The organism is Amycolatopsis suaedae (assembly GCF_004214935.1).
In the GTDB taxonomy this organism is placed as follows: Bacteria; Actinomycetota; Actinomycetes; order Mycobacteriales; family Pseudonocardiaceae; genus Amycolatopsis; species Amycolatopsis suaedae.
The window spans coordinates 114658-170789 of the sequence record NZ_SFCC01000009.1 but is presented as its reverse complement, the minus strand read 5'-3'; the positions used below and the strand labels follow the sequence as shown (position 1 = coordinate 170789).

Genomic DNA, 56132 nt, shown 5'->3' with positions numbered 1-56132 from the left:
CCCTGGCCCGCGCCTTGGCCTGCTCCGGCGCGTCGCCGGTCAGCGTCCTCAGCTGAACCAGGAAGTCTGCCAGCGCGGGGAAGGCCAGCTTGCTCTTGAGCAGCCCGATGAACCGGGAGTCCAGCTCGACCGGGCCGATCTTCTGCCCGCCGACCTCGACGGGGTTGCGGGTCAGCGCGTACCGGACGTTCTCGAAGGTCTGCCGGACCTCCTCGCCGGTGGCACCCAGCCGGTACCTGTCGTCATGCGACGCTGCCCACGGCAGGAAGTCCTGCCGCCAGCGGCGTTCGTAGCCGATGGGCTGCCAGTCGAACGACTTCTCCCAGGTCGAGGTGAACTCGACGGCCGAGTCCAGCACGAACCGGCCGACGCGGTCGGGGAAGCGCTGGGCGTAGTGCGCGCCGAGCCAGGTCCCCGCCGAGTAGCCGATCCAGTTGATCTTCTCCCGGCCGAGCAGGACCCGCAGCAGATCCAGGTCCTTGGTGTTGTGGAAGGTGTCGACGAACCTGCCCAGTTCACCGGAGACCCGCCGGCAGGTCTTCGTGCTGAACTCCATCGCGTCCATGAGCAGGTCCAGGTTGCGCGGGTCGCGGTCACGCGGGTCGTGGGCCTCGGCGGCGCTGCCGCTTCCGCCGCACGAGATGTTCGTGCTGCTGCCGGTGCCGCGGGTGTCGATGCCGATGATCTCCTGGTGCTCACGCAGCTTGGCCTGCTTGCTCAGCGAGGCGGGCAGCGAACGGCCCGGCCCACCGGGTCCGCCCGGGTTGGTGAGCACGGACGCCGTCGTCTCGCCGGTGGACCGCAGCCTGCTGATCGCGATGGTCAGGTCCTGCCGCTCGTCCGGGCGTTCCCAGTCGCGTGGGGTCGCGAACGTCGCGCACTCCAGGAGCTTCGCGGCCTCGGGCTGATCCGGCACCTCCTCGGCGGTGCACTGGTGCCAGGCCAGTTCCTGTCCGGCGTAGCGGTCCGGGATTCCCGTCGTGTTCAGGGTTCCCGGGCTCGCCACCGCCGGGGTCACCGTGGCCAGCAGGCCCCCGGTGACCATCACGGTGAGCAGCGTCCATCTCTTCGCCATGGCGCCAGTCAAAACCATGCCGCTGCGGCATGGTCAACTCTCAGTAGAGGTTCTGCTGGTAGTCCAGGTTGACGCCGGTGCGGATCATCCGCTCGTTGGCCGCCTTCCGGATGATTCCGGCGGCGACGCCGGTGGTCTCGTTGAGCTTCACGTGGTCGGTCCAGATCGTCGCGGGACGCGGCAGCTCGCCGGGGTCGATGTGCCTGCCGGTGTCCCAGAGCGCGGCCTCGGACAGCGCGGCGCTGGGCGTGAGCCGCGTGTGCGCGACCTCGACCAGCAACACGGCCTTGGGCACGCGGTTGCGTTCGGACATCGACTCGCGCAGCTCGCGGTCGGCACTCACGGTCGCGGTGCCGGTGAGTTCGAGGGTACGGTCGTCACCCGGCACCATCGCCACGATCGCCACCTCGGGGCGTTCGAGGATGTTGTGGAAGGTGTCGGTGCGCCGGTTGCCCGGCCGGTCGGCGAGCATGACCGTCGACGGCCCGATCGGGCGGACCACGCCGGGCGGGTCGCCCTTGGGGCTGGCGTCCGCGTGACCGGCACCGTCGCGTGAGGTGACCACCACGAACGGCGCCGCGGCGAGGAACTCCGTCGCGGCCGGGCCGATGCCCGGACCGTCCTCTGTGGACTCGTTGTCGACGGCGGCCGCCTCGCCCCACAGGTCGGAGCGGATCACCGCCTTGCCGCAGTGCAGGAACACCTCCTCCACGGTGAGGCCGCCGTCGCCGACGGTTCCGTTGACACGCAACGTCTCGCGCCAGCCGGGGAGCAGGACCAGCAGCGCCGCGCCGGTGCCTGCCGCGGCATCCCGCGGCAGGGGCAGCCGCAGCCGTGACGACGTCTCCGGCACCGCGAAGCCCGGCGCGCCGCCGACGACCCGCGCACGGGGCGCGCCGCCGGCGTCGACGTAGCCGAGCACGGCGGCGGGCGATCGGCCGAGCAGCGCGACGGCGTGCTGGTCCAGCCGGTCGATCGACTTCATCATCACCGGCAGCATCCGGCTGCCGACGACGTGCTCCAGCTCCGCGACGTCACAGATCAGCTCCATGCTGATTAGGCTACCCTAACTAGTCGCCCCAGCGATTCGCGTCGACCATGTCCGCCCACGTCCGGTACGGCAGCGCGGGGTGTTTTTGGTGCAGTACCTCTCCCGCGAGGGTCATCGGCGGAGCCTTGCCCGGCTCGGCGAGCGCCTGGGCGAGGATGGCCTCGGTCAGTGCGCGGCCACCGCCCAGCCGCGGGTACCGGCGGTGCACGAGCTCGGTGTAGCCGGGCGGCAACGTGGCCGCTCCGCCGCCGAGGTCGAACCCGATCCCGGCCTGGGCGATGCCGATCTCGACGACCCGCCGCCTGCGGAAGACCGGCGACTCGTGCACGTGGGCCGTCGTGTGCAGGGCGATCGCGTCCCAGACCACGTCGACGCGGTGATCGGTGATCCCGTTGTCCTCGAGCAGGCGTGCGGCGAGGTCCGCACCGGCCACCTCGAAGCGCAGCGCGGAGGGCGCCCGCTCGGTCAGCCCGATGTCGTGCAGGACGCAGACCAGGAACACCAGCTCGTCGTCGTAGTGCTCCCCCGGCAGGGCCCCGCGGGCCCGCGCCAGCTCCCTGCCGAAGAGGTAGCAACGGATGCCGTGGTTGAACAGGTACGGTTCCTCCGCCGCGGCGGCCAGGTCGAACGCCTGCCGGGCCAGCGGGGTACGCGGGAGGTCGAGGGTGGCGGTCACCCGGTCAGTGTTACCACTGCTTCATGGCGGCCTCGTGGTTGAGCCCCCGGCCGCTTCACGCCGCTAGAACGCCCTGGCGGCGATGTCGGCGGCGAGGGCATCGAGCTTCTCGATGCCGGTGGTGTCCACGCTGTCCGAGCCCTGCGTGCTGCCTTTGCGCGGCTGGAACCGGAGCCGGATCTCGAGTAGCCGCGCCGTTCTGTCGTCCTCGCCGTCCACCAGCACGACGAGCCGGTCCGCTCCGTTCTCGGAACTGTCGGCTGGCCGCGCGTAACCGGGGCGCCCGGCGATGGTGGTCGCCTGCCCGCGCGAGGTCGGCAGCGTGCCCGGCCTGACCTGGACGGTGACCCGCCGCCGGTGGTCCGGCTCGACGAACACGCAGCCTGACACCTCCGTGCGCACCGGGCGCAGTTCGGGGCCGAGGTGGGTCCGCACGGCCTCCCCTGCCAGACCGCAGAGCACACCGGGGTCACCGGCCGCGCGTTCACCAGCGCGACCGGGTCGTGTGGCGCGTACGGTTCGCGCGGGGACGGCAGGCACGGCTGATTCGGTTCGACGTCGGCGCAGGCATCGTCGCCGGGCAGGCCGGTCTGCCCGGGCGGGTAGAGCAGCTGCGCGATCGGCGCGACGTCGGGCGGTGGCGCGTCCAGCAGCCGCATCACGTCGGCCGCCAGCTTGTCCAGCCGCTCGCAGGGTGCGCGCAGGTCGGCACGGGCGAACGTGCCGGCCTCGCCGGACGGCCCCTGGCTCCAGGAGAGAAGGCACTTCCCGGTCTCGACGACGGTTCGCCCACCCAGCTGGCGTGACGGCTCGTCCGGATAGCTGCGCACCGCGTCCTCGCCGTAACTCAGCGACAGTTCGGAACCACTCGACGCGCTGCAGCCGTCCAGGTTCTTTCCCGGCGGCCTCGGTCGCCGATCACCCAGCGCCGCGAGGAGAACCGAGCAGGCGTCCACCTTGGCGAAAGCGTGTCCGGGCGGCGGCGTGGGGGTGGCCATCCTGGCCACGGCGGCCGGTATCACCTTGCCCAGCTCGGCGCATCGTTCCGGTTTGACGCCGAGCATCCGCCCACTGAACTCGATGGCGTGCCTCGGCCCCACCGGCAACAGGTGAACGCAGTTGTAGATCGGCCGTTGCACATACACCACGGCGCCCGCCACTGTCCGGGTCAGCGACGTGTACCGGGTCCGCCTGTCCAGCGGCACACCCAGTTCGACCTTCAGCTCGCCGTAGCCGCCCGGTCGCTGGAGCGTGCAACCGTGCGGCCTCTCCCGTTCGCGTTCGGCTTCCGGACCGAACCCGGCTGCCACCGGATCCAGCAACACGCAGGGGTCCAGCCGCTTCAGCGCGGCGATGACCGCCGCGGTGTCCCGTGCCGGGGCGCTCGCGGTGGGTACGACCGGCGGATGGGCGGCGTCACCGGCGGCGGGCGGTGGCTTGTCCTCGCTGCCACACGCCGTCAACAGCAAGGCGGCCAGGGCGACGACCACGGCCCCGCGTCCGCCGGTCATTTCCGCACCAACCCGATCAACGACTCGTCGCCGTCCTGCACGATCACCCGGTCACCGACCCGCAGCAGGCGATCCCAGTTGGAGATCAGCGTGCGTTCGGGGTCGGCCAGGCCGTCGACGTCGATGTCCTGGTCGGCTTCGAGGTCGCCGGTGGCCAGTTCGTAGGCCGACATCGTCCGCTCCTCACCGCACACCAGCAGCGCTCCGTCCCACACCAGGCCGCCGCATCCGGCGTCCTCACCGTCCTCTGCCTGCCATTCCAGCTCTCCGGTGGATATCCGGATCGCGACCGGACGCCGCCCGGCACCGAGTGCGAACAGCAAGTCACCGCTGATCCGGATGTCCTGCGGCAGCTCCGTGACCGGCAACTGAAGCGACCTCGGCGCGCTGGCGGCGGTGAGCGGGTACACCGCCGTCTGCCGGAGCTGGGCGTCGTGGAAGGCCAACCGGAAGCCGGTCTCGTCCGGGCTTCCGGTGACGACTCCGCCACCGGAGACGTGCAGGAGCACCTGGCCCCGGCCGCTCGTGACCGGTCCGCGCTGGCGCACGGAGCCGTCCTCGATCGCACGCAGTTCGAGCACGGCCGAGTCCGAGCTGGTGGCGAACACAGGCTCGGCGCAGCCGATCCGGGTCGCGATCGCGTCCGCCCCGATCGCCGCGTCGACGAACCGGCAGTCATAGCCGTACGCGCTATCGCCCCAGTCGTTCACCGGTATCGTGTGTGTCCACTTCGGATCGCCGCCGGTCACCGGGTAGGCCATGATCGACCCGCCCACCACGACGACCACGCCGTCCGGCCGGCCCGCGATCACCATCCGCTCCCCCGGCGCTGGCGGGGCCGCGCCGACCCGCGTCCGCCAGGCCTCCCGGCCGTCCGGTTCGATCCGGGCGAGCGTGAGGCACTCGTCGTTGTCGTCCCGCAGGTTCAGGTACAGCGCGTCCGGGCCCTGCCCGAAGCCGCAGTATCGGTCCTCCGTGACCGGCATCCTCCACCTGAGGCCGCCGGTGGCCACGTCCAGCGCCACCAGCGCCTGCCGGTCGACCAGGACCACCACGTCACCGATCACCACCGGCACCGGGTTCCTGGGATCCTGCCCCGGTGTCGCGTTGTCGAGTGCCTGTCCGTCCAGCTCCCAGGCGACGTCGAAGCCCGACGGGGCGTCGCCACGGTCGAGCCAGCCGATCACCACCACGCCGAGCGCCACCACGACGGCCACCGCGGCCGCCAGCAGAACCACCGGTTTCGGCCGGCGGCTGTCCTCCACGAAGATCCTCATGGGAACGCCCTCGCCACGATGTCGGCCGCCAGCGCATCCTGTTTCTCGACCCCGGCGGTGTTCACGTTGCCCGGACCCGGCCCGGCGCCGCGCTCGGGCCGGATCCGGATACCGATCTTCAGCAGCCTGGCCGTACCCTCACCGCCGCCTTCGACCAGTGCCACGAGCCGGTCCGTCCCCAGCTCGCCGTCGCCGGCCCCGCGCAGGTACCCGGGACGGCCGGCGATCGTGACCGCCTGCCACGGCATGCCCGGCAATTCGCCCGCCTCGACCCGGACGGTGACCTCCCGGCGCAGGCTCGGTTCCACGAACACGCATCCGTCGGCATCCGTGAGCACCGGCCGTAACTCGGGACCGAGATGCGCCCGCACCGCTTCCGCTGCCAGCCCGCAGAGCACACCGGAGTCACCGGCCGCCGCGTTCACCAGCGCGACCGGGTCGTGTGGCGCGTACGGCTCCGGTGAAACCGGCTGGCAGGGCCGATCCGGCCGGACATCGGCACAGCCGCCCTCGCCGGGCAGGCCCGTCTGGCCCGGCGGGTAGGGCAACGGCTGGATCGGCGGCACGTCGGGTGGCGGTGCGTCCAGCAGCCGCATCACCTCTGCGGCCACGGTGTCCACCCGGTCGCAGGATGCGTGCAGTTCGACCGTGGCGAACGCCGTGGCCGCCGGTCCCTCGCTCCAGGCCACGGTGCACATGGGGTCGCGGCCGATCTCGACCAGGGTGCGTCCGCCTACCTGACGCGACGGGCGATCCGTGTGGACGCGCGCCGGGTCCTTGCCGTACGCCAGCTTCAGGCTGTTGCCGTAGATGTTTCCCTCCCCGCAACTGTGCAGTCCCTTCCTGCTTTCCTCGACCGCGGACCGGCCAAGGCCCGGGTCCCGCAGCGCGGCAGTGAGGACCGAGCAGGCGTCCACTGTGGACAGTCGGTCGCCGGGTGGTACCGGAGTGCCCAGCTTGGACAGTGCCACCGGCACCAGCCGGTCCAGCGCGGCGCACGGCTCGATCACGTCACGATCGGTGTCGGCCTCGAACCGGATGGCGTGCACCGGCCCCACAGGCAGCAGGTAGGCACAGCCTGTGCTCGGCCGGTCGACGTACACCACGTTGCCGGCCACGGTCCGGCGCGGCATGCCGTACCGGCTCATCCGGCTCAGCGGCGTACCCAGCGTGACGCCGAGGTCGCCGATCTCGCAGTTGTGCGGGGCAGGTCTGGTCCCCTCGCCCGGACGGCCGGGGATGCCAGCCGCAATCGGATCCAGCAACGCACAGGGATCCAGTCGTTTCAGCGCGGAGATCACCGCCGCGGTGTCCCGCACCGGCGTGCTCGCGGCGACCACGACGGGTGGATGTGCCGCGTCACCGAGGGCCTGCGCTGGTTCCTCATCACCGCCGCAGGCACCGAGCAGTACCACGGCCGCCAGGACGACAGCCGCCAGCCGATGTGTCCTCGTCATGCCCGCTCCAGACCGACGAGTGCCTTGTCGTCCAGCGCGACCACCCGGTCGCCCACCCGTATCATCCGGTTCCAGGTGAAGCTCGACGTCAACTCGTCGACGGTGCCGGTCACACCGTCGACCTCGATTCCCCCGGACTCCAGGTCACCGGTCGCCAGGTCATAGGCCGACAGCGACTTCTCAGGCCCGCAGGTCAGCAACGCCCCGTCCCACACCAGGCCACCGCAGCCTGCGTCGACACCGTCGTCGGCACGCCATTCCACCTGACCGGTGGAGATCCGGACCGCCACCGGACGCCGGTTGGCACCGAGCGCGATCAGCAGGTCCCCGCTGATCTCGACGTCCGGCTGCCTGGGCCCCCTCGGCCTGTGTTCCTCCAGACTCGCGGTACCGGCCGATGGAGGCACGCTGTGTGGATACACCGCCGTCTGCCTGAGCTGAGCGTCGAAGAAGGCCAGCCTCGCCCCCGTCGCGGACCAGCCCGTGGTGACGACTCCAGCACCGGAGGCATGCAGCAGCGCGTGATCCCTGATGCTCGTGACCGGGCCGCGGTGCCGCACGGCGCCGTCCTCGACGGCACGCAGTTCGAGCACGGCCGAGTTCTCACTGGCGGCGAACGCCGGTTCGGCGCAGCCGATCCGGGTGGCGATCGCGTCCACGCCGATCGCGGCGTCGACGAACCGGCATCCCCTGCCGTACTCGCTGTCGCCCCAGTCGTTCGCGGGTATCAGGTGTGTCCACTTCGGAGGACCCCCGGCCGCCGAGAAGGCCGTGATCATCCGGCCGGTCACGATGATCACGCCATCCGGGCGGGCGCCGATGGCCGCGGGCGTTTCCCACAACGTCCGGCCGTCCGGCGACTGCCGCTCCGGCAGCGCACCCTCGATGCGGGACCGCCAGGTCTCCCGGCCGTCCGGCCCGATCCTGACGAGCGTGCGGCACGGCCGTCCGGCCTCCGACTCCACGCGCAGGTTCAGGTACACCGCATCCGCACTCGCCGCCGAGCCGCAGTACTGCTCCGCCATGGTCGGCACCGTCCACCGGACACCGCCGGTGGCCACGTCGAGGGCCGTCAACGCGTCCGCGTCGGCCAGCACCAATGCGTCGCCGACCACCACCGGCGCCGAGTCGCCGGTGGCCTTTCCCGGCATCGGGTTCTGCCAGGCGACGTCGAAGCCGGACGGAGCGTCGCCACCGTCCAGCCGGCCGATCACCACCACACCGAGCGCGACCACCACGACAACCGCCGCGGCGAGCACCACCGGCTTACGCCTGCCCCACATAGCGGGGCACCCTGCCGTGCGGCCGAACGGGTGACAACACCTTTGCGTCAGGACGCAAACCCCGGGACCCCGCACCTGGTGCGGCGCCTCGCCCCCGGCCTGACCACGGGTTTCGCCACGGCGCAGAGGTGTTGCCCCGGCCGCGTCATCTCCTCCAGCCTGCTCACCCATCCGGGTTTCGGGTGCTGATCAGAGTTCCAACCTCGGGCTCAGCCAGCCGGCACGGGGTCCACCCCCAGCTGATCGAGGCCGTACGCGAAGGACTGAAGGACGCGAAGAAGTTCTTCACGAACACCGCGAAGGCAAGGCGTTCAGCGAGAACCCGGTCACGGGGCTCCCGGTCGCCGGTCGCAACCCCGCGCAGAAGACGATCGAGGAGATCGGCGGCGAATGGGAACTCGACCGCCCTCGACGTGGCACCGCCACCGCCGCCACCCGTGGACCGGCCGGATTCGGGCAGGCCCCAGCGGGCGCGCTGGGAGCGGCGGAGGCGCGGGCCGCGAACTGATCGGAGAAGTTTCCGGGAACCGTGTCGATCTGCCGCCGGGCCGTTCGACGTGTCAGTGACAAGCGATCACGGACACGGGGACGGACACGATGAACACGGAGACGACGACACGGGCCGGGCGCCGCGAGTGGACCGGGCTGGCGGTGCTGGCCCTGCCGACGCTGCTCCTCTCGCTGGACATGAGCGTGCTGCACCTCGCGGTGCCACATCTGGCCGCTGACCTGCGGCCCAGCGGCAGCGAGCTGCTGTGGATCATCGACATCTACGGCTTCATGATCGCCGGGTTCCTGGTCACCATGGGCACGCTCGGCGACCGGATCGGGCGGCGCAAGCTGCTGATGATCGGCGGCGCCGCGTTCGGGGTCGCCTCGATCGCGGCGGCGTTCGCCGCCAGCCCGGCCATGCTGATCGGCGCGCGGGCGGCACTCGGGATCGCCGGGGCGACGCTGATGCCGTCGACGCTGGCCCTGATCAGCAACATGTTCACCGACGCCAAGCAGCGCGGCACGGCGATCGCCATCTGGATGAGCTGCTTCATGGGCGGCATGGTCGTCGGCCCGGTGGTCGGCGGGGTGCTGCTGGAGGTCGCGCACTGGGGTGCGGTGTTCCTGCTGGCCGTCCCGGTCATGGTCCTGCTGCTGGTCACCGCCCCGAAGCTGCTGCCGGAGTACCGCGACGAGCAGGCAGGCAGGCTGGACCTGGCCAGCGTGGCGCTGTCGCTGGGCGCGATCCTGCCGATCGTCTTCGCGCTGAAGGAGCTGGCCGCCGACGGCCCGGGCACGCTCAACATCGCCGCGCTGATCGCCGGTGTCGCCGTCGGCGCGGTGTTCGTGCGACGGCAGCGGGTGCTGGAGCACCCCATGCTGGACCTGGCGCTGTTCCGCAACCAGAAGTTCTCCGCCGCGCTGGGCATCGTGCTGGTCGGCGCGCTCACCATGGGTGGTGTCTTCCTGCTGGTCAGCCAGTACCTGCAGCTGGTCGAGGGCCTGTCCGCGGTGCAGGCGGCGTTCGCCATGCTGCCGCAGGCCGGTGCGGTGGTCGTCGGGTCGCTGATCGCGCCCAGGCTCGCCCGGCGGTTCCGGCCGGAGTTCGTGCTCGGGTTCGGCATGCTGATCGCCGCCGCCGGCATCCTGCTGTTCACCCGCATCGACGCCGGTAACGGGCTGGTGCTGCTGGTGCTCGGCATGTCGGTGGCGTCGTTCGGGATGGGCCCGCAGGGCGTGCTGTGCACGGAGATGGTCATCGGCTCGGTGCCGCCGAGGAAGGCGGGCGCGGCCTCGGCCATGTCGGAGACCACCGCCGAGTTCGGCATCGCCATGGGAATCGCGGTGTTCGGCAGCATCGGCACCGCCGTCTACCGGTCCGAGGTGGACTTCCCGGCCGGCGTCCCCGGGGAGGCCAGGGAGAGCCTCGCCGGTGCGGTGACGCTGGGCGACCAGTCGCTGCTGGCCCCGGCGCGGGAGGCGTTCACCAGCGGTATGCACACCGTCGCCGCGATCGGCGCGGCCGTCGTGGTGGTGTTCGCGCTGGTCGGCATGACCGCCCTGCGCAGCAGGCGCCAGCCGGAACGCGAGCTGGTCGCGGCGTAATGCGCGTGAAGGCCACCTTCATTACGTCTCACGTGGTGAAGGTGGCCTTCACGTGCTGTCAGCCGTCGGCGGGCGCCTGCGCGAGGGACAGGCTGTTGCCGTCCGGGTCCAGGATGTCCACGTGCCGCACCCCGTTGCCGTAGGTCTCCACCGGTTCGTGCGCGATCCCGTGCTCGTCGAGGCGGGCCAGGATGGCGTCGAGATCGGTCACGCCGAACGTGATCATCGCGCCGCCCACCCGCGCGGACCGCACCTCGCGGTCGTCGACGACCAGCCAGGCGTTCTCACCGACCTGCCACAGGTACTCCTCGCCGATGATCTCGTCGGCCGGCTTGCCGAAGAACACCTCGTACCACTTCACCGACCTGGCCCGGTCGGTCACGCACATGACGCTGTAGAGGTCCACCCGGACCACTCCTCTCGATCGCTTCCGCACCATCGGACCGGTCCCACTGCCGGAACTCATCGGCGCGATAGCCTCGCGGCGTGAACCGGAAATCGATCATGGCACTGGCCGACCTGGCGACCCCCATGGCGATCCGGGTGGCCGCGACACTGGGGCTCGGTGAACTGTCCGGGACCGCGGACGAACTCGCCACCGCGACCGGCGCCCACTCCCCCGCACTGCGGCGGCTGCTCGACCACCTGGTGACCGCCGGGGTGTTCGAGGCCGAGTCCGGCCACTACCGGCCGACCGAACTCGGCGCTCAGCTGACCGAGTTCCGGCCACTGCTCGACATCAACCGGGCGGGCGGCCGCGCCGAGCTGGCGTTCGTCGAGTTGCTGGAGACCATCACCACCGGCGCCCCTGCCTACCCGCGCCGGTACGGCCACGACTTCTGGACCGACATCGACGCCGACCCGGAGCTGCGGCGCTCGTTCGACGCCCAGATGACCTGGCGCTTCACCGAGCAGGCACCGCAGATCGCCACGCGGCTGGACTGGAGCCGCTTCACCCGGCTCCTCGACCTCGGCGGCGGCGACGGGATGCTGCTGGAGCGGATCCTGCTCGCCCACCCCGGCCTGCGCGGCCGCGTCCTGGACGTGCCCGCGTCGGCGAGCGCTGCCACCCGCCGGTTCGCCGCGGCCGGACTGGGCGAGCGCGCCGACGCCGTCGCGGGCAGCTTCTTCGACCCGCTGCCCACGGGATTCGACGCCTTCCTGCTCTCGGACATCCTGCACGACTGGGACGACGCGGCCGTCCGCGCGATCCTCACCCGCTGCCGCGAGGCCGCCACGCCGGAGGCCACCGTGGTGGTGATCGAACCGCTGCGCGACGTGGGCACGGCCATGGACCTGCACATGCTGATGTGCTTCGGCGGCAGCGAGCGGACCGCGGCGGAGCTGACCGGGCTGGCCGCCGACGCCGGACTCGAACTCCGCCGCTCGGGTCCGGTGTCGGACGGCCGTACCGCACTGGAGTTCGGCGTCAGCCAGGCAGGACCCCGCTGACCTCGTTGGGTGCCGCGGGCAGCGTGCCGGTGGCGGTCTTGTTGCCGGTGGCCAGGTCGACGGCGTGGATCTGCTTGGTGTTCGGGTCGGTGACGTAGGCGGTCGCGCCACGCACGAAGATCGCCGGACGGGCCTGCTGCCACTCCAGCGGCTCCTGCCACGCACCGGTGACCGGGATCCGGCGGGTGACCGTGCCCGCGGCGGGGTCGATCACGTGGATCTGCCCGTCGGTGCCCAGCACGAGTGCCTCACCCTGCGGCCCGCGCGCCAGCGAGCGGAACGTGTAGCTGGTGCCGATGTCGACGTGACGCAGCGACGCGTCGCGGGTGTCGATCAATGAGACCCTGGTCGGCCGCTCCAGCTCGGCGTCCTTGTCCACCTTGTAGTCGCCGAGGGTGATCGGCGAGGAGTCGGAACCGGCCTGGTTGCCGATGCGGCCGTACGGGTCCGGGCTGCTGACCTTGGTGATCTTGCCGTCGCGGTAGATCAGGGCACCGGTCTCGCAGCCGATCACCACGGCCTCGCCCTGTGCGGTCGCCTCGCCGTGCACGCCGGGGCACTGCTCGTTGCGGGCGATCTCCTTGCCCGCCTTGTCGAGCACCACGATGCCGGGCCGGGCGTCCTCGTTGCCGACGGTGGTGACCAGCTCGCCACCGGCCAGTTCGACGGCGACGCCGTGGTGGGGCTGCGGCGTCCGGTGCTGCCGCGACGGTGCCGCGCCGCTGCCCAGGGCACGCGGGTCGAGCACGGTCACGTCGCCGGTGCCGTCGGCGAACAGCACGGTCCTGCCCGCGTGCCGCACGACGTGGCCCGGCTTGGCGGCAGCGAACTCGGTCTCGGTCAGCGTCGCGCCGGCGGCGTCGAGCACCCGGAACCCGGACGACGTCGACACCAGCACGTGCCGGTCGTCGCCTGCCGCGTTGAGCCGGTTGAACCCCGGCAGCGGAATGTCCTTGGCGACCTGGAGGGTCTTGCCGTCGAGCACGTAGATGCCGCCGTCGTAGGTGACGGTGACCGGCTCGGCGACCGTGGCACGGGCGGGCGCGGCGGCGTTGGTCCCGGACGGTTCGCCACCGCACGCCGTCATCACCAGGGCCGCCGCGGTGAGCGCGGCGGCCAGCGGGAACGGCTTCAGCATGGGTTGCACCTTTCGTTGTTCCGGTGGGGAATCAGGGACGGCTCAGGCCGTTGGCGATCGCCTCGGTGTTGGCGCGCATCATCTCCAGGTAGGTGCCCGCGCCCTGGCCGGGTTCGCTCAGCGACTCGGAGAACAACGCGACGACGGCCACGTGCAGGCCGGCCTGCTCGGCGAGCACGCGGGCGAGCCGGTCGGGCTGGGAGGAGTCCGCGAAGATCGCCGGGACACCCGCCGCGCGGACCGCGCCCGCGAGCGCGTTCAGGTCCGACGCGCTCGGCGAGGCGAGCGTGGTGCCGCTCGGGATCACGGCGCCGATCACCTGGAAGCCGAAGCGCTGGGCGAGGTAGCCGAACACGTGGTGGTTGGTGACCAGCTTGCGGCGCTGCGGCGGAATCCGCCCGAAGCGCTCGCTCATCATGGCCTCGAGCGCGTCGATCTCGCCGCGCAGCCGGCCCGCGTTGCCGCGCACCACCGCCTCGTCGACGCCGGCGTGGGCGATCACCTGCTCGGTGATGGCGTCGACGGCCGTCCGCATGCGTGCCGGGTCGGTCCAGAAGTGCGGATCGGGCTGGCCTTCGGCGTACTGGATCGGGTCGGCCCGCTCCCCCGCCGCCAGCGTGGGGACGCCCGCCTGCCCTGCGGCCTGGACGTGCCGCAGCACGCCCTCCTCCAGCCCGAGTCCGTTGTAGACGATCAGCGCGGCGCGTTCGAGGTCGGCGGCCTGCTGCGCGGAAACGCCGAACGAGTGCGGGTCGGCGTTGGGTTTCATCAGCACGGTGACGGCGGCCTGGTCGCCGACGATGGTGCGGGTGATGTCGCCGAGAATATTTGTCGTCACGACGACACCACCCCGGTCCCGGCTGCCGGAGCAACCGGCGGCCAGCAGGACGACGGCCAGCAGCAACGCGGCGATGCGGCGGGTCATCGGCCGGTCTCCACCATGTGGCTGGCCTTGCCGGGGACGGTGAACGTCCTGGCGCGGCGCAGGTTGTCGTTGTAGTCGATCTCGTACAGCTCGCCCGAGCCCGGGTTGTTGACGTAGGCGCGGGTGGTGTCGACCTGGATCACCGCGCCCCCGGTCGCGTCGGGCGGCAGCAGCGGGGCGGCAGCCCGTTCGGCTCCGGTGGCGGCGTCACGTGCGCGCAGCACGCCGTCCCGGCCCAGGACCAGCAGCGGCGCGCCCTCGCCGACGACGTTGACGGCCGCGACCGGGCCGGTGTCGTGGTGGTGCCAGGTGCGGCGGGCGACGTCGAGGACCCACACGCCGCGCTCCCCCGACTTCGCGGCGAGCGTCGTGCTGCCCGGCCGGTGGGTGAACGCGGTGGCCCGCTCGCCGGGGCCGGGGTAGGGGATCTTCTCCCCGCGGAAGGCGCCGCCTTCCTCGGTGACCAGCAGCGCCCCGTCGGCGCAGCCGAACACCACGCCGCGCCGTGTCGACGCGTGCCCCTCCAGCCGGGGACACGGCTGGTCGATCGCGGCGACCGGGCGGCCCTGCCGGTCGTGCACGCGGACACCGTCGGGCTCGGAGGCGAGGATGTGCTCGTGGTAGGGCACGGCCGCGCCCTGGTGCGGGGCGCGGGTGATCCGGCCGGTCTCGACGATCGCGCCCGCGTCCAGCCGGGCCCGGTCGAGCAGGACGGTGGTGCCGTCGGGGAAGGACAGCGCCGTCACCGCGGGGTCGCTGTGCACCGCCGACGGCACCGGTCCGGCCACCGGGCCGACCGCGCGTACCGGTGCGCGGTAGTAGTGCACGTGGTCGCCGTGGTCGACCATCCAGGAACCGCTGTCGACGATGCCGACCGACCCGTTCCCGGCGAGGTAGCCGAACCGGCCGTCGCCCGCGGCGGCCCGCACGCCCTCGACCCGGCCGGCGGGTGTCACCTGCTCGGTGATCAGGTCGACGACGCGGACCTCGCCGGTCGCGGCGTCGGCGACGACCAGCCGGGACTGTGCCTCGGCGGTTTCCTCGGCCCCCTCGACGTAGCCGTGCGGGACGTCGGCGACCGGCGGTGGCGGCTGGGCGCAGGAGGCCACCAGCAGGCCCGTGGCGAGCAGGGCGCGGCGTGGCCACCGCCGGAGCGCGGAGGCCAGTGCGGAGAGGAAGAACAGCAGTACCGCGACGGCGGCGATGGTCGCGCCGGCGGCGGTCCCCCAGTGCCACGACACGATCAGCCCGGTCAGCGTCGCGACGGCGCCGAACACCGCGGCCAGCGCCATGATCGCCGGAATCCGCTTGGCCCAGAACGTCGCGGCCGCGGCCGGTGCGATGAGCAGGCCGAACACCAGCAGGGTCCCCACCACCCGGAACGACGCGACGATGGTCAGCGTGACCAGGCCGAGCAGCAGCGCGTTGGCCAGTCCGGGCCGCAGGCCCAGGGTCCGTGCCTTGCGGGTGTCGAAGGACAGGGCAACGAAGTAGCGGTGCCCCAGCAACGACACGGTGGCGACGACGGCGAGCGTCACCGCGAGGCCGATCAGGTCGCCGGGGCCCACCGCGAGGACGTCGCCGAAGAGGAACCCGGTCAGGTCGACGGCGAACGACCGGGAGTGCGACACGATGATCACCCCGGCCGCGAGCATGCCGACGAACAGCAGGCCGATGCTGGTGTCCTGGGACAGGCGCCGGGAGCGGGTCAGCGCGGTGACCCCGGCCGCCATCACCCCGGCACTCAGCGCGGCGCCGACCAGCAGGTTCCCGCCGGCCAGCGACGCGATGGCGACGCCGGGCAGCAGGCCGTGCGACATCGCGTCGCCGATGAAGGCCATCCCGCGCAGGACGACCCAGGTGCCCACCAGCGCGCACGCCGCGGACACCAGCAGGCCGGCCAGGGCGGCGCGTTGCACGAAGGACACCTCGAAGGGGAGCAGCAGCCAGTCCACGTCGGCACTATAATGGAAATGGTTGTCATTTTACTAAGGAGTTGTCTGTGAACGCCGTCGCACTGCGCGCGCTGACCGCCGCCTACGGCCTGCACGGGATCACCGCGACGGCACCCGCCGAGCGGATCACCGCGGTGGTCGGCGCGAACGGGGCGGGGAAGTCGACGTTGCTCGGCGTGATCGCCGGCGTCCTGCCGGTGGTGTCGGGATCCGTCGAGGTCGCCTGTGCCCGGCCGGCGCTGGTGACGCAGCACAGCGAGGTCTCCGGCACCCTGCCGCTCACCGTGCGCGCCGCGGTCTCGATGGGGCGCTGGGCACACCGGGGCCCGTGGCGCCGTCTGTCCACTGAGGACCGCCGGATCGTCGCGGAGTGCATGGAGCGGCTGGAGATCGGCGACCTCGCCGGGCGGCAGCTGGGCACGTTGTCCGGCGGGCAGCGGCAGCGGGCGCTGGTCGCGCAGGGGCTGGCCCAGCGCGCGAGCCTGCTGCTGCTCGACGAACCCGCCGCGGGGCTGGACCTGGCCGCGCGGCGGCTGATCGACGACGCACTCGCCGCGGCCCGTGCCGACGGGGTCACCATCCTGCGGGTGACGCACGACCTGGCCGTCGCCGAGGCGGCCGACCACTGCCTGCTGCTGCGTGACGGCAGGCTGGTCGCCGCCGGCCCGCCGGAGGAGGTGCTGACCCAGGACAACGTCAGCACGGCCTGGGGTGTCCCCCGCCTGACGGCGCGGGCCTGACGCCGGAAGGCACCTGAAGGTGGCCTTCATGCGCTTCCCGGCCCGGGTCTCGCCGCCTCGGCGAGCACAGCGTGCACAACAGGCACAACGGGCTCAGCAGTCCCACCGGCCACCACGAACGAGACCCTCGCGCGCCGGGCACAAGCACGTGAAGGCCACCTTCACCACATGAGACGTAATGAAGGTGGCCTTCACGAGTTTCGGGCTTCGCGCGGGCCTGACGGGCTACAGCCAGTCGTGCTCGCGGGCGTAGCGGGCCGCCTCGTGGCGGGTCCGCGTCTGCGTCTTCTGCATGGCGCTGGACAGGTAGTTGCGCACCGTCCCCTCGGCCAGGTGCAGCCGGGCGGCGATGTCGGCGGCCGAGTAGCCGTCGCGGGTCGCGCGCAGCACGTCGAGCTCGCGGTCGGTGAGCGGGCAGTCGTCGACGACGGCCAGCGCGGAGACGTCCGGGTCGATCCACCGCTTCCCCCGGTGCAGGGTGGTGATGACCTCGGCGATGTGCCCGGGCTCGGCGGACTTGCTGACGAAGCCCTGCACGCCCAGCTTCAACGCCTTGCGCAGCACACCGGGCCGGGCATGCCGGGTCAGCATCAGGATCACCTGGCCCGGCCGTTCTTCCCGGATCCGCGTGACGGCGCCCAGCCCGTCGACGCCGGGCATCTCCAGGTCGACGACGAGCACGTCGGGCTCGTGCCGCAGGGTGGCCTCGACGGCCTGGGCACCGTCCTCCGCCTCGGCCAGCACGGTGATCTCGCCCTCCAGCGGGAGCAGTGCCGCCATCGCCTTGCGCAGCAGGGCCTCGTCGTCGGCGAGCACCACGGTGATCATCGGCCGCCACCCTCGCGCGGGAACACCGCGGCCGTGGTGAACCGCCCGTCCTTCTGCTCCACGGTCAGCTCGCCTCCGTTATCCGCCAGCCGGTGCGACAGCGTAGCCAGGCCCCGCAGTTCGGGCGGCTCACCGTCCCGGGCGCCGTCGTTCATGATGGTGATTCCCGACTCGGACAACGTGATCCGCACCTGCGCGGCCTGCGCGTGCCGCAGGATGTTCGTCGTCGTCTCCCGCAGGACCTGGCCGAGCAGCTCGCTCGCGCCCGTCCCGGCCTCGGCCTCGCGGTAGACCCGCACGCGGATTCCGGCCGCCTCGAACAGGTTCTTCGCGTTCTCCAGTTCCGCGGACAGGTTGAGCCGCCGCTGCGCGTAGACCAGTTCCTTGGTCTGGGTGATGGTGTCGGCGACCAGGGTGTGTACCTCGCGCAGTTCCTCCTCGACCCGCTCGGTGTCGCCGCGCACCAGCTTCTGGGCCAGGGCCACCTTCAGCTTCACCACGTGCAGCGTGTGCCCCTGGATGTCGTGCAGGTCGCTGGCGAACCGGATGCGCTCGCGGGCGACAGCCAGTTCCGCCTCGTGTTCGCGCGCGGCGTCCACTTCGGCGAGCAGGTCGTAGAACACCTTGCTGGCGAACATGAATCCGATCGTCACGACGGCGACCACGGAGGGAATGGCGACCCACCGGACCAGCACGGAGACGACGCCCTCGTCCGACACCAGCAGCCGCAGCGCACCCACCCCGCCGACGTAGGCGACCAGTACGACCGACGCCACGCCGCGCAGCCGCGGCAGGTACGGGATGATGAGCGGGCCCACGATGTTGAGGCCGTAGAACGACGATCCTGCGTCGAGCACCAGCACCCCGGCCGGCCACACGATCGCGCCGACGACGAGGCACGGGAGCGCGACCCGGCGGAAGTCGCTGCTCGCCCACCGGGTCATGGCCACCAGGCCGGCCAGCGCACCCATGCTCAGCACGACCGCGCCCCACCACGTCCTGGCGTCGATCACGACCAGCAGGGCACCCACCCCGACCAGGGGCGGGACCATCATGATCAGGTTCAGCCTGCGCAGCCGCCCCCTCGTCCTGGCGTGACCGGCCAGCTCCGGGGTCGCTCCCCAGTGGGTCATTCGTCCTCACCGGACTGCTGGAGCGCCCGGCTGATCAGCGGGGTGGCCAGCGCGCCGCTGACGGACATCAGCACGGCGACCCACAACAGCCACTGGTTGTCCTCCAGCCAGGCCCCGACGTCGCCGGGGATGATCCCGGCGTCCAGGTGGTGCAGGAGGTACACCACACAGACCAGCAGGAAGACGGTCATGTTGACCGCCAGCAGCACGCGCACGGGCCCGGTGTTCATGCGGACAGTATTCGGCCACCGCGCCGGTGACGCCAGTGACGTCACGTCATGTCCTCCGTGCGGGAATGTCACCCCGAACCGATGACGTCGCCACACTGCCGGACAGCGGCGGCAGCGGCTGGAATTACCGCATGCCCACTACACCAGTCATCGACGTCGAGCGCCTGAACGTGTCCTATGGGGACTTCCACGCCGTGAAGGACCTGTCCTTCCAGGTCCACGCCGGGGAGCTGTACGCCCTGCTCGGCACGAACGGAGCAGGCAAGACCTCCACCCTGGAGACCATCGAGGGGCACCGCACCGCCACCTCGGGCACCGTGCGGGTCTTCGGCCAGAGCCCGCGGGACCGGCACTCCGTACGGCCGCGCATGGGGATCATGCTGCAGGAGAGCGGCTTCTCCCCGGACCTGACGGTGCGGGAGTCGGTCCGGCTGGTCGGCGCGCTCACCCGCCGCGCGGACCGGGTCGAGCGGGTGCTCGACGTCGTCGGCCTCACCCGCAAGGCGTCCACCAAGGTGTCCCAGCTCTCCGGCGGCGAGAAGCGGCGGCTGGACTTCGCCACCGCCGTCTACGGCACGCCGGAACTGGTGTTCCTGGACGAGCCCACCACCGGCCTGGACATCCAGTCCAGGGACGCGCTGTGGGACGCCGTGGACCGGCTGCGCGAGGACGGCACCACCGTCGTGCTGACCACGCACTACCTGGAGGAGGCCCAGCAGCGGGCCGACCGCATCGGGTTGATGCACAAGGGCACCTTCCACCGGGAAGGCACCGTCTCCGAGCTGACGCGCACCCTGCCGGCCACCATCCGCTTCACCCTGCCGACGCCCGCGCCCGCGCTGCCGCTGCAGGCCACACGGGAGAGCGACGGGCGCTTCCTGATCGAGACGTTCACGCTGCCGAAGGACCTCTACACCCTGCTCGGCTGGGCGCAGGACAACGCCCTGGAACTGCTGGACCTGGAGGCGGGCCCGACCCGGCTCGACGACGTCTTCCGCTCCATCGACAGCCACTGACCTCCACGCACGAAAGGGACCTACCTCCATGTTGCCGATCGCTCTCAGTGAGCTGATTCAGATCTTCCGGAACCGGCTGGTTCTGGTCACCAGCCTGGTGCTGCCCGCCGGCATCAGCGCGTTGTTCATCTACCAGCACGAGACGTTCGCCAAGGTCGGCAGCCTCGGCTACATCGCGGCGATGGTGATGTTCATGGTCGGGGCGTTCGGGCTCTACACCACCGCCGTGACGACGCTGGCCTCGCGCAGGCAGAACCTGTTCCTCAAGCGGCTGCGCTCGACTGCGGCCGGCGACGTCTCCGTCCTTTCCGGACTGCTGCTTCCGGTGTCGGTGCTGGCGCTGATCCAGCTGGCCGTGATCCTGACCGTGCTGGCCGTCGTCGCGGGCAGCCCCGCCGACGTCGTGTTGCTGGTCATCGCGGTGGTCGCCACGCTGGCCATGATGCTCGGCCTCGGGCTGGCCACGGCGGGCCTGACCAACTCCCCCGAGCACGCCCAGGTCACCACCCTGCCGGTCAGCCTCGGCGTCATCGGTGTGTCCACCTGGATCGGCATCACCGGAACCGAGGACCTCCAGCTGCTCAAGCGGCTACTGCCCGGCGGCTCCGCCACCGAGCTTATGCTCAACGCCTGGAACGGCGGAATGTCGTTCACCGAGTCGCTGCCCCTGCTCGGCCCGACGCTGGCCTGGGTCGTCGTCGCGGTGGCGCTGGCCGCGAAGCTCTTCCGCTGGGAACCGCGCCGCTGATCAGAGTCCACTGCAGACAATGAGGAGCATGGCAATGCGAAAGTCCGTACTGACCGTTCTCGCCGCCGTGCTGGTGGCCGCGCCGGTCCCCGCGTCGGCCGCGACACCGGGCACCCTGCGCTGGGGACCGTGCCCGGAGGACGTCACCGGCGCCGGCCTGGAGTGCGCGACGCTCGACGTCCCGCTGGACTACCGCGACCCCGGCGGGGAGACGATCGAGATCGCGGTGTCGCGCCTGCCCAGCGCGAACCCGGGCAAGCGCCGGGGTGTGCTGCTGACCAACTCCGGCGGCCCGGGCGGGCCGGGTCTGAGCTTCCCCGCCGACCTGAAGAAGGTGGGCCTGCCGCAGAGCGTGCTGGACAGCTACGACGTGATCGGCATGGACCCGCGCGGCGTCGGTCACAGCACACCGGTGACCTGCGACCTGGAGCCCGGACAGTACTTCACCAACATCCCGCTGTACGCGCGGAACGCGGCCGACGTCGCCCAGCGGGCCGAGGAGACGGCCGCCGTGGCCGGACAGTGCGCAGCGTCGGCGACGGCGAGGCTCCTGCCGCACATCACCACGGCCAACACCGCGCGGGACCTGGACCGGGTCCGCGAAGCACTCGGCGAGTCGACGACGTCGTACTTCGGGCACTCCTACGGCACCTACCTCGGCGCTGTGTACGCGACGCTGTTCCCGCACCGCGCCGACCGGATCCTCCTCGACAGCGCGACCGGCCCCGGCGGCTGGGACGCCGAGTTCGCCCGGCTGTTCGGCCGTGGCATGGAGGACCGGTTCCCTGACTTCGCCCGCTTCGCCGCCGCCCGTCCCGAATACGGCCTCGGCCGCACGCCGGCGCAGGTGCGGGCGAAGTACTTCGACATCGCCACGCGGCTGGACGCCAAGCCGAGCCCGGAGGGCGTCAACGGCCAGTTGTTCCGCCAGCTCACCTTCGCCAAGTTCTACTTCGACCGGGAATTCCCCGCGCTGGCGGCGATCTGGCAGGCCCTCGACACGGGAAAGCCGATGCCGCCACCCGCCGGGGCACGGGGCGGGCAGCAGCCGGACGACAACTACCTGGCCAGCCAGCTGCATGTGATCTGCAACGACTCGGACTGGCCGGAGTCGGTCCGGACCTACCAGCTGGGCGTCACGATCGACCGGGTCCGGCACCCGCTGTTCGGCGGGGCTGCCGCCAACATCACCCCGTGTGCCGCCTGGCCGTCCGAGCCCGTCGAACCGCCGGTGAGGATCACCGCCCGCGGACCGTCGAACGTGCTGATCACGCAGAACCTGCGGGACCCGGCCACTCCGCTGGCCGGTGCCCGCGAGCTGCGGGCGGCACTGGGTGAGCGCGCCCGGATGATCACCGCCGACCAGGGCGGGCACCTCGGCTACCTGTTCCTGGACAACCCCTGCCTCGACGAGAGGGCGACCGAGTTTCTCGTCACCGGGCGGCGTCCGCCGCGCGATCTCGCCTGCGGTCCCTGACCGGAAGGGAAGCCAAGGTCCTGAGACCCACGCCACTACCGGAATAGCCGGGGCGCCGCGCCGGTTCCACCCGACAGTGGAGAACGATCGTTCTCCCAGTCGAGAAACGGGGTCCAGCAATGCCATTCATCACCGTCGGGTCGGAGAACAGCACCAACATCGACCTCTACTACGAGGACCACGGCACGGGTCAGCCGGTCGTGCTCATCCACGGGTACCCCCTCGACGGGCACTCCTGGGAGAAGCAGAGTGCCGCGCTCCTGGCCGCCGGCTACCGCGTCATCACCTACGACCGCCGCGGTTTCGGCAGGTCCAGCCAGCCGACCACCGGCTACGACTACGACACCTTCGCCGCCGACCTGAAGGTCGTGCTGGACACGCTGGACCTGACCGACGTCGTGCTGGTCGGGTTCTCGATGGGCACCGGTGAGGTGGGCCGCTACCTGGGCACCTACGGCTCGGCACGGGTCGCCAAGGCGGCGTTCCTCGCGTCGCTGGAACCGTTCCTGCTCAAGACCGGCGACAACCCGGCAGGCGTGCCGCAGGAGGTGTTCGACGGCATCACCGCCGCCGTCACCGCCGACCGCTACGCCTACTTCACCCAGTTCTACAGGGACTTCTACAACACCGACGAGACACTTGGCAGCCGGCTGTCCGAGGAAGCGCTGCGCAACAGCTGGAACGTCGCCGCCGGTGCGTCCTGGTTCGCCTCCAGCGCGGTGGTGCCGACCTGGCTGACGGACTTCCGCGACGACCTGCCCCGGATCGACGTCCCCGCGCTGATCCTGCACGGCACCGGCGACCGGATCCTGCCGATCGACGCCACCGCCCGGCCGTTCCACCAGCGGGTTCCCCAGGCGACCTACGTCGAGATCGACGGCGCACCACACGGCCTGCTCTGGACGCACGCCGACGAGGTCAACGAGGCACTGCTGGCCTTCCTGGCCGGCTGACCGCGCCACCCGGCTCGCGATAGGGTGTGGCCGGCACTGGCCGACGCACCGCGCGGAGGGACCGACCTGGATGGCGAGCGAGGCGGGTCCCGCGCTGACCGAGCGGCTCACCGAGCTGAAGCAGCGCAGCGGACTGAGTTACGAGCAACTCGGCCGCAAGGCGCACCTGAGCCGGTCGACCGTGCACCGCTACTGCACCGGGCGCAGTGTCCCGCCGACGTTCGCGCCGATCGAGGCGATCGGCACCGCGTGCGGGGCGAGCCGGGAGGACCTGGCGAAGCTGTACCGGCTGTGGGAGCGCGCCAACCTGGGTGAGGCCGCCGTCCCGGACCCGCCGGCCGCGGTGCCGGTGCCGGCACGGCGCCGGCGGACCCCGGCCAGGGCCGCCCTCGCCGCGGCACTCGCCGTCGTCCTGTTCGCCGGGGGCAGCATGGCCGTCCGGACCGCCGCGGAACCGGACGGAGCCCCCGGCATCCAGGCTCCCATGTGGACGGCCGCGCCCCGCGCTCTGGAACCGGAGTTCGTGGGCGTGACGACGAATTCCAACACCGGCAGGATGCCGTCCTTCCGGCTCGGGTCCGTACGGCTGTGGAACACCCGCACCCGCTGGCAGAACCTGGAACCGGCTCGCGGACAGTACACATGGGACACACTGGAGCGGCTGGTCGAGGGAGCGCGTGGCGCCGGGCTGCCCATGGTCTTCACGTTCGGCGGTACCCCGCTGTGGGCCAGCCCGGACGGCCCGAAGTCGGTCTTCACCGACGACTCCCGCGCCAGCCCGCCCGGCGACCTGGCGGACTGGGAACGTTTCGTGCGTGCCGTCGCCGAGAAGTACCGCGGCAGGATCGGCGCCTACGAACTGTGGGACATGGCCAACCATCCGGACTTCTTCACCGGGTCGATGGCCCAGCTGGTGGACATGACCGCGCGGGCGAGCCGGGTCATCCGGGCCGCCGACCCGGCGGCGAAGGTGGTCTGCCCCGCCATGGGTGAGCTGTGGGATCCCGCCGCGCTGGGCAGGCTACGGGAGTTCTCCGACCTCGGCGGCTACGACCACTGCGATGCCGCCTCGGTGAAGTTGTCCGCCCGCAACGACATCGACCCGCCGGAGACGATGTTGCCGCTGGCACAGGAGATCGACCGGACCCTGCAACGCAGCGGGACCGGCATCAGGCTCTGGAGCACCGGCTCGGCCTACGACGTCAACGGCCAGCCCCGGCTGGACCCCGACCGCGCCGCCCAGCACGCCGTCCGGTTCTACCTGGCCGGTCTTTACGCCGGGTACCGCCGGATGTACTTCTACAACTGGGGAAGCTCCAAGATCCCGATCGTGCTGCAGGTGCCCGGCGGTCCGCCCACCAAGGCGGCCCAGCACGTGGACCGCCTGCACCAGTGGCTGTCCGGCAGCCGGATCAGCTCCTGCGGTCAGGGACGCACCGCCGGGCTGCCCGATCACCTCTGGCAGTGCCGGTTCGACACGCCGGGCGGAGCGTTCCTGATCTGGTGGACCATCGACCGCACCCTGCGCATCCCCGCCCCCTCGGGCGCCACCGCGGTCGAGCAGCTCGACGGAACCAGCCTGCCGGTCACGCCCGGCGCCGACGTGACCGTGACCGGCAGCCCGGTCCTGCTCAGGACCGGCGCAGGACACTAGCCAACCACGACGGTCTCCTGCCGCTGCCGTGGCACGAAGCCACCCGCGTAGTTGCGCTCGACCGCGGCGATCTCCTCGGCGTTGGGGGTCGCGTTGTCGCACTCCACGCCGCCGGTGCTGCCGGACATCAGGCTGGAGCACGGCCCGGGCTTCGCGTCGGGCAGGCCGAGGCTGTGGCCGAACTCGTGGGAGGCGATCCGGGTCAGGTTGTACCCGTCGTCGACGGCTTGCTTGCCGAACCAGATGGTCAGGCTGTCACCGGGCATCGCCGGGCCCAGCTCGGCCCGCGGCCAGCCGGGGTCGGACACGAACGACACATCCGCCCTGCCACCGGCTTCCACCTTGTTGATCTGGACGTTGTCGACCTTGTCGTTCCAGATCTTGATGCCCTCGGTGATGGCCGCGGTGTACTCGGGCGCCCTGCTGTCGTCGTAGGTGATCGTGACCGCGGCCGGCCGGGTGTCCTCGGCCAGCGCGGACGGGGCGGCGATCAGCGGAACGGAAAGCGCCAGCGTGGCAGCGAGAGCGTACGCCGAGCGTCGAATCTGCATTGGCCTCTCCTCGGTGGGGTCGAGAACCTGTCCTTCCGAGAAGTACCACCGGCCACGAGTGCACTACTACGGCCGTTCGTCGGTAAATAACCATCCGGCGGCGCGGTCCACACCGGATCAGCCTGGAGCGTGCCGGCCGGCGTCGCGCAGGAAGTCCGCCAGGCCGGCGAGGTCGTCGGTGTTGATGTGGTCGACGCCGGCGGCGTACAGCTCGCGCCACAACGCCGCACGCGCGGGGCCGGGCTCGTCGGGGGTGGCCCAGAACCGGATGCGCTGGCCGGCCCGGTGACACTGGAGCACCAGGTCACGCAGCCGGGCCCGTTCCGCGGCGGGGAACTCGCCGGAGCCGGTCCAGGTGAACAGCTTGGTCCAGTTGTCGCTGACCAGCGCGGCGAGCCGGGCGTCCGCGCCGGGACCGAGGTCGGCGGGGTCGGCGATGCGCCCGTCGTAGAACGCCAGCCTGTCCCGCTGTCCCGCCATGACGGCCCGCGGCCGGTCGCCGGAGACCACCGCGGTGACCGCGCCGGGGACGACCACACCGTGGCGGTAGCGGCTGAACAGGAAGGCGTACCGGCGATCGCGCAGCGCGCGGTCCAGCACCTCGTACGTCGCCGCGCCGGTGTTCTTGATGTCGATCAGCAGCTGGAACGGGACCGGCCGGCCGCGGTACACCTTGCCGTGGTTGGCGAGCACCCGCCTGCGCAGCGGCTCCAGGTACAGCGACTCCAGCGTCCGCTCGGGGCGGACCTGCCCGATCTCGTGTGCCACGAGCAGCTTGCCGTCGACGAGGAAAATGTCCGCCTCGACGCTGGTGAACCCGTGGTCCAGCGCGTCGTGCAGCGGCCGGGCGTGCTCGTAGTCGTTGTGCGCGTGGGCCTGCCGCAGCGGTTCCGTCCGGGGTGGACGGTGGGCGGACGCCGGGAGGGCTCCGGCACCGACGAGCGCGACGACGGCGAGCAGTAGCGGCAACAGGCGTGAGCGCATGCCGGAGACGGTAGAGGGCGGGCAGGGCGAAGGGAACAGACGAGTTCCGGCATCGGCGTGAACGTCAGGTTGACACGTGTCCGGTGCCACATCCCCGCAACCCGGCCGGGCGCCACACGTCGTCAGGAGTGAGGGCAACCGAAAGGGGACGACCATGCTCTGGACGATCTTGGGTTGGCTCGGCTTCGGCCTGGTGGCCGGGTTCATCGCACGGGCACTGGTTCCCGGCAAGGACGACATCGGCTGCCTGGCGACGATCCTGCTCGGCATCGTCGGTTCCGTCGTCGGCGGTGCGCTCTACGGCCTGATCACCGGCGGCATCCGCGAGTTCCAGCCGGCGGGCTGGATCGGCTCGATCATCGGCGCCATCATCGTGCTGGTGCTGTTCAACAAGATCACCGGCCGCAAGCGCCGCTACCGACGCTGACGCGGCCCGCCTCCTCCCATTGCCGTGAAGGGGGCTTTCACGGCGTCTGATGCCGTGAGGGCCCCCTTCACGGCATAGCCGGGTGGTGTGTATGACGGTGGAGTTCGTGTGCGGGAAGGTGGGACTCGCGTGCACGAGGGTGGGACTCGCCGTGTCCGCAGGGCGGGAGGCGTGTCTCACGGTACGAACTCCACGCTCGTGCACGCGAGTTCTCCGTTCCGGCACGCGAGTTCCACGCTCGCGCACGATCAGCCGCGGACACCGGACTACGCCGTGAGGGCCCCTTCACGGCATCGGCGCTAGGCTGCTACCCGTGCTGCCGACGCGTCTCGACACCGACCGGATCCGGGCGGCTCGCCGGGTGATCGACCCGGTTTTCCTGGACACCCCGCTGTACCGCTGCGAAGCACTGGAGCCCCACCTCGGGTGCGCGGTGAGCGTCAAGCTCGAAACGGCGAACCCGGTGCGCAGCTTCAAGGGCCGCGGCACCGAGCTGGTCACCAGCCGGGCAGGCGCCCCGGCCGTGGTGTGCGCCAGCGCGGGCAACCTCGGCCAGGCACTGGCCTGGTCCGGCCGCCGCCGCGGGCTGGACGTCACCGTCGTGGCGTCCCGCTTCGCCCCCGCACCCAAGCTCGACCGCATCCGCGCGCTGGACGCCAGGCTGGAGCTGGTGGACGGCGACATCGAGACGGCCCGCGAACGGGCCGCGGCCATCGCGCGGCACGACGGCATCCGGCTGGTCGAGGACAGTCTGGACATCGAGACCTGCGAGGGCGCGGCGACCATCGGCCTGGAGCTGGCCGGGACCACGTTCGACACCGTCCTGCTCGCACTCGGCGGCGGGGCGATGGCCACCGGCGTGGGTCACGTGCTGAAGGCACTCGCGCCGGGCGTCGAGGTGATCTGCGTGCAGCCACACGGCGCACCGGCGATGACCCGCTCCTGGCACAGCGGGCGGGTCGTCACCACCGAGTCGATCGACACCATCGCCGACGGCGTCGCCGGCCGGTTTCCCATCCCGGAGGTCCTGGCCGACCTGCTCCAGGTCGCCGACGACGCGGTCCTGGTCCGGGAGGCGTCGATCGTCGCCGGGATGCGGCTGCTGCTCCAGCACGCCGGGCTGGTCGTCGAACCGTCGGCGGCGCTCGGCATCGCGGCCATCCTGGAGGACCGGGACCGCTTCGCCGGCAGGCACGTCGTCACCGTCCTGTGCGGCAGCAACGTCGACGTGGACGCCTACCGCGCCTGGACCGGCTGAGCCCGCGGCGTCGCCCACCGTTTCGCCCGCGTGGCGAGGAAGGTCACCAGCGCCTCCAACGGTCCCTTGCCCGCCGTCGCCCGCCACGCCAGCCCGACGAGCAGGACCGCGGCCACCTGCAGGGCATACCCGAGACCGGGACCGTAGACGTCGTAGGACGAGTTGACGAACGCCAGATGCGCCACGTAGAAGGTCAGCGCCATGCTCCCCGCCGCTGCCAGCGGCGCGAGCAGGACCGACGCCGTCCGCAGGCGCTCCAGCAGAAGCAGGACGCCGATCAGCGCCACGGCCGCGCCCGTGGTGCCCACCAGGTCCGGCGTCGTCCCGGTGTGCGGCCCGTCGACCGCCAGCCACCACACTGTCGACGCCGGCACCGTGCCGTCCCCGCCGAGGTTGAGCAGTTCGGTGGTCTCCGGCACGGTCAGCGCGCTGCCCGGCTGCGCCGCCCAGATCGCCGCGAGCCCGCCATAGACGTTCAGCAGCAGCCACGACACCGCCGCGGCGCCGGCGGCGAGCGCGGCACCCGTGCCCGCCAGCGTGACCGCGACCTTCGGCCGGTCCAGCGGCAACCGCCCGATCACCAGGCCCGCGCAGAGGTACGTCGTCCACGCCAGCGCCGGGTACTCGCCGGTCAGCGTCAGCTCGGTCAGCAACCGCACGGGATGCGCGACCGCGTCGGCGAACCCGTGGTTGTCCAGCGACGGCGCGGGCAGCAGCGGCAGCAGGTGATGCGTCAGCAGCGGAACACCCGCGGCCACCGCGACACCGACCGCGGCAACCGCCCAGCTCGGCAGCAGGACCAGCGGGATCGCCAGCACGAACAGCACCGCGTAGTACGGCAGGATCACGGTCGCGAACCGGGCGTCGGTGTAGCCCAGCGCGAGCCCGATCGCGCCGATCGCCAGCGCGCGGACGGCCAGCATCGCCGCGGTGGCACGGAAATCGGCGGTCCGGACCCGGCGGCGGCCGGTCATGAAGGCGATTCCGAGACCGGCGAGCACGGCGAACGTCGCCGCCGCGCGGCCGCCGAAGACGGCGAACGCCGTGGTGGGCTCGCCGGGTGCGCTCTCCTCGGCCAGCGAGTGCACGGCGATCATGCCGAGCAACGCGATCCCGCGCGCCGCGTCGACGGCGGCCAGGCGTGGTCCGCGGGTCATCCGGCCAGCACCGCCTCGACGAGGTCGCGGGCGAGGTCGTGCCCGGACCGCAGTGGCCTGCGTGGCCAGCGCACGCCGTACCAGTCGGCGGTCGCCTCCGGATGCGGCCCGACGACGCCGACCCGCCCGGCGCCGAACGGCGCGACCAGCGCGGCGATCGTGCCGTTGGGGTAGGTGGCGAGTACCTCGGCGGCGTCCGGCCGGTCGAGCAGGAACACCGGGCCGTCCTGGAAGTAGAGCCTGCGGCGCCTGCCCCGCCAGCGGACCGTGACGACGGCGTCGCCGTCGTGGCCGACGCTCGCGCCCGCCGAGTCGATGTAGCGGTCGGTGTCGCCGGGCAGCAGGCCGAATCCCGGCGTCGCACCGGCGAGGTACCCGCCGAGGCAGAACCCGAGGTACCGGCCGCCGCCGCGGACGAAGTCCCGGATGTCGTCGCGGTGCCGCCTGAGCTTGCGGTAGGCGTGCGACAGGGTGCCGCCGCCCGGCTGCGCGTACAACGCGGCCCCGGCCAGCGCGGCGGCACCGAGTTCGGTCTTCTCGCGCGGGCCGGTGAACCGGACCGCGAAGTGGTCCGCGAGCACGCCTGCGACGGCTTCCGGGCAGCCGGGGGTCGTCGCCGGGCCGCGGTAGACGAGGGCGAGCGGCCGGTTCACGCCGGGACTCCCGCCGCGGGCAGGGCGGTGACCTGAGCCGGGATGCCGCGCCAGGACGTGTGCGAGGCGAGGTGCTCGCCCTTCATCAGCAGCGACAGCGACCCGAGCGAGACGCCGTCGCCGACGACCGCGTCGTAGAGCACGATCGCCCGGGTGCCGACGGTCGCGCCGTCGCCGACGGTCACCACGGACATCTTCATCACCCTGTCCTCGAACAGATGAGTCTGCAGTGACACCTCGGTGCCGACCGTGGCGTCGTCGCCGACCCGCACCAGGTCGAACTCGGTCAGATAGGTCGTGCCGATCCACGTCCGCCGCCCGATCCGGGCACCGAACCAGCGCAGCAGCGGCGGCAGCAGCGGCGTGCCGACCAGCATGCCGAGCCCGGCCGGGACGGCGGCCGACTCGTACAGGCCGGTGACGAACTCGCTGCGCCGCACGAACGGGCTCCACAGCGGCTCGACCCGGGGGGTGTACTCGCCGACGACGTTGCGCTTGGTCGCCGCGCAGAAGGCGATCACGGCCAGCCCGGACGCGATCGCGACCAGCGGCGAGACCAGGGCGGGCACCGGCAGGTCCCTGCCGAACGCGAGCCCGGACAGCACCAGCAGGAACAGGTAGAAGCTCAGGCCCAGCAGCGACGCGGGCAACGTCGCCCGCGCGAACTCGATGCCGAGCCGCTGCCACACCACCTTCCGCGGCGGGCGGAACGTCTGCTCCTCGGGGAAGTCGCCACTGTCCTGCCGCCGCGGCAGGTGGATCGCGGGCGAGCCCAGCCACGACGAGTCCCGCGGAACGTGTGCCCCCGGCGGCACCGTGCCGACGCCGACGAGCGAACCCTCCCCCAGTTCCGTCCCCGCCGGGACGACCGACGCGTTGCCGACGAACGCGCGCCTGCCGACCTCGGTGGTGAGGAAGGCGACCCTGCCGCGGGCGAACGTCGCCGCGCCGACGGTCGCCATGTCGGCGACGAAGCTCTCGCTGCCGAGCGTGAGCAGGTCAGGGTCGAGGTGACCGGCGGTCGACACCTCGGCGCCGCGGCCCACCCGGGCGCCGAGCAGCCGCAGCCACGGGACGGTGTACAGCGTGGCGTACAGCGAGTTGGTGAACGTGAGGCTGAACTCCAGCAGCTTGTCCGCGACCCACTTGCGGACCCCGAGCCCGGAGCGGACCGGGTGGACGCCGACCGGCGTACGCGGCAGCACGAGCCTGCGGCCCGCGGCGACGAACGCGCACACGGTCAGCACGAACACCGGGCCGGCCAGCATCGTGGCCACCGCCCCGGCGAGAACACCCCAGCCGAGCAGCGCCCACCACACCAGCGCCACGCTCGGCAGGATCAGGCAGATCGCGCCGATTTCCAGCGCACCGAGCCCGACCAGCGTCAGCAGCAGCTGGTGGAATCGCCAGCCAGGCGTGGGTCCGGCGTGGCCGAGCAGGTCCTCGACGGTCGGCGACAGCGTGCCGGCCTTCGCCGCGGGCGAGCCCGACCACCGCTGCCCGGCCGGAACGGACTCGCCCCGCCCGAGCATCGACTGCTCACCGAGCGCGGCACCGGGGCCGATCGAGCAACCGGGTTCCAGCACGGCGTTCGCGCCGACGAACGCGCCCGCGCCCACGGTGATCTCCCCGACGGTGACCCAGCCGTCCTCGACCCGCCACGGCCGCAGCACCGCGCCGTAGCCGATGGCCGCGTCGTCCCCGATGCGGACGAGGGCGGGCAGCGCGACCGAACTCGTCGCGATCACCGCGTGCCTGCCGACGCGGGCGCCGAGCAGCCGCAGGTACAGCGGCATCAGCCCGCTGCCGCTGACCACCGGCAGCGGCCCGACGCTCAGCAGCAGGTCCAGTGTCCACAGGCGCAGGTAGGTCGGTCCCCACAGCCGGTACCGGCCCGGCTTGATGCCTGCCGACAGCGGCCGCACCACCACCAGCGGGACCACCCAGCGCACGCCGAGGTAGCTGATCAGGATGGCCACCAGCAGCTCGGCGAGGACCGGGACCGAGACGTCGCCGTCGTTCCAGGTGTAGACGTAGGCCACCGGGAGCGTGATCACCAGCAGCAGCAGGTAGATCACCAGTGCCTGGGCCGAACCGGCGGCCGCGATGCGCCGGGTGCCGTGCCGCAGCGGCTCGTACCGCGGCTGCCCGGCCGGGGCGGTCGCGGGTTCGCGGCTGTCCAGGTACGCGGCGAGGGCGCGGATGTCGGGGTGGGCGTAGAGGTCGCGCACGGCGATGCCCGCGGTCGTCTCGTGTTCGCGGAGCCGGGAGGTGACGGTCGCGGCGAGCAGTGAGTGGCCGCCGAGGTCGGCGAAGAAGTCGGCGGTGACCGACAGTTCCTCCGGTGCCAGGCCGAACACCTCCGCCCACACCCGGGTGAGCAGTTCCTCGGTGGCACCGGCCGGTGCGACGACCGGGCCGTCGACGGTGCGCCGCGCGCCGGCAGGGGCGGGCAGCAGGCGCCGGTCGACCTTGCCGCTCGGCATCATCGGCAGCACCGGGATCGTCACGAAGAACGCGGGAACCATGTAGGCGGGCACCTGGTCGCGCAGGGTTTCGCGCAGGCGGCGGAAAAGACCGTCCTCGTCGTCCGAATCGGACACCACGTAGCCGACCAGCTCGGGACTGCCCGGCGTCACCTCGACCATCGCCGCGGCCGCTGCGGACACACCGGGGTCGGCGAGCAGCACGCTCTCGATCTCGCCGAGGTCGACCCGGTGACCGCGGATCTTGACCTCGGCGTCGGCGCGGCCGAGGTACTCGATCTCCCCGTTGCCGCTGACCCGGCCGAGGTCGCCCGTGCGGTAGAGCCGTCCGCCGGGTGCCAGCGGGTGTTCGATGAACCGGTCGGCGGTCAGCTCGGGGCGGCCGACGTAACCCTTCGCCACCCCGGGGCCGCCGATGCAGATCTCCCCCACCTCGCCGTCGGGCACCCGCTCGCGGTCGTCGTCGAGCAGGAACACCGTGTAGGTCGGTACCGGCACGCCGATGGTGACCGGCCTGCCGGGCAGCAGCTCGCACCAGGTGGCGGTGACGGTGGCCTCGGTGGGGCCGTAGGTGTTGAGGATCCGGCGGCCGTCGCGTGCCCACCGGTCGACCAGCTGCCTGGGGCACGCCTCGCCGCCGACGAGAAGGTTGCGCAGCAACGGAAGTTCGTGCGGAATCGTCGCCAGCAACGTGGGCACGCAGTACAGCACCGTGATCCGGCGGCGGTCGAGGAACTCGGCCAGTTCGGCGCCCAGCCTGCCCGACCCGTCCGGGCCGGCGACCAGCGTCGCGCCGACCGCCCAGGTCGGCCAGATCTCCTCGATGGAGAAGTCGAACGAGATCGTCATGCCCTGGTAGACCCGGTCGTCCGGGCGGACGTCGTAGAGCCCGGGCACGATGTCGAGGAAGTTGCAGATGCTGCGCTGGGCGACCTCCACGCCCTTGGGCCGCCCGCTGGAGCCGGACGTGTAGATGATGTAGGCGCTGGGGTCCGGGTCGAGCAGGTCGTCCTCGCCGAGGTCCGGCCTGCTCGCGGGGCAGGCGGCCAGGTCCGCGGCGGCCGCGTCCAGGTCCAGCACGGTGCACGCGGCGCCGCCCGCCCGTTCGGCGAGATCACCGGTCGTCAGCAGCAGATCGACCCGGGAATCGTCGGTGATGTAGGCGATCCGGTCGGCGGGCGAGGCCGGGTCGATCGGCACGAAGACCGCCCCGGCCTTGCCGATTCCCAGCAGGCAGACGTAGGTGTGCGCGCTGCGCTCGACGAGAATCGCCACCCGGGCCCCGTTCCGGATTCCGGACGCACGCAGGTGGTGGGCGAGCCGGTTCGCCCGCCGGTCCAGCTCGGCGTAGGTGATCGCCTCGTCGCCGACCTCGACGGCGACCGCGTCCGGGACCCGGTCCGCGGAGTGTTCGAAAACGTGGTGCATTCGCCGGACCGGGTTCCTCACCCGCGCGGGCGATTCCGTAATAATCGCGGAATCAGCCGACAAATCCGTGAACACCACCGAAACCCTCCAGAAGACGTGAAAACGCGCAAAAACGAAGATCAACGGGAAGAATTGATCTACGACACGGGATGCTCATCGCCGGGAGGCATCCCGGCGTTTCATCCAGAGCAACGAGTTAGGCCGGAAAGATCAACGGTGACATGGACCACAGAACGGAAACCGACCGCGGCGGAATGTACACATTTCACCGGCGGCGCACCTTTCGATGCCGGTTCGGCCACCAGGTGTTTCCACGCGTCGCGTCCACCATTCGCCAGGAGTTAACAAACCACGGGCGTCACCAGGGCAACGATTTCCCATTCTGTGGACGTTCCGGCGGCTGCCTGGAGATTCCGGCGGGCCGGGTAGCGGAGCGGTAGTCGATCAGGCCACTCTCGAATCGTCACCACCGATGTGCGCACCATCGAACTCGAGGAGATGGCATGATCCGCTACGGTGTTCTCGCCCTGGTGATCGCCATGACCAGCGTGCTGGCCCCGCCCGCGGCCACCGCCGGCAACGACCTGCCCCGGCGGATGGACGCGGCGCTGGAACGTGCCGCGGCGAGGTTCGGCGACGCCGGCGTCCAGGCCGTGGCGATCCGCGACGGCCGGGTGATCTGGTCGGGACGGCGTGGCGCGGCGATCGTGGAACCACGCGAACCGGTCACCGACCGCACGATGTTCGTCTACGCCAGCCTCAGCAAGCTGCTGCTCGCTGCGTTCGCGCTGCACCAGGCGGAGACCGGGGTCATCGACCTCGACCGGCCGATCGCAGGCTACGTCGGCGACGAGGTGCCAGGTGCGCGGGTCGTGACGATCCGCATGCTGCTCACGCACACCTCCGGCTACCCGGATCTGTACGCCGACCCGGCGACGGCGCCGCTGTTCCCGCCCGGCGACCGGTACGACCCGAACCGGCCGTACACGTTCGAGATGCTGGCTCCCGGGATCAAGGAACCGGTCGAGCCGGGCAGGCATTTCGCCTACTCCAACACCGGCTACATCGTGCTGGGGCGCGTGCTGACCGAGGTCTCCGGCGGCGCGCAGGCGTTCGACAACGCCTACCGGCGGTTCCTCCGGCGGGCGGATCACCGGCTGGGCGAGGACCAGGTCACCCTGCGCCGCTCCCGGCGGGCCTTCGACCGGTTCGCCCACGGTTACACACCGAAGGACAACGGAACGCTGGAGGACTTCTTCACCGCCTACGGCGCGACCGGCATCCCCACCGACCTGTACGGCCAGCCGTTCGCCGACGGGCTGTTCGCCGGGACCGCGCTGGGTGCGGGGCTGACGCTGGACGCCCTGTTCGCGCGCGGCCGGATGCTGCGGCCGGCGACGGTGCGGCAGATGATCGCGCCGGCGCCGCAGTCGCCGGGCGGCTACGGTATGGGCACCTACCCGACGGTCGCGGGCGGACGCACCTGGCAGGGGCACGGTGGCGCCTACATCGGGTTCAACTCGATGGCGGGCACCGACCTCGGCCGCGGCGTCACGGTCGTCGTCCTGGTCAACCAGCTGACGCCGGACGCCCCGGCGGAGACCATCTGGCGGGCGCTGGCCGAGGCGTCAGGGCATTCGTAACTTGCGCAGGAAGGCGGGCAGCAGCCAGGGTCGCCGTCCCCAGACGACGATCTTGCCCGCGAGTGCCGCCCTCGGCTTGCCGACGCGGTGGAACATCACGAGGTTGAACGTCGGCGGGTCGAAGAACAGGCGGATGTCGTTGTCGCGGCGAGGTTGTTCCACCGAGACCTCGCCGCGGTGCAACACGAGGGTGACCGGCGTGGTGTAGCGGGACCGGAACTCCACGGCGATCCGCCGTTCGCGCGGCCGGTCGCCGCCGTCGAGCAGCGTGCCCATGCCGAGCCGGATCACACCGAGCAGGAACAGTTCGAAGAACAGCGCGGCGTCGCGGGGCGGGATCTCCCACGGCCTGCCGAGTGCCACGGCGATGTCCCTGCCGTGGATGAGCAGTTCGTTGAGCAGGTGGGCGAGGACCCCGGCCAGCGGCAGCCGGGCACCGCCGAGCCACGGCACCGGGGTGGCCGGGTCGCTGCCGGTGGTGGCCAGGAGGATCTCGTCGATGTGCGCCCGCAGCCGTTCGGCCAGGACCGTGACGTCGCGTTCGGTGTACTCGGCCAGGGTGATCTCGTTGAAGTCGGAAACGGACTCCACGGTGGTGCGCGCGATCGGGCCGTCGAGCGCGGGCATTCGCCGCTCCTGCCCGGGCTTGACCATCGAGGTGTATTGCCAGGCGATCGCGGTCACGTGGGCCGCCATGTCGGCGACCGACCAGTCCGCGGTCACCTTGGCGGCCGGGTCGGGCGCGGCAGGGAACAGTCCGGCGAACCGGTCCCCCGCCGTCCGCACCGCGGCACGCACGGCCTCCCACTTTCCTGGCTCGATCTCCATGGCCTCACCGTAACGACCCGGCGGTCCCCGGTTGTCTTCTCCGCTGCGCCCCCTTCACGGCAGGAGGGGAACGCAGAGCAACGCGTCGGGGGTGCCGCGGGAGCCGACGCGGCCGGTGTAGGCGACGCCGGCGACGTATTCGTCCACAGTGCACTGACCCTTGTGGTTGCCGTGCGCGAACTCCCCGCCGGGTCCGTCCGCCGGGCGGTTGTCGCCGCGGTGGAACCAGACCGTCCGGCCACCGCGGCCCAGCGGCGTGACCGACCTGCCGCACAGCGCCGACGAGAACGCCGCGCCCCGGACGCTGTAGCCGGCCAGGTAGTGGTCCGGCGGGCACTGCACCTTCGTGTAGCCGGCGGCCCAGTCGCGGTCGACGTGCCGCTCGTCGCGGACGGCCGTGTACCCGGACGGCGCCGCCCGCGTGGTGGTACACAGCCCGCGGTTGCCGGTGTGGCTCAGCCCGGCGAGGCGCTGACCGTCCGGGCAGGCGCCCTTGCGAGCGCCGGAGTCCCAGTCCGGCAGGGCACGGACCGAGCGCGACGGCTGGAAGTCGCCGTGGTCGAGGTTCAGCATGGACCACCGGGTCTGCTCGGGGATCTGGCCGGTCCTGCCCGGCGCACCGGCCAGCCGCCGCCAGGCGGCCCCGCGCCAGTCGTCGTACACGGTCTGCCTGCGGCCGTCGGCGTCCCAGGCCAGCAGTGCCCAGCCGTTGCCGGAACCGTTGGTGTGAAAGCCGACCAGCGGCCAGTAGGCGAAGTCGGCGTCGGTCTCGATCAGGTAGTCGGTGAACCGTTCGAACCAGTCCCTCGACTTGGCGTCGGTGTCGTCGCGCCCGATGCCGAACTCGCTGATCCACAGCGGCGCGGTGAAGTGGGCGCCGGTCTCGGCGGAGACGAAGAACGCCTGCCGGTACAGCACATCGCGCAGCTCGCGCGGGCTCAGATCCCGGTAGCGCGGGTCGCTGGTCTCGCCGACGCCGGTCGCGCCCGAGTGGTTCGGGCCGGTGTAGCCGTAGAAGTGGGCCGCGTAGACCAGCTTGCCGGAGTCGATGAGCGTGTGCGAGAGCGTACGGGCCGGTTCGAGGGTCGGCCTGCCGTGCGGGAAACCGTCCACCGGGATGCCGACCCAGTTGATGCCCTCGACGAAGATCAGCAGGTCCCGGTTGGCCTCGGTCAGGATCCGGTCGGCGGCCTGCTGGCTCGCCCGGTGCCAGTCGGTGTTGTTGCCCCAGCCCCAGTTCGGGTCGTCCAGCACGTTGCGCCGCACCTCGTTGTACAGGTCGGCGCCGACCACACGCTTGTTGGCGGCGTAGCGGCGGGCCATGAACAGCCAGTCCTCCTGCCACTGCCGCTCGCTCTGGCTGGTGTTCCACCGTTCGTTGCCGTCCACGCCGCAGCACCAGCGCGACGTCGTGGTGTGGTTGTTCAGGATCACCGCGAACCCGCGCGCGGTCAGCCGCTCGACGACGGTGTCGTACACCTGCAACGGGGTCTTGCCACGCAGCCCGGGGTTGGCCGGCAGGTCGGGCACCGGCGCGGAGTCGTGGATCATCTGGTTGGAGAACGGCAACCGCACGCTGTTCAGCCCCAGCTCGGCGAACCCGTCGATGATCGTGTCGATGGACGCGCGGTCCAGCCCGAGCGGCGTCTGGTAGGCGATCTCGCCGGCGTGGTGGCTGGCCGGGTCGGTCACCGCGCCGGACCCGGTCCAGGTGCCGCTGGCGCCGTGCCAGTTGCCGGCCTTGAGCTTGAACCGGGCGCCGGTGGCGTCGACGATGTAGCGGCCGCGGGTGCTGAGCGGACCGGTCCAGGATGCCTGCGTCCCAACGGGTTCCGCCGACACGGGTGGCACCGTCATGCTCAGGGCCGACAGGACGACGAGTACGACGGCGCTCATCCGCATTACCGAACGGTAGCCAACCGGGCACGGGGTGTACAAGATCTCATCGACGTGACCGGCGCCTCGACGGCTGGACCCGCCTGCGCTGCTTGGGCACGAACGGGATGTCCGCGAAGCGCAGCGTCGCGCCCAGCCCGCGCACGGCACGGTCCAGGCGCAGCAGGCTGATCTGCGACAGCGTGAACAGCTGGTCGGCGTCCCAGCCCCGGCCCGCGGCGGCCAGCACCACCGTGCCGGGCGCCGTGGCCACCGTCCGTCCCGGGTCCAGCCGGGTGACCTTGGCGGCGAGCTGGGTCAGCGCGGCGGGTTCGTGTGCCAGCGCCTCGACCGACACCAGGGCCTGGGTGAACAGGTGGCTGGCCGAGGTCGCCCGGCCCAGCCACTTGACGTGGATCAGCTCGTCGCCGGGGCCGAGCAGGTCGCACAGCTCGAACCGCGGATGCAGTGGCGTGCTGGCGAAATCCTTGTCCAGGCACAGGAATCCGGGCTCGGTCCCGACCCGCTCGCAGTAGCGGTGCTCGTCGTCGGGCTCACCGGTCGGCACCCAGGACACGTCCGGCCACGGGTAGCGCCGCTCCAGCAGGCCGGCGACCTGGCCGCGCATCAGCTCGACGTAGGCCTGTCCGATCCGGTACCACCGGCCCTGGTGGAAGACGTAGCGCGCGTGACCGACGGTGGTCTCGAACGTCAGCCACTTCGCGACCTGCACCGGAGTTCCCGACTCCACCTCGCCCGACTCGTCCGCGCAGGCCACGATGCGCCCGGCGCGCAGCGCCCGCATCCGGTCGGCGGCGTCGACGCGGGCCAGCCGGTCGGTCAGGTGCGCCAGTTCCAGGCGTGCCTCGGCCACGAACGGCCCATCGCCGCCCAGGCCGGTGACCCGGTAGGAGCCCGCCTGCTCCGCCTCCCGCACCGCGCTGTGCGGCCACGCCAGCCCGACCGGGCCGTGTGCGGCGCCGCCGAGGGTCTCCGCGAACCGGCGTTCCAGTTCCGGGACCAGCCGGTCGTGCCGGTCCAGCGGCCGGGTCTGCGCGATGAACCGCAGTGCGGAGTGCGTGTCCGGCTCGTCGACCACCGCGCCGATGGCGTCGAGGTCGGCCAGGAACCCGTACGGCTCCTTGGCCAGCGGCGCCCACAGGGCGTTGCCGGCCCGGATCCGGTACCGGCGCCCGGTGACCCGGCCGTAGGTGAGGTCCACGAGGTCGGCCGACCCGGCCAGGCGATTGACCAGCTCGCCGTACGGTTCCAGCCGGAAGCCGGCGAGATCGCTGCCGCCGGGGATCGACGTCTGGGTGACGCGGGCCGAGGCGTCCAGCGCGGCGCTGACGACCAGCCCGAGGTCCAGCGGGTCCAGCCGCCGGATGCCGAACAGCAGCCCGAATCCCTGCTCGACGTACTCGTCGTTGAGTGCGAGATGCCCGGCTCCCCAGGTCACCGCGTAGGTCCACGGCGGCCGGGGCACGAGCAGCACGGCGAACGGCAGCTCGGCGGACAGCTCGACCGGTCCCCCGGTCAGCGCCGACACGTGGTCCAGCCAGCGTGGTTCCTCGGTGCGGAAGGCACCGGCGACGAGGCGTGCCCGGGTTCCGGCGAGGTTCACCGGGCGGTCCACCGCGACCTGTTCGGAAGTCAGCGAGACGAGAGCGTCGCCGTCCCCGTCCAGACGGAACAGCGAAACGGGTTTACTGGGACTTGTGGCCATTTCATCACCACTCGCTCGACGGCGTGATCACCCATAATCAGAATTGGCCGGGCAGGTAGCCGAGAGGTTGTGCCTTAGTTTCACGTTGGCCACCTGTTAGTGGTGGATCGGCGAATTGTGTAACGGTCGTCGACGGGCACCCGATCGGACGTATTTCCGTACTCCACTCTAGGCCATCCGGGTGCCGCGCCGGAAATCCCGGCGCGCTCGGTGAACTCGCGCACAAGATTCCATTCATCTCAATAGGCCGGTCGAGCAGCGACACGCCGGAACCCGGGATCGCGCTGCGCGCCGCAGCCGACTACCCTTGCGTAGTCGATTCCGGTCCGAGCAGCGTGAGGGCAACATGGAAACAGTCCCGACATTCGCGCACGGAGAACGGCTGAGCCGCCGGGACCTGGAGTTGATCACCGATGAACGTCACCGTTACGAACTGGTCGACGGGACACTTCTAGTGAGCCCGTCGCCGCGCCCACTGCACCAGCGGGTGGTCGCACGCGTTCTCGCCGCGCTCACCCCGCTCTGCCCGGAGGACTGCGAAGTGCTGCCTGCTCCGGTCGACGTGGTGCTCGACGAGCACACGGTGCTCATCCCCGACGTGGTCGTCGGCAGGCGGGACAACTTCACCGAGCGCGCTCTCGAAGGCACCCCGGTCCTGGCGGTCGAGGTGGTCTCGCCGTCCAGCGAGCGGATCGACCGCTACCTCAAGCCCGCCCGGCTGGCCGCCGCGGGCTGCCCGTACTACTGGGTCATCGACCCGCGGGTGCCCTCGCTGAGCTGCTTCCGGCTCGACGGTGACGCCTACCGGCTGGTCGCCGAGGGCACCGGCGACGACGAGATCCGCCTCGACGCGCCCTACTCGCTGACGCTCAGCGCGACGAGCCTGGTCTCCCCGATGCCGTGAGCGGCGGCGTGAGGTGGGTGGCCCCGAGCGCAGAACTCGCGGGCGCGAGTGCAGAACTCACGATTTGCCCGCGTGAACGAGCCGTTCGCGCGAGTCGTACGTTCTGAGGCGCGAGTTGTACGTTCCCGGCCCGCGAGTCGACCGTTCCGGACCCGCGAGTCGACCGTTCCCGCCAGCCTCGCGCGACTGAACGGGCCGGTCGTGCGAGCGTGCCGGGCACGATGCCGTGAAGGGGGCTCTCACGGCGTCTCATGCCGTGAGGGCCCCCTTCACGGCACTGTCCCGGTGCTGCTGGCCACGGACACGTGGGCGGATAGCCCGTTGTTCGGTGTGAAGGCCGAGTTTCTGTCGTCTCATGTGATGAAGGTGGCCTTCACGACCTTCCCGTCCCGGGGTGGCAGCCTCACCAGTCACACCCGTCCCAGCAGCCACCACGAAAGAGACCCAGCAAACTCCCCCAATGTGGCATTGGGGAACTTGAACTCCCCCAATGCCACATTGGGGGAGTTCAGCGCCCGGACTTTGCCGGGGCCCTGGCGTCTCATGCCGTGAGGGCCCCCTTCACGGCACATTCAGCCGCCCGTCAGGCGGAACGGCCGTGGGCGCCGGTGATGGGGACGTCGAAATAGGTGTCCGGATAGGGTTCGTCGGTCAGCGTGTAGTGCCACCATTCGCATTCGTAGGAGCTGAAGCCGCTGGCCTCCATGATCGTCCGGAGATATTGCCGGTTGCGCGCCTCGGCCTCGGTGATCCCCTCGGCTCCGTGGTGCGAGACCGAGTCCATCAGGTCGTGGTCGCCGCCCATGGCGACGAGTTCCCCGGTGGCCAGGTGATACAGCGTCAGGTCGACGGCGCTGCCCCGGCTGTGGCCCGACCTCGTCGCCACGTACCCCTCGTCGAACATCCGGGCCCGGTCGATGTTCGGGTAGTGCCGCGGTTTGCGCCTGCCGTCCTCCGGCTGCCGCGACCAGCGCACGAAGCAGTCCACCGCGCGCTGCGGACGGTAGCCGTCCCAGAGCAGCAGGCCGAAACCCAGGTAGGCGGCTTCCTGCTGGGCCCGCTCCAGCGCCACGCACAGTGCCTTCGTGCCGACGATCCGGTTCACCAGGTACCCGTCCACCGGCTTGCCGACGAAGTTGTCCCAGGTGGCGTACTTGGCGTCCCACCGGATCCCGGGGACGAACTCGTCGACGAACACCAGGTCGTCAGTCATCGCCGCGACCCCGCCAGCGTCAACGACACCACCCGGTCGAGCACCTCGGCGAACGACAGGCCCGCCACCGCCATCATCCGCGGGTAGCGGCTGTAGGAGGTCATACCGGGGAACGTGTTGACCTCGTTGAGCACGACGCTGCCGTCCTCGGTCAGGAACAGGTCGACCCGGGACAGGCCCCGGCAGCCCAGGGCGAGGTACACCGCCTTCGCGGTCTCCTGCACGAGCAGGCGCGACGCGGGCGGGATGTCGGCGGGAACGGCCACCGTCGAGTTGTCCGAACCCTGCTCGGGCTGGTCCTCCTGGTGGATGCGGAAGAACCCGTGGGACAGGCTGATCTGGTCCACCTCGCCGGCGATCAGGTCCGTGCCGTTGCCCAGGATCGCGCAGCCCACCTCGCTGCCCGCGACGGCCTGCTCGATCAGCACCTTCGAGTCGTACCGCGCGGCGGCGGCCACCGCGGCGGGCAGGTCCTCGGGCCGCCGCACCTTGCTGACCCCGAACGACGAACCCGAACGGGCCGGCTTGACGAAGACGGGATAGCTGAACCGGCCGGGGTCGACGTCCTCGCCCGCGGTGACCGTCCAGAAGTCCGGCGTGGCGATTCCCGCGCTCCTGGCGACGAGGTAGGCGAGCGACTTGTCCATGCACAACGCGGAACTCTGGATGTCACAGCCCGCGTAGGGGATGCCGGACAGCTCCAGCAGCCCCTGCATCGCCCCGTCCTCACCGAGCTTGCCGTGCAGGACGGGAAGCACCAGGTCCAGGCCGATCGTCTCGTACTTGCCCTCGTCCAGCACCAGCAGGCCGTTGACGCTGCTGTCCGGCGAGAGCACGACGGGACGGCTGGTTCCGTTCTCCCAGCCGGGGCCGGGGCCGTCACACAGCCGCCAGGTGCCGTCCTGGGTGATCCCGATGTAGACCGGTTCGTACTTGGCCTCGTCGAGGTTCCTGGCGACCTCCTGCGCGGATTTGACGGAGATCGGATGTTCCTCGGAACGTCCGCCGAAGATGATCCCTATTCTCAACCTGCCCATGCGGCCTTCCTGCTTTCGAATTTCAGACAGTTGACGATGGAGTTCTCGACCGTGTCGCGCAGTGCGCGGTCGGTGTAGTAGGCGGTGTGCGGGCTGATCACCGCGTTCGGCAGCTCCTGCAGGCGCAGCAACGGCTTGCTGGTGATCGGCATGCCACGGCGGTCGGCGTAGAAGACGCCCTCCTCGCCCTCCACCACGTCCAGCGCCGCACCGCCCAGCGCCCCACTCTCCAAAGCGGACACCAGCGCCTCGGTGTCCAGCAGCGGGCCGCGGCCGGTGTTGACGATGAACGCACCACGTTTCATCCGCCCGATCCGCGTGCGGTCGAGCAGGTGGTAGGTGTCCTCGTTGAGTGGCGTGTGGAGGGTGACGATGTCGCTGCACCGCAACAGCTCGTCCAGCGACACGTAGTCGAACGCGTCCCTCGGCCGGGTGTCGTAGGCCAGGATCCGGCAGCCGAAGCCACGCAGCCGGTCCATGACCGCCTCGCCGATCCGTCCCGTTCCGACCACGCCGACGGTCAGGTCACGCAGTTCCTTCCCGCGTACCTCGTTCAGCCGGTAGTCGTGCGCGTCCGTCCGCCGGATGACCGACTTCGCGTCCCGCACCGCCATCAGCATCAGCATCAGCGTGTAGTCGGCCACGCTGTCCGGCGAGTAGGTGACGTTGCCGACCGTGATCCCGGCCCGCTCGGCAGCGCCCAGATCGATGTGGTTGCACCCGATGCTCCTGGTGGACAGGTACCGCACGCCGGCCTGCCCGAGCGCGTCGAGAACGGCGCCGGTGACCGGGGTCCGGTGGCTGACGCTGACGCAGCGGTTCCCGGCGGCCAGCCCGGCGTTGGCCTCGCCGACCGCCTCCTCCGTGATCGTCAGCGCGATCCCGGCACGCGACGCCAGCTCCCGGAACAGGACGGCCTCGTCCGGTCCGCAACCGTAGACTGTGATTCCCGTTCGCTCGCTGGTCACTGCATCCTCGGATCCTGGGAGGGGTCGGCGTACATGGGCGGGCAACCGCCGTGGACGGCTTCGGGCCGCAGCTCGTAGTGCCAGGGTTCGTTGCGGTAGATCTGGCACAGCCCGTACGCGGCGCCGTGCTCGGACAGCCAGGCCGCCGCTTCCGGCGGGCCGATGTCGACCGCGTGCCCGGACACGTGCGCCGACCGGCCGGGGGTGGCCACCCAGCGGGCGGCCGCCTCCGCCGAGCCGTACTTCCCGATCGCCTCACGGAGGAGTTGTTCCTGGTGCTCGGGGGACCGCCAGCCGCTGTTGACGAAGAACTCGACGCCGTCCTTCGCGGCGTCGGCCGCCGCCTCGCGCAGTGCGCCGAGCAACGCCGGATCGAGCCTGGCCACGCCCGGAACCGCGTCGTCGAAGACGGTCGTGCCCTCCGGAACGGCACCGTGTGCCTCATCGAGCGCACCCCGGTGCCTGATGCGGACCAGCCGGTATCCGAATGCCTTGGCGACCGCCGAGACGACGACTCGCGGGCTGGCGAAGAGTGTCCCCATGCCGCACAGTGAAGGCAGTCCGGCGTTGCCAGGGCGTATCCGGTTTTCGATATGCCGGCGATATGTCCCGGCCGGTAGCATCGTTAACCTATGCGTGTGCTGATCGTGGAGGACGAGCCGTATCTGGCGGAAGCCATCCGCGATGGCCTGCGGCTCGAGGCGATCGCCGCCGACATCGCCGGTGACGGCGACACCGCGCTGCGGCTGCTGGACCTCAACGCCTACGACATCGCGGTACTGGACCGCGACATTCCCGGCCCGACCGGTGACGAGGTCGCCAAGCGCATCGTCGCCTCCGGCAGCGGACTGCCCATCCTCATGCTCACCGCCGCCGACCGGCTGGACGACAAGGCGTCCGGGTTCGAACTCGGTGCCGACGACTACCTCACCAAACCGTTCGAGCTGCGTGAGCTGGTGCTCAGGCTCAGGGCGCTCGACCGCAGGCGGGCCCACAGCAGGCCGCCGGTGCGGGAGATCGCCGGGCTGCGGCTGGATCCGTTCCGCCGCGAGGTCTACCGCGACGGCCGCTACGTGGCGCTCACCAGGAAACAGTTCGCCGTGCTCGAAGTGCTGGTCGCCGCCGAGGGCGGCGTCGTCAGCGCCGAGGAACTCCTGGAACGGGCCTGGGACGAGAACGCCGACCCGTTCACCAACGCCGTGCGGATCACCGTCTCGGCGCTACGCAAACGGCTCGGCGAACCGTGGCTCATCGCCACGGTCCCCGGCTCCGGCTACCGCATCGACGAGGGCGCGGGCCGTGGATAGGCAGCGGGGGATGAGCGTCCGCCTGCAGCTCACCCTCAGCTACGCCAGTTTCGTCACGCTCGCGGGGGTGCTGCTGCTCGCGGCCGTCGGGATGTTCCTGCTGAACTACCAGGATCTGAGCCGGGAGTCCATGCCCGGCCAGGTGATCATCTCGCCGTCGGGTTCCGACCTCTTCCGCGCCTTCGCGCCCGCCGCGGGTGTGGTGCTGCTGATCGTGCTGGTGTTCGGCCTGCTGGGCGGCTGGATTCTCGCCGGGCGCATGCTCGCTCCGCTGACCCGCATCACCGAGGCGACCCGCCTGGCCGCGGGCGGGTCGCTCTCCCACCGGATCCGGTTGGGGGGCAACAACGACGAGTTCCGCGAACTCGCCGACGCCTTCGACACCATGCTGGCCCAGCTCGAAGCCCACGTCGCCGAACAGCGGCGGTTCGCGGCCAACGCCTCCCACGAACTGCGTACCCCGCTCGCCATCTCGCAGACGCTGCTGGAGGCGTCCCGCAACGATCCGGCCGGCGACCCCGGCGAGCTCGTCGAACGCCTGCACACCGTCAACACCCGCGCGATCGAGCTCACCGAGGCACTGCTGCTGCTCAGCCGCGCCGACCAGCGGTCGTTCACCACCGAACGCGTGGATCTGTCGCTCATCGCGGAGGAGGCGACCGAGACGCTGCTTCCCCTCGCGGAGAAACGGGGCGTCACCATCGAAACGTCCGGCGACCTGGCCCCCGCCCTCGGCTCCCCCGCGCTGCTGCTGCAGCTCACGACGAACCTCGTGCACAACGCGATCGTCCACAATGTCGCAGAGCGGGGCACGGTGTGGGTGACGACCGGTGCCGAGCCGGACACGGTGCTGCTGACCGTCGAGAACACCGGCGAACCGCTGTCCCCGCGGCTGGTGGCCACGCTCGCCGAGCCGTTCCGGCGCGGCGCCGAACGCATCCGTGCCGGCCACAGCGGGGTCGGGCTCGGCCTGGCGATCGTCAGGAGCCTCACCCAGGCACACGACGGGAAGCTCAGCCTCAGCCCCCGCCCCGATGGCGGGCTCCGGGTCACGGTGCGGCTGCCCGCCGCGCCCTGACGGCTACATCCGCTCGGCGAGTTCGCCGGCCACGTCGACGGCGATCTCCCGCGTCCGGACCGCGAGCGGGGACTCGGTGCGCCCGGCAGGCCAGTGCAGGGACAGCTCCCGCGACGGCGCCGGTTTCAGCGGGTGGATGCCGAGCTGGTCGTCGGACCAGGCGCCGGCGCCGTGCAGCGCCAGCCAGGGCAGCACCGCCCAGCCGATCCCGGCCCGCACCATCGACAGGATGGTCTCGTGGCCCGTCGTGCGGAACACGAACCGGGGCTGCGCTCCGGCGCGGGCGAGCGCGCGCTCCAGCCAGCGCTGGTGCGGGGTGGACGGCCAGGCCACCATCGGGGCGTCGTCGAGCAGCCGCACCCGGACCGGGCCGTCCGGGAACGCTCCCGCACCCGTCACCAGCAGGTACTGCTCGTCGAACAGCGTGACGTGCTCGGTGTCGCCGTCGACCGGGCCGTCGTGGAACAGCAGGTCGAGATTGCCGATGCGGGGATCTCCCGGGTCCACTTCGGACAGCCTGATGTCACAGCCGGGGTGCTCGTCCAGCAGCCTGCGGATGACGGCGGGCAGGATCAGGTTCGTCACGCCCTGGAAGGTGCCGATGTCGATGCGGCCGTGGCCGGCCCGGAACCGGTCGACCGCGTCGGTCAGCGCCGCCGCCTTCGCCAGCAGCTCGCCGCCGTGTGCCAGCACCACCTCGCCGAGCGGGGTGATCCGGACCGGCCGCGGTCCACCGGGCCGGTCGAAGACCGCGCCGCCGACGGCTTTCTCCAGCGTGGCGATCTGCTGGCTGACCGACGACTGGGTGTAGCCCAGCCGGGCCGCCGCTTGCCCGAACGTTCCCTCCTCGGCGATCGCGGTCATGGTCCGCAGGTACCGCAGTTCGACGTCCATCGGTTCAGTATAAGCGCTGGCGATCGATTCCATCGGTAATCATCGCTTTTCGTGATGCCCTTGTGTACCTAGCGTTGGGGCCATGACGAAACTGACCTGGTCCCTGGCGGCAACCTACTTCGTCGGCCGGGCCGGCGGCGTGGTGCGGTCGTTCCTGGTGCTGTACCTGACGCAGGAAAAGCACCTCTCCCCCACGAGCGCGGGCGCGGTGGTCGCGGCCCTCGGGCTGGGCGACATCGGATCCCAGTTGCTCGGTGGCTGGCTGGGCGACCGGATCGGCAGACGGAACACGATGCTGGTGGGGTTCGTAGGAGCAGCGCTGGCACTGGCCGCACTCGGCTCGGCGGAGTCGCTGCCCGAGATCTGGGCGGCCGCCGTCGGCGTCGGGCTGACCATCGAGCTGTTCCGCCCCGCCGGGTCGGCCGCCGTGGCCGATCTGCCTGCCCGGCAACGGATCCGCGCGTTCGGGTTGCTCTTCTGGGCGGCCAACCTCGGTTTCTCGGTCGCCACGGTGACGGCCGGGGTACTGGCCCGGTACGGATACGGGCTGCTGTTCTGGATCAACGTGGCGGCGTCGCTGGTCGCCGCGCTGCTCGTCTGGCTCCTGGTGCCGGAAACCCGCCCGGCGGGTCCGGCGCGGACACGGCAGCCGCTGCTGCCGGTTCTGCTGCGGGACCGGCTGATGCTCGCCATGCTGGCGATCCACGTCGGCTACTTCACGGTGTTCCTGCAGACGTTCACGACGTTGCCGCTGCTGATGACCGCCGACGGCCTCGGCCCCTCGGCCTACGGCGCGGTGCTGGCGCTCAACGGAATCGCCATCGTCGTGCTCCAGCCGGTGGCGGTCCGGCTGCTCGCCGGGCGCGACGGCAGCACGGTGTCGGCCGTGTCGATGCTGCTGGTCGGTGCCGGTGCCGCACTCGGTGCCGTCAGCCACGGCACCGCCGGTTTCGCCGTGTCGGTCCTGATCTGGACCCTGGGCCAGATCGGCATCGCCGTCCGGTTCGGCGACACCTTCGCCGATCTCGCTCCCGCCGAGCTGCGTGGCAGGTACATGGGTCTGGCCTCGACCACGTGGAGCGTCGGCGCGGTGCTCGGCCCGCTGGCCGGGACCGCGCTGCTGGACCTGGGTGTCCTCGGGCCGTTCTGCGCGGTCGCCGGAATCGCGCTCTTCGCCGCGGCGCGGGCACTCGCGCCGGCACTGCGCCGCCGCACCGCGGCGCCGGACAACGACAGGGAAGGAGCCGTCGTATGAGTACGTATGTGCTGATCCACGGAGGCGGAGACGTCGGCTGGTCCTGGCACCTGGTCGCCGCCGAACTCTCCAGCCGGGGACACGACGTGGTGGCGCCGGATCTGCCCGGCGGTGAGACGGCGACGTTCGCCGACTACACCGGCGCGGTGATCGAGGCCGTCGGCGACCGCAGGGACCTGATCGTCGTCGGCCACTCGTTCGGCGGATACGTCGCACCGCTGGTCGCCGACCGGCTCGGGGCCGGGCTGCTGATCCTGGTGGCGGCCATGATCCCCGCGCCGGGCGAATCACCGGCCGAGTGGGGACGCAACACCGGCTGGGGCGAGGCGGCCCGCGCGCAGGCGGCGCGCGACGGTGGCCTCACCGGGCACGCCGACCCGTACGTCGGCTTCCTCCACGACGTGCCCCGGGCCCTGGCGGACGAGGCCATGCGCCGGGAGCGGGACCACCCATCGCCCGGCATGACGCAGCCGTGGCCGCTGCGGGCGTGGCCGGACATCCCCACCAGGTTCGTGCTGTGCACCGAGGACCGCTGCTTCCCGGCGGACTTCCTGCGCGGGCTGGCGATCGAGCGGCTCGGCGTCGTGCCCGACGAGATCGCCGCGGGCCACTGCGTCCCGCTCAGCCGCCCCCGCGAACTGGCCGCCCTGTTCGAGAGCTACACCTCAGGCCGGTGAAGCTCGTGAAGGCCACCATCACCACGTCACACGTAATGAAGGTGGCCTTCACGAGCTTGACCCCAAGCCCACGTCTCGCGATCTGGAACCGGCGTGCCGGACAGTGGGACCAGGCGGGCGGAAACGGACAACTCGCGGGCCCGGAACGGACGACTCGCGCCCCAGAACGTACGACTCGCCCGAACGAACTGGTCACGCGGGTGACCGGCACAAGGTGAGAACCGGCGTCCACATCGTGAGTTCTGCGCTCACGCACGCGAGTTCTGCATTCCGGCCCGCGAATTCTGCGCTCGGAACCACCCGTCTCCCCCTGCCGCCCCGGACTTTGCCGGGACCCTGACGTGAGATGTAATGAAGGTGGCCTTGACGAGCTTGGGCCGGGACCCCAGGCATCGCCGCGCTTGTGCGCCGCGTCACGTCGCGCGGTGTCACGTTCGCCGAGCGGGCGGTGTCCTGAAGGCATGCCTGAGCACAGCAGCACACCGAAGAACAGGGTCGTCGTGATCGGCGGTGGTTACGCCGGGGCGGTCGCGGCCAACCGGCTGCGCAAGCGCGCCGACGTGGACATCGCCGTGGTCAATCCCCGTCCGACGTTCGTCGACCGGGTCCGCCTGCACCAGTTCGTCGCCGGTACCGGCACGGCCGAGGCCGGCTACGGCACGCTGCTCGGCGAGGGCGTCCGGCTGGTGGTCGACAGTGCCACCCGCATCGATCCGGCCGCACACACGGTGAAGCTGGCGTCGGGCCGCGTGCTGGACTACGACTACGTCGTCTACGCGGTCGGCAGCACCGGAGCCGTACCGTCGGTGCCCGGCGCGGCGGAGTTCGCGTTCTCGGTCGCCGAGTTCGAGCCCGCGCGGCGGCTACGCGACAGGCTGAACGCGCTGCCCGCGGACGCTCCGATCACGGTCGTCGGCGGCGGGCTGACCGGTGTCGAGACGGCCGCCGAACTGGCCGGGCGAGGGCGCGTGGTCACGCTGGTCTGCGGCACGACCCTGGTGCCGACGTTCAGCGCACCGGGCCGCCGGTCCGTCGCCAGGTGGCTGGCCCGGCACGGGGTCGCCGTGCTGGAGGGCGGCGGCGTGACCGAGGTCCGGCCGGACGCGGTCGTACTGGACGACGGTGCGGTGCGGCCGAGCGCACTCACCGTCTGGACGGCCGGTTTCGGCGTGCCCGGGCTGGCCAGGGCCAGCGGGCTACGGACCGACGAACTCGGCCGGCTGCTCACCGACGAGACACTGACCAGCGTCGACGACGACCGCATCGTCGCGGCGGGCGACGCCGCGGCGCCGTCGGGCCGGCCGCTGCGGATGTGCAGCTACGCGGCCGGGCCGCTGGGCGCGCGGGCAGGCGACACCGTGCTGAGCCGCATCGCGGGAACCGAACCGGCCGTGATCGACCTGGCCTTCTCCGGGGCGTGCGTCAGCCTGGGGCGGCACAGCGGGGTGCGGCAGCTCGCCCGCAAGGACGACACCGCGGTGAACGTCTACGTCGGCGGCCGGGCCGGAGCGGCGATCAAGGAGCTCACCTGCAGGTTCGGCGTGGGCAAGATCCGCCGCGAGGCCCGCAGGCCGGGTTCGCTGTTCTGGCCCAAGGGCGGGCCGCGGCCCGTCCCCTCCCGGGTCACCACGCGATGACCACCGACGAGCACGCCGAGCGGTTCACGCTGTTGCGGCCACTGCTGTTCACGATCGCCTACGAGATCCTCGGCTCGGCGACCGAGGCCGACGACGTGCTGCAGGACGGCTACCTGCGCTGGGCCGCGGTGGATCTCACGACCGTGCGGGACACGAAGTCGTACCTGGCGCGGCTGGTGACCCGCCAGGCGCTCAACGCGGTCCGGGCGAGCACACGCCGCCGCGAGGACTACGTCGGGCCGTGGCTGCCCGAGCCGCTGCTGCTCGAAGAGCACGACCCGTCGGCCGACCTGGTGCTGGCCGAGTCGGTGTCCATGGCGATGCTCGTGCTGCTGGAAACCCTCACCCCGGACGAGCGTGCGGTGTTCGTGCTGCGCGAGGTGTTCGGTTTCGACCACGGTGAGGTCGCCGCCGCGGTGGGCAGGCCGGTGGCGACGGTACGCCAGATCGCCCACCGCGCCCGCGAGCACGTGCGGGCCCGGCGCAGGCGCTTCGAACCCGCCGACGCCGCGACGACCACGCGGATCACCGAGCAGTTCCTGACCGCGGCCACCACGGGTGACCTGGACGGGCTGCTCGCGCTGCTCGCACCGGACGTCACCTGGATCGCCGACAGCGGCGGCAAGGTCACCGCGGCGCGGCAACCGGTGGCCGGCGCGGAGAAGGTGGCCGGCCTGGTCCTGCGGCTGTTCGGCATGGCGGGCGAGCTGCCGGACGTGCGAATCGAACCGGCCAACTGCAACAACGCTCCGGCGCTGATCGTCTCCCGCGGCGACCACCTCGAAGGCGTCTACCTCCTCGACATCGCCGCCGGGGAGATCGCCAACTTCTACATCATGCGCAACCCGGACAAGCTCCTCACCCTGGCCGTGCCACGCCGGATCGGCCGATGATCCCCTTCCCGGAGAGTCCTCAATGAACACTCACCCGCCCACGAGCAAACGGATCCGCCCCGTCGCCTTCTGGGTCACGACGTTTCCGGTGGTCTTCGAACTGGCCGCCGGATCGGTGTGGAACCTGCTGACGATCGACTGGATCGAAATCCAGCTGAACCACCTGGGCTACCCGCACTTCTTCGCCTATCTCCTCGGCGCGTGGCAGGTCGCGGCGGCGGTGGCGATCATCGTGCCCGGCTTCCCGCTGCTCAAGGAATGGGCGTACGCGGGCACCTTCTTCCTGTGGTCGGGCGCCGTGCTCTCGCATCTGATCGCCGGTGACGGCGTGCTGAACTGGGGACCGCCCCTGATGTTCACGGTGCTCGCCGTCGCGTCCTGGGCACTGCGTCCGGCCGGCCGGCGGCTGCCGGCGACGCGGCCGCCCGCGCCCGGAGTCCGTGCCTGGGCGGTGCCGGTCGGGCTCCTCGTCGTGCTGTACGCCGTTTCGTTCCTGACCCTTCCCCTCGTCGAGGAGACCATGCGCGAGCACGCGGTCCAGCTCGGCTGGACCGACTGAACACAAAAGGAGTCCACATGCGCAACAAGATGACGAAGTTCGCCGCCGTGTCGGCGGTTCTCGTCGCGGTCGGCGGTTGCGGTACCGCCGCGGCGGCGATCGAGACCAGGGTCGAGATCATCGACCTCAAGGTGGAGAACACCCAGTACGCGGCACTCGACCTCGGCCATCCGGGCACGAGCCTGGGCGACCAGGACGTCTTCTCCGGCAACGCGATCAAGGACGGGCGCAAGGCCGGACAGGGCGGCGGCTCCTGCCAGGTCATGCACCTGGACGGCGACAAGCCCACCCTGCAGTGCGTGCTCACGATGGAACTCGAACGCGGCTCGGTGACCATGCAGTCCCTCTGGACGAGAGGCGAGAACCCGCTCGACATGGCCATCACCGGTGGCACCGGCGCGTACCGCACCGCGCGGGGCACGGTCCGCTTCTGGGACATCGCGACGCCGGACGAGCGGGCACGCGCCGAAATCATCCGGTGACGCTTCCCGACAGGGGCTCAGCCCAGGAGTGCCGTCATGATCATCGCGACCAGCACCACTCCCAGGAAGACGAGGTAGGCGACCGCGTGCACGCGGTCGGGCAGCTTCCTGGCGGCGCGTTTCGTCACGGCGATGGCAGGCAGGGAACCGCACAGCAGTGCCGCGGCCTCGGCGAGTTCGTCCCGGAACGATCGTTCTTGACCGAACGTTCCGGAATGGCGCTCGGCACCCGGTTGCGGGCACGGGCCACCGTCGACCTGGTCGAAACCGCGGTCACCCGCTGACCGCACCGTCGCGCTGGCATTCCGATGGCAGCCGGCCCGCTCCCTCCTCGGAGGGATGTGGTGCGGGCCGCGCCGTTGCCATCCTGGACGCTTCGTGAGCGTCTGGGGGGCCGATGAGATTCCAGCTGCTGGGGCCGGTCGAGGTGCGCGACGACGACACGCCGGTACCGATCGGCGGACCACGGGCCAAGGCGGTGCTGGTCTCGTTGTTGCTACGAGCGGGCGAGGTCGTACCGTTCGAGGCGTTGCTCGACTCGGTGTGGGACCACGAACCGCCCCGGTCCGCGCTGGCCACGTTGCACGTCTACGTCTCCCGGCTGCGGGCTCGGCTGCCCTGGGCACGGATCGTCACCGAGGTCGGCAGCTACCGGTTCGACGTCGACCCGATGCAGGTCGACGTCGACCGCTTCCACCGGCTCGTCCGGCGGGGACGTGACTCCGTCGCGGCCGGTGACCTCACCGGCGGCAGGGAAACCCTGCAGGCCGCGCTGGACCTGCGGCGGGGCAGGCCGCTGGCCGACGTCCCCGGCGAGTTCGCCAGGACGCAGGCGGCGATACTCGACGACCTGTGGCTCACCGTGCGCGAGGAGCGGTTCGACGTCGACCTCGAACTCGGCAGGCACGCGGAGCTGGTGCCCGAACTACGGGCGGCGGCGCACGAGTTCCCGCTGCGGGAACGGCTGACCGCGCAGCTGATGCTCGCTCTGCACCGATGCGGCCGGTCCGCGGCGGCACTGGACGCGCTGCAGGCCACCCGGCGGACGATGGTCCAGCTCCAGGGCATCGAGCCGGGACCGCAACTGCGCCGGCTGCAGCAACGCATCCTGCGTAACGACCACACCCTCGCGCCGGGCCCGCCCTTCCTGCGGTGCGGGCTGCCGCGCGACACCGCGACGCTGGTCGGCCGCGACCGGGAACTCGCCCGCATCGTGGCGACGGCCGATCATTCCGGCCCGGTCGTCTGGGCCGTCGACGGCATGCCCGGTGCCGGTAAGACCGCACTGGCCAACCATGCCGCGCACCGGCTCGCCGACCGCTACCCGGATCTCCAGCTGATGCTCGACCTGCGCGGCCACACCCCGGGTGAGCACCCGGCCGAACCCGCACAGCTGCTGGAGATCGCGTTGCGGTCGGCCGGCGTACCCGGGTCGGCGCTGCCGGACTGCCCGCAGGCCATGCTCGCACTGTGGCGCGCGACGACGGCCCGCCGGCGCTGCGTCCTGGTCCTGGACAACGCCGCCACGGCAGCGCAGGTCACGCCCCTGCTGCCGACCGGCGACTCGCTGACGCTGGTCACCAGCCGGCACCGGCTGGCCGACCTCGACGACGTCCACACGCTGACGCTCGGCCCGCTCGACGACGACCCCGCGCGGGCATTGTTCGCCCAGGTCACCGGGGACGGCCGTGCCCTCGCCGAGCCGGCCGAGGCCGAGCTCGCCACCCGCCTGTGCGGCAATCTGCCACTCGCCATCCGGATCGCCGCCGGACGCCTGCGGCACCGGCCGTCGTGGAAGGTCGCCCAGCTCAACAGCCTGCTCAGGGACGAGCAGCGCAGGCTCGGCGAACTTCGCCTGTCCACAGTGGACGTCATGGCGACGTTCGCGCTGTCCTACCAGCAACTCGACCCGGACGAACGGCGCCTGTTCCGGCTGCTGGGACTTCACCTCAGCGCCGACTTCGACTCGCGGTCGGCCGCCGCGATGGCCGACATCCCGCCCGCACACGCCAGCCGGCTGCTGGAGTCCCTCGTCGACGTCCACATGCTGCAACAGCACGGCTTCGACCGTTACCGGTTCCACGACCTGTTGCGGCTCTACGCCGCCACGCACGTCGCGCGGGAGGAACGGTACGACGACCAGGTCGCCGCCGAGCACCGCGCACTCCGGTACTACCTCCACACCGCGGCGAACGTCCGCGCCGCGCTGTTCCCCTCGGCCCGGCCGCTACCGCTGCACCCCGCGGCCGGGATCGTCCCCAGCGAGTTCGTCTCGCCCGCCGACGCGGTCGCCTGGCGAGAGCGTGAGCGGCTGAGCCTGGTCAGCTCGAGCGTCGGCCCACCGCCCTGGGCCAACGAGAAGCCCGAACCCAGAGTGCCGTGGCACGAGCTGCCCGAACGGTTCCGGTCCGGGCACGTCGTCGGCCGGATGCTGTCCAGACCGCTGCCGTGGCCGGACGACCCGCAGACCTGCGAGGCACGCCTGGCCAACGACCTCGGCGTGCTGTCCACCTGGCTGCACGACTACTCCGCCGCCGCGGAATGCCATACCGAGGCGCTGCGGCTGTTCCGGGAGGCCGGTGCCGAGACCGACGTCGCCGCGACACTGCACGCCCTCGACGTCATCGGCCGCCGCAGGCGCTAGTGGTTGCGACCGAACCAGGGCAGGCGAATCACACGTGCCGAGACAGAATCCCTCCGTCCATCATGCCCGTATTAGGAGGGCAGAAGACATAGGAGCTCTGCCCGATAGACGACCACGACTGGGACTCACGATGAACTACGGGGCCACCCTGAAAATCGCTGCAACGCACGGTGGCCTTGTAGTATCCTGTACCCGATCGACAAATCGCCTGCCATCCAGTATTCATGGGTGTGGGATGGTCCTCACAATTCTCCGGCCACGGCAACCGATCTCCACCCGGCGACGCGTCCGCAAGAGGCGACATTGACAACGAAGCCGCGATTGTGCACGCCACAACAGCGGCCGACGATACCCACTTCACGACAACTCCTCAGATCTAGGTTACGTGTGGTCTTTCGGCGATGAATTAATCCCTGCATGAAGCACGTTCTCAGCTCCCTGACAACAGGCGTACGAGGCACCGCCTTTCACCCAAGCTCCAGCCCGCCAAACCTTCTCACCTCTTTCGTTCTCGCAGTAAGCCATCGCTTGCCAAGAACCGCCATTGTTCGCGCCACACCAGGCTGCAGTCATATTTCTGGCCTGAATCGCGTAATTACAATTTGTCGGCCAGCCCAGCGGCCCATATTCAGCCACGCTTCGAACGGTTCCGATACTTGACTCAACCGATGACAATGCAATTCCGGCCCCACCAACCAAGACGGCCGAAGCGGTCAACACAAAAACCGGCAGGACCCTCAGAAGTCGCACGGATTTGCAATTTCATTGCATCAACGGGGTTCCGACTATTAGGCGCCGCCGTTTAGCCAGGCAGTTTGGCTGCTAGGCCGATGCAAGGCCGAACGCCCGTCGAGTGCCTACGGTGCTGGTCCATGTCCTGGCCTCAAGCACC

The 56132-nt window shown here is 71.2% G+C and carries 50 protein-coding genes and 1 pseudogene (2 of these 51 only partly in view); 23 read left to right on the top strand and 28 right to left on the bottom strand.

What is annotated here, in order from left to right; genetic code table 11:
- The 4 genes from EWH70_RS18965 to EWH70_RS35525 all read right to left on the bottom strand — a co-directional run.
- Window positions 1-1075: the 5' portion of an alpha/beta hydrolase gene (locus tag EWH70_RS18965; protein ID WP_130476783.1), read on the bottom strand. 470 nt of this gene lie to the left of the window's left edge; only the first 1075 of its 1545 coding nucleotides appear in the window; it begins with the start codon at window positions 1073-1075; its stop codon lies beyond the left edge, outside the window.
- A gap of 40 nt (window positions 1076-1115) precedes the next feature.
- A complete protein-coding gene (locus EWH70_RS36510) occupies window positions 1116-2126 on the bottom strand; it encodes a pyridoxamine 5'-phosphate oxidase family protein (RefSeq protein WP_130476782.1) in 1011 nt (336 codons plus the stop codon).
- Between the two features lie 19 nt (window positions 2127-2145).
- Window positions 2146-2802: an HD domain-containing protein gene (locus tag EWH70_RS18955; protein WP_130476781.1), complete on the bottom strand. Its 657-nt coding sequence runs from the start codon at window positions 2800-2802 to the stop codon at window positions 2146-2148.
- A gap of 63 nt (window positions 2803-2865) precedes the next feature.
- The gene (locus tag EWH70_RS35525; protein ID WP_165436333.1) at window positions 2866-3237 is read right to left on the bottom strand and encodes a hypothetical protein; all 372 of its coding nucleotides are present in this window, start codon (window positions 3235-3237) and stop codon (window positions 2866-2868) included.
- Between the two features lie 68 nt (window positions 3238-3305).
- Here EWH70_RS35525 and EWH70_RS35520 point away from each other — a divergent pair, with 68 nt between their 5' ends.
- Window positions 3306-3608: a hypothetical protein gene (locus tag EWH70_RS35520; RefSeq protein ID WP_165436332.1), complete on the top strand. Its 303-nt coding sequence runs from the start codon at window positions 3306-3308 to the stop codon at window positions 3606-3608.
- 701 nt (window positions 3609-4309) lie between these two features.
- Here EWH70_RS35520 and EWH70_RS18945 read toward each other — a convergent pair.
- The 3 genes from EWH70_RS18945 to EWH70_RS18935 are packed head-to-tail and all read right to left on the bottom strand — an operon-like array spanning window position 4310 to window position 8330.
- On the bottom strand, window positions 4310-5590 hold the full coding sequence (locus EWH70_RS18945; RefSeq protein WP_130476780.1) for an outer membrane protein assembly factor BamB family protein: 1281 nt from the start codon (window positions 5588-5590) through the stop codon (window positions 4310-4312).
- A complete protein-coding gene (locus EWH70_RS18940; protein WP_130476779.1) occupies window positions 5587-7047 on the bottom strand; it encodes a hypothetical protein in 1461 nt (486 codons plus the stop codon). The genes EWH70_RS18945 and EWH70_RS18940 overlap by 4 nt, the downstream gene beginning before the upstream one ends.
- Window positions 7044-8330: a PQQ-binding-like beta-propeller repeat protein gene (locus EWH70_RS18935; RefSeq protein ID WP_130476778.1), complete on the bottom strand. Its 1287-nt coding sequence runs from the start codon at window positions 8328-8330 to the stop codon at window positions 7044-7046. The genes EWH70_RS18940 and EWH70_RS18935 overlap by 4 nt, the downstream gene beginning before the upstream one ends.
- 597 nt (window positions 8331-8927) lie before the next feature.
- Here EWH70_RS18935 and EWH70_RS18930 point away from each other — a divergent pair.
- A complete protein-coding gene (locus EWH70_RS18930; protein ID WP_130476777.1) occupies window positions 8928-10427 on the top strand; it encodes an MFS transporter in 1500 nt (499 codons plus the stop codon).
- 58 nt (window positions 10428-10485) lie between these two features.
- On the opposite strand, the gene EWH70_RS18925 is transcribed toward EWH70_RS18930, so the two are convergent.
- The gene (locus tag EWH70_RS18925; protein WP_130476776.1) at window positions 10486-10833 is read right to left on the bottom strand and encodes a VOC family protein; all 348 of its coding nucleotides are present in this window, start codon (window positions 10831-10833) and stop codon (window positions 10486-10488) included.
- Window positions 10834-10913: 80 nt separating this feature from the next.
- On the opposite strand from EWH70_RS18925, the gene EWH70_RS18920 reads away from it, so the two are divergent.
- Window positions 10914-11879 carry a methyltransferase gene (locus tag EWH70_RS18920; protein ID WP_240687063.1) on the top strand — a complete coding sequence of 322 codons (966 nt, stop codon included), beginning with the start codon at window positions 10914-10916 and terminating at the stop codon, window positions 11877-11879.
- On the opposite strand, the gene aztD is transcribed toward EWH70_RS18920, so the two are convergent.
- From aztD to aztB, 3 genes and pseudogenes are all read right to left on the bottom strand, one after another.
- Window positions 11857-13017: a zinc metallochaperone AztD gene (gene aztD, locus EWH70_RS18915; RefSeq protein ID WP_130476775.1), complete on the bottom strand. Its 1161-nt coding sequence runs from the start codon at window positions 13015-13017 to the stop codon at window positions 11857-11859. The genes EWH70_RS18920 and aztD overlap by 23 nt on opposite strands.
- 31 nt (window positions 13018-13048) lie before the next feature.
- A complete protein-coding gene (gene aztC / locus EWH70_RS18910; RefSeq protein WP_130476774.1) occupies window positions 13049-13942 on the bottom strand; it encodes a zinc ABC transporter substrate-binding protein AztC in 894 nt (297 codons plus the stop codon).
- A gap of 1145 nt (window positions 13943-15087) precedes the next feature.
- A pseudogene (gene aztB, locus EWH70_RS36210) lies at window positions 15088-15897 on the bottom strand (zinc ABC transporter permease AztB); the annotation flags it as partial.
- 47 nt (window positions 15898-15944) lie between these two features.
- Here aztB and aztA point away from each other — a divergent pair.
- Window positions 15945-16637, top strand: coding sequence for a zinc ABC transporter ATP-binding protein AztA (aztA, locus tag EWH70_RS18900; RefSeq protein ID WP_240687062.1), 693 nt, complete (start codon window positions 15945-15947; stop codon window positions 16635-16637).
- A 225-nt stretch (window positions 16638-16862) separates the two neighbouring features.
- On the opposite strand, the gene EWH70_RS18895 is transcribed toward aztA, so the two are convergent.
- The 3 genes from EWH70_RS18895 to EWH70_RS18885 are packed head-to-tail and all read right to left on the bottom strand — an operon-like array spanning window position 16863 to window position 18828.
- Window positions 16863-17465: a response regulator transcription factor gene (locus tag EWH70_RS18895; RefSeq protein WP_130476772.1), complete on the bottom strand. Its 603-nt coding sequence runs from the start codon at window positions 17463-17465 to the stop codon at window positions 16863-16865.
- A complete protein-coding gene (locus EWH70_RS18890) occupies window positions 17462-18598 on the bottom strand; it encodes a sensor histidine kinase (RefSeq protein ID WP_130476771.1) in 1137 nt (378 codons plus the stop codon). The genes EWH70_RS18895 and EWH70_RS18890 overlap by 4 nt, the downstream gene beginning before the upstream one ends.
- Window positions 18595-18828 (bottom strand): hypothetical protein, encoded by a 234-nt coding sequence (locus EWH70_RS18885; protein WP_130476770.1) that lies wholly within the window; start codon window positions 18826-18828, stop codon window positions 18595-18597. The genes EWH70_RS18890 and EWH70_RS18885 overlap by 4 nt, the downstream gene beginning before the upstream one ends.
- A 131-nt stretch (window positions 18829-18959) precedes the next feature.
- Between EWH70_RS18885 and EWH70_RS18880 the strand changes: the two genes are divergently transcribed.
- The 5 genes from EWH70_RS18880 to EWH70_RS18860 all read left to right on the top strand — a co-directional run bounded on the left by EWH70_RS18880 (window position 18960) and on the right by EWH70_RS18860 (window position 24676).
- The gene (locus EWH70_RS18880; RefSeq protein WP_130476769.1) at window positions 18960-19844 is read left to right on the top strand and encodes an ABC transporter ATP-binding protein; all 885 of its coding nucleotides are present in this window, start codon (window positions 18960-18962) and stop codon (window positions 19842-19844) included.
- Window positions 19845-19872: 28 nt separating this feature from the next.
- Window positions 19873-20592 carry an ABC transporter permease gene (locus EWH70_RS18875; protein ID WP_130476768.1) on the top strand — a complete coding sequence of 240 codons (720 nt, stop codon included), beginning with the start codon at window positions 19873-19875 and terminating at the stop codon, window positions 20590-20592.
- A gap of 34 nt (window positions 20593-20626) precedes the next feature.
- Complete coding sequence (locus tag EWH70_RS18870; protein ID WP_130476767.1) at window positions 20627-22069, top strand: alpha/beta hydrolase; 1443 nt, start codon at window positions 20627-20629, stop codon at window positions 22067-22069.
- A 119-nt stretch (window positions 22070-22188) separates the two neighbouring features.
- Window positions 22189-23022 carry an alpha/beta fold hydrolase gene (locus tag EWH70_RS18865; RefSeq protein ID WP_130476766.1) on the top strand — a complete coding sequence of 278 codons (834 nt, stop codon included), beginning with the start codon at window positions 22189-22191 and terminating at the stop codon, window positions 23020-23022.
- A gap of 70 nt (window positions 23023-23092) precedes the next feature.
- A complete protein-coding gene (locus tag EWH70_RS18860) occupies window positions 23093-24676 on the top strand; it encodes a helix-turn-helix domain-containing protein (RefSeq protein ID WP_130476765.1) in 1584 nt (527 codons plus the stop codon).
- On the opposite strand, the gene EWH70_RS18855 is transcribed toward EWH70_RS18860, so the two are convergent.
- Window positions 24673-25227 (bottom strand): snapalysin family zinc-dependent metalloprotease, encoded by a 555-nt coding sequence (locus tag EWH70_RS18855; RefSeq protein WP_130476764.1) that lies wholly within the window; start codon window positions 25225-25227, stop codon window positions 24673-24675. The genes EWH70_RS18860 and EWH70_RS18855 overlap by 4 nt on opposite strands.
- A gap of 117 nt (window positions 25228-25344) precedes the next feature.
- Entirely contained in the window at window positions 25345-26211 is an 867-nt protein-coding gene (locus EWH70_RS18850; RefSeq protein WP_130476763.1) for a phosphatidylinositol-specific phospholipase C/glycerophosphodiester phosphodiesterase family protein, read from the bottom strand.
- Window positions 26212-26365: 154 nt separating this feature from the next.
- On the opposite strand from EWH70_RS18850, the gene EWH70_RS18845 reads away from it, so the two are divergent.
- Both EWH70_RS18845 and EWH70_RS18840 read left to right on the top strand, forming a co-directional pair.
- Window positions 26366-26638: a GlsB/YeaQ/YmgE family stress response membrane protein gene (locus tag EWH70_RS18845; protein ID WP_130476762.1), complete on the top strand. Its 273-nt coding sequence runs from the start codon at window positions 26366-26368 to the stop codon at window positions 26636-26638.
- A gap of 313 nt (window positions 26639-26951) precedes the next feature.
- Window positions 26952-27896 (top strand): threonine ammonia-lyase, encoded by a 945-nt coding sequence (locus EWH70_RS18840; RefSeq protein ID WP_130476761.1) that lies wholly within the window; start codon window positions 26952-26954, stop codon window positions 27894-27896.
- On the opposite strand, the gene EWH70_RS18835 is transcribed toward EWH70_RS18840, so the two are convergent.
- Genes EWH70_RS18835 through EWH70_RS18825 form a run of 3 tightly spaced genes read right to left on the bottom strand, consistent with a single transcriptional unit; the run spans window position 27875 to window position 33620 of the window.
- The gene (locus EWH70_RS18835) at window positions 27875-29053 is read right to left on the bottom strand and encodes a heparan-alpha-glucosaminide N-acetyltransferase domain-containing protein (RefSeq protein ID WP_130476760.1); all 1179 of its coding nucleotides are present in this window, start codon (window positions 29051-29053) and stop codon (window positions 27875-27877) included. The genes EWH70_RS18840 and EWH70_RS18835 overlap by 22 nt on opposite strands.
- Complete coding sequence (locus EWH70_RS18830) at window positions 29050-29706, bottom strand: BPL-N domain-containing protein (RefSeq protein ID WP_130476759.1); 657 nt, start codon at window positions 29704-29706, stop codon at window positions 29050-29052. Before EWH70_RS18830 ends, EWH70_RS18835 begins: the two co-directional genes overlap by 4 nt.
- A complete protein-coding gene (locus EWH70_RS18825; RefSeq protein ID WP_130476758.1) occupies window positions 29703-33620 on the bottom strand; it encodes a Pls/PosA family non-ribosomal peptide synthetase in 3918 nt (1305 codons plus the stop codon). Before EWH70_RS18825 ends, EWH70_RS18830 begins: the two co-directional genes overlap by 4 nt.
- Window positions 33621-34123: 503 nt before the next feature.
- On the opposite strand from EWH70_RS18825, the gene EWH70_RS18820 reads away from it, so the two are divergent.
- Entirely contained in the window at window positions 34124-35263 is a 1140-nt protein-coding gene (locus tag EWH70_RS18820; RefSeq protein ID WP_130476757.1) for a serine hydrolase domain-containing protein, read from the top strand.
- Here the strand turns inward: EWH70_RS18820 and EWH70_RS18815 are convergent.
- The 3 genes from EWH70_RS18815 to EWH70_RS18805 are packed head-to-tail and all read right to left on the bottom strand — an operon-like array spanning window position 35249 to window position 39692.
- On the bottom strand, window positions 35249-36091 hold the full coding sequence (locus EWH70_RS18815) for a maleylpyruvate isomerase N-terminal domain-containing protein (protein ID WP_130476756.1): 843 nt from the start codon (window positions 36089-36091) through the stop codon (window positions 35249-35251). The genes EWH70_RS18820 and EWH70_RS18815 overlap by 15 nt on opposite strands.
- A 54-nt stretch (window positions 36092-36145) precedes the next feature.
- On the bottom strand, window positions 36146-37993 hold the full coding sequence (locus tag EWH70_RS18810; protein WP_130476755.1) for a glycoside hydrolase family 5 protein: 1848 nt from the start codon (window positions 37991-37993) through the stop codon (window positions 36146-36148).
- 40 nt (window positions 37994-38033) lie between these two features.
- Window positions 38034-39692 (bottom strand): TIGR04141 family sporadically distributed protein, encoded by a 1659-nt coding sequence (locus tag EWH70_RS18805; protein ID WP_130476754.1) that lies wholly within the window; start codon window positions 39690-39692, stop codon window positions 38034-38036.
- A gap of 346 nt (window positions 39693-40038) precedes the next feature.
- Between EWH70_RS18805 and EWH70_RS18800 the strand changes: the two genes are divergently transcribed.
- Window positions 40039-40596 (top strand): Uma2 family endonuclease, encoded by a 558-nt coding sequence (locus EWH70_RS18800; RefSeq protein ID WP_130476753.1) that lies wholly within the window; start codon window positions 40039-40041, stop codon window positions 40594-40596.
- A 583-nt stretch (window positions 40597-41179) separates the two neighbouring features.
- On the opposite strand, the gene vanX is transcribed toward EWH70_RS18800, so the two are convergent.
- Genes vanX through EWH70_RS18780 form a run of 4 tightly spaced genes read right to left on the bottom strand, consistent with a single transcriptional unit; the run spans window position 41180 to window position 44356 of the window.
- The gene (gene vanX / locus EWH70_RS18795; RefSeq protein WP_130476752.1) at window positions 41180-41809 is read right to left on the bottom strand and encodes a D-Ala-D-Ala dipeptidase VanX; all 630 of its coding nucleotides are present in this window, start codon (window positions 41807-41809) and stop codon (window positions 41180-41182) included.
- Window positions 41806-42846, bottom strand: a complete 1041-nt coding sequence (vanA, locus tag EWH70_RS18790) for a D-alanine--(R)-lactate ligase (RefSeq protein ID WP_130476751.1) — start codon at window positions 42844-42846, stop codon at window positions 41806-41808. The genes vanX and vanA overlap by 4 nt, the downstream gene beginning before the upstream one ends.
- Window positions 42834-43814: a D-isomer specific 2-hydroxyacid dehydrogenase family protein gene (locus EWH70_RS18785; protein ID WP_240687060.1), complete on the bottom strand. Its 981-nt coding sequence runs from the start codon at window positions 43812-43814 to the stop codon at window positions 42834-42836. Before EWH70_RS18785 ends, vanA begins: the two co-directional genes overlap by 13 nt.
- Window positions 43811-44356, bottom strand: coding sequence for a M15 family metallopeptidase (locus tag EWH70_RS18780; RefSeq protein ID WP_205669170.1), 546 nt, complete (start codon window positions 44354-44356; stop codon window positions 43811-43813). Before EWH70_RS18780 ends, EWH70_RS18785 begins: the two co-directional genes overlap by 4 nt.
- 90 nt (window positions 44357-44446) lie before the next feature.
- On the opposite strand from EWH70_RS18780, the gene EWH70_RS18775 reads away from it, so the two are divergent.
- On the top strand, window positions 44447-45121 hold the full coding sequence (locus tag EWH70_RS18775; RefSeq protein ID WP_130476749.1) for a response regulator transcription factor: 675 nt from the start codon (window positions 44447-44449) through the stop codon (window positions 45119-45121).
- 10 nt (window positions 45122-45131) lie between these two features.
- Window positions 45132-46199, top strand: a complete 1068-nt coding sequence (locus tag EWH70_RS18770; protein ID WP_130476748.1) for a sensor histidine kinase — start codon at window positions 45132-45134, stop codon at window positions 46197-46199.
- Window positions 46200-46202: 3 nt separating this feature from the next.
- On the opposite strand, the gene EWH70_RS18765 is transcribed toward EWH70_RS18770, so the two are convergent.
- Window positions 46203-47093, bottom strand: coding sequence for a LysR family transcriptional regulator (locus EWH70_RS18765; protein WP_130476747.1), 891 nt, complete (start codon window positions 47091-47093; stop codon window positions 46203-46205).
- A gap of 82 nt (window positions 47094-47175) precedes the next feature.
- Between EWH70_RS18765 and EWH70_RS18760 the strand changes: the two genes are divergently transcribed.
- The 6 genes from EWH70_RS18760 (at window position 47176) to EWH70_RS18735 (ending at window position 52596) form a co-directional block, all read left to right on the top strand.
- Complete coding sequence (locus EWH70_RS18760; RefSeq protein ID WP_130476746.1) at window positions 47176-48348, top strand: MFS transporter; 1173 nt, start codon at window positions 47176-47178, stop codon at window positions 48346-48348.
- On the top strand, window positions 48345-49025 hold the full coding sequence (locus tag EWH70_RS18755; RefSeq protein WP_130476745.1) for an alpha/beta fold hydrolase: 681 nt from the start codon (window positions 48345-48347) through the stop codon (window positions 49023-49025). The genes EWH70_RS18760 and EWH70_RS18755 overlap by 4 nt, the downstream gene beginning before the upstream one ends.
- Before the next feature lie 461 nt (window positions 49026-49486).
- A complete protein-coding gene (locus tag EWH70_RS18750; protein ID WP_130476744.1) occupies window positions 49487-50662 on the top strand; it encodes an NAD(P)/FAD-dependent oxidoreductase in 1176 nt (391 codons plus the stop codon).
- Window positions 50659-51555, top strand: coding sequence for an RNA polymerase sigma factor SigJ (gene sigJ / locus EWH70_RS18745; protein ID WP_130476743.1), 897 nt, complete (start codon window positions 50659-50661; stop codon window positions 51553-51555). The genes EWH70_RS18750 and sigJ overlap by 4 nt, the downstream gene beginning before the upstream one ends.
- 22 nt (window positions 51556-51577) lie before the next feature.
- Complete coding sequence (locus EWH70_RS18740) at window positions 51578-52114, top strand: DoxX family protein (RefSeq protein WP_130476742.1); 537 nt, start codon at window positions 51578-51580, stop codon at window positions 52112-52114.
- Window positions 52115-52131: 17 nt separating this feature from the next.
- Window positions 52132-52596 carry an allene oxide cyclase barrel-like domain-containing protein gene (locus EWH70_RS18735; RefSeq protein ID WP_130476741.1) on the top strand — a complete coding sequence of 155 codons (465 nt, stop codon included), beginning with the start codon at window positions 52132-52134 and terminating at the stop codon, window positions 52594-52596.
- Window positions 52597-52613: 17 nt separating this feature from the next.
- Here the strand turns inward: EWH70_RS18735 and EWH70_RS35850 are convergent, their stop codons facing one another.
- The gene (locus EWH70_RS35850; protein WP_205669168.1) at window positions 52614-52886 is read right to left on the bottom strand and encodes a hypothetical protein; all 273 of its coding nucleotides are present in this window, start codon (window positions 52884-52886) and stop codon (window positions 52614-52616) included.
- 107 nt (window positions 52887-52993) lie between these two features.
- Here EWH70_RS35850 and EWH70_RS18725 point away from each other — a divergent pair, with 107 nt between their 5' ends.
- Window positions 52994-55240 (top strand): AfsR/SARP family transcriptional regulator, encoded by a 2247-nt coding sequence (locus EWH70_RS18725; protein ID WP_130476740.1) that lies wholly within the window; start codon window positions 52994-52996, stop codon window positions 55238-55240.
- A gap of 872 nt (window positions 55241-56112) precedes the next feature.
- Window positions 56113-56132, top strand: the 5' end (the start) of a protein-coding gene (locus EWH70_RS18720) for a DUF8017 domain-containing protein (protein WP_130476739.1). Its footprint extends 721 nt past the window's final position; only the first 20 of its 741 coding nucleotides appear in the window; the start codon lies at window positions 56113-56115; its stop codon lies off the right edge, out of view.

Bases quoted from the DNA above. Each gene is read 5' to 3' on its own strand.
- EWH70_RS18760 (WP_130476746.1), top strand. From the start codon at position 47,176: ATGACGAAACTGACCTGGTCCCTGGCGGCAACCTACTTCGTCGGCCGG.
- EWH70_RS18945 (WP_130476780.1), bottom strand. From the start codon at position 5,590: ATGAGGATCTTCGTGGAGGACAGCCGCCGGCCGAAACCGGTGGTTCTG.
- EWH70_RS18935 (WP_130476778.1), bottom strand. From the start codon at position 8,330: ATGTGGGGCAGGCGTAAGCCGGTGGTGCTCGCCGCGGCGGTTGTCGTG.
- EWH70_RS18765 (WP_130476747.1), bottom strand. From the start codon at position 47,093: ATGGACGTCGAACTGCGGTACCTGCGGACCATGACCGCGATCGCCGAG.
- EWH70_RS18855 (WP_130476764.1), bottom strand. From the start codon at position 25,227: ATGCAGATTCGACGCTCGGCGTACGCTCTCGCTGCCACGCTGGCGCTT.
- EWH70_RS18940 (WP_130476779.1), bottom strand. From the start codon at position 7,047: ATGACGAGGACACATCGGCTGGCGGCTGTCGTCCTGGCGGCCGTGGTA.
- EWH70_RS18780 (WP_205669170.1), bottom strand. From the start codon at position 44,356: ATGGGGACACTCTTCGCCAGCCCGCGAGTCGTCGTCTCGGCGGTCGCC.
- EWH70_RS18890 (WP_130476771.1), bottom strand. From the start codon at position 18,598: ATGACCCACTGGGGAGCGACCCCGGAGCTGGCCGGTCACGCCAGGACG.
- EWH70_RS18865 (WP_130476766.1), top strand. From the start codon at position 22,189: ATGCCATTCATCACCGTCGGGTCGGAGAACAGCACCAACATCGACCTC.
- EWH70_RS18800 (WP_130476753.1), top strand. From the start codon at position 40,039: ATGGAAACAGTCCCGACATTCGCGCACGGAGAACGGCTGAGCCGCCGG.
- EWH70_RS18740 (WP_130476742.1), top strand. From the start codon at position 51,578: ATGAACACTCACCCGCCCACGAGCAAACGGATCCGCCCCGTCGCCTTC.
- EWH70_RS18825 (WP_130476758.1), bottom strand. From the start codon at position 33,620: ATGCACCACGTTTTCGAACACTCCGCGGACCGGGTCCCGGACGCGGTC.
- EWH70_RS18755 (WP_130476745.1), top strand. From the start codon at position 48,345: ATGAGTACGTATGTGCTGATCCACGGAGGCGGAGACGTCGGCTGGTCC.
- vanA (WP_130476751.1), bottom strand. From the start codon at position 42,846: ATGGGCAGGTTGAGAATAGGGATCATCTTCGGCGGACGTTCCGAGGAA.
- EWH70_RS18820 (WP_130476757.1), top strand. From the start codon at position 34,124: ATGATCCGCTACGGTGTTCTCGCCCTGGTGATCGCCATGACCAGCGTG.
- EWH70_RS18895 (WP_130476772.1), bottom strand. From the start codon at position 17,465: ATGATCACCGTGGTGCTCGCCGACGACGAGGCCCTGCTGCGCAAGGCG.
- EWH70_RS18770 (WP_130476748.1), top strand. From the start codon at position 45,132: ATGAGCGTCCGCCTGCAGCTCACCCTCAGCTACGCCAGTTTCGTCACG.
- EWH70_RS18805 (WP_130476754.1), bottom strand. From the start codon at position 39,692: ATGGCCACAAGTCCCAGTAAACCCGTTTCGCTGTTCCGTCTGGACGGG.
- EWH70_RS18885 (WP_130476770.1), bottom strand. From the start codon at position 18,828: ATGAACACCGGGCCCGTGCGCGTGCTGCTGGCGGTCAACATGACCGTC.
- EWH70_RS18815 (WP_130476756.1), bottom strand. From the start codon at position 36,091: ATGGAGATCGAGCCAGGAAAGTGGGAGGCCGTGCGTGCCGCGGTGCGG.
- EWH70_RS18870 (WP_130476767.1), top strand. From the start codon at position 20,627: ATGCGAAAGTCCGTACTGACCGTTCTCGCCGCCGTGCTGGTGGCCGCG.
- EWH70_RS18725 (WP_130476740.1), top strand. From the start codon at position 52,994: ATGAGATTCCAGCTGCTGGGGCCGGTCGAGGTGCGCGACGACGACACG.
- EWH70_RS18845 (WP_130476762.1), top strand. From the start codon at position 26,366: ATGCTCTGGACGATCTTGGGTTGGCTCGGCTTCGGCCTGGTGGCCGGG.
- EWH70_RS18750 (WP_130476744.1), top strand. From the start codon at position 49,487: ATGCCTGAGCACAGCAGCACACCGAAGAACAGGGTCGTCGTGATCGGC.
- EWH70_RS18775 (WP_130476749.1), top strand. From the start codon at position 44,447: ATGCGTGTGCTGATCGTGGAGGACGAGCCGTATCTGGCGGAAGCCATC.
- EWH70_RS18735 (WP_130476741.1), top strand. From the start codon at position 52,132: ATGCGCAACAAGATGACGAAGTTCGCCGCCGTGTCGGCGGTTCTCGTC.
- EWH70_RS18835 (WP_130476760.1), bottom strand. From the start codon at position 29,053: ATGACCCGCGGACCACGCCTGGCCGCCGTCGACGCGGCGCGCGGGATC.
- aztD (WP_130476775.1), bottom strand. From the start codon at position 13,017: ATGCTGAAGCCGTTCCCGCTGGCCGCCGCGCTCACCGCGGCGGCCCTG.
- EWH70_RS36510 (WP_130476782.1), bottom strand. From the start codon at position 2,126: ATGGAGCTGATCTGTGACGTCGCGGAGCTGGAGCACGTCGTCGGCAGC.
- EWH70_RS18875 (WP_130476768.1), top strand. From the start codon at position 19,873: ATGTTGCCGATCGCTCTCAGTGAGCTGATTCAGATCTTCCGGAACCGG.
- aztC (WP_130476774.1), bottom strand. From the start codon at position 13,942: ATGACCCGCCGCATCGCCGCGTTGCTGCTGGCCGTCGTCCTGCTGGCC.
- EWH70_RS18860 (WP_130476765.1), top strand. From the start codon at position 23,093: ATGGCGAGCGAGGCGGGTCCCGCGCTGACCGAGCGGCTCACCGAGCTG.
- EWH70_RS18880 (WP_130476769.1), top strand. From the start codon at position 18,960: ATGCCCACTACACCAGTCATCGACGTCGAGCGCCTGAACGTGTCCTAT.
- sigJ (WP_130476743.1), top strand. From the start codon at position 50,659: ATGACCACCGACGAGCACGCCGAGCGGTTCACGCTGTTGCGGCCACTG.
- EWH70_RS18810 (WP_130476755.1), bottom strand. From the start codon at position 37,993: ATGCGGATGAGCGCCGTCGTACTCGTCGTCCTGTCGGCCCTGAGCATG.
- EWH70_RS18930 (WP_130476777.1), top strand. From the start codon at position 8,928: ATGAACACGGAGACGACGACACGGGCCGGGCGCCGCGAGTGGACCGGG.
- vanX (WP_130476752.1), bottom strand. From the start codon at position 41,809: ATGACTGACGACCTGGTGTTCGTCGACGAGTTCGTCCCCGGGATCCGG.
- EWH70_RS18850 (WP_130476763.1), bottom strand. From the start codon at position 26,211: ATGCGCTCACGCCTGTTGCCGCTACTGCTCGCCGTCGTCGCGCTCGTC.